This is a genomic window from Streptomyces sp. NPDC059695, assembly GCF_042733785.1.
In the GTDB taxonomy this organism is placed as follows: Bacteria; Actinomycetota; Actinomycetes; order Streptomycetales; family Streptomycetaceae; genus Streptomyces.
Map to the genome: position 1 here is coordinate 37,219 of NZ_JBHWFF010000026.1, position 42,923 is coordinate 80,141.

At 73.7% G+C, this 42,923-nt stretch carries 32 protein-coding genes; 20 read left to right on the plus strand and 12 right to left on the minus strand.

Translation table 11 applies throughout. From position 1 onward, the window contains the following. Positions 1–132: 132 nt before the first annotated feature. Positions 133–1,440: a phosphopyruvate hydratase gene (gene eno, locus ACFV2S_RS28055; RefSeq protein WP_385564701.1), complete on the minus strand. Its 1,308-nt coding sequence runs from the start codon at positions 1,438–1,440 to the stop codon at positions 133–135. A 175-nt stretch (positions 1,441–1,615) separates the two neighbouring features. Here eno and ACFV2S_RS28060 point away from each other — a divergent pair, with 175 nt between their 5' ends. Beyond that, the gene (locus ACFV2S_RS28060) at positions 1,616–2,038 is read left to right on the plus strand and encodes a MarR family winged helix-turn-helix transcriptional regulator (protein WP_383790445.1); all 423 of its coding nucleotides are present in this window, start codon (positions 1,616–1,618) and stop codon (positions 2,036–2,038) included. Here ACFV2S_RS28060 and ACFV2S_RS28065 read toward each other — a convergent pair. Continuing rightward, on the minus strand, positions 2,035–2,994 hold the full coding sequence (locus tag ACFV2S_RS28065; RefSeq protein WP_385564705.1) for a nucleoside hydrolase: 960 nt from the start codon (positions 2,992–2,994) through the stop codon (positions 2,035–2,037). The genes ACFV2S_RS28060 and ACFV2S_RS28065 overlap by 4 nt on opposite strands. A 115-nt stretch (positions 2,995–3,109) precedes the next feature. Between ACFV2S_RS28065 and ACFV2S_RS28070 the strand changes: the two genes are divergently transcribed. After that, entirely contained in the window at positions 3,110–4,501 is a 1,392-nt protein-coding gene (locus ACFV2S_RS28070; RefSeq protein WP_385564709.1) for a M1 family metallopeptidase, read from the plus strand. A 6-nt stretch (positions 4,502–4,507) separates the two neighbouring features. Here ACFV2S_RS28070 and ACFV2S_RS28075 read toward each other — a convergent pair whose 3' ends face one another. After that, the gene (locus ACFV2S_RS28075; RefSeq protein WP_385564712.1) at positions 4,508–5,698 is read right to left on the minus strand and encodes a cytochrome P450; all 1,191 of its coding nucleotides are present in this window, start codon (positions 5,696–5,698) and stop codon (positions 4,508–4,510) included. Between the two features lie 545 nt (positions 5,699–6,243). On the opposite strand from ACFV2S_RS28075, the gene ACFV2S_RS28080 reads away from it, so the two are divergent. The 9 genes from ACFV2S_RS28080 to ACFV2S_RS28120 all read left to right on the plus strand — a co-directional run bounded on the left by ACFV2S_RS28080 (position 6,244) and on the right by ACFV2S_RS28120 (position 18,379). Further along, on the plus strand, positions 6,244–7,707 hold the full coding sequence (locus ACFV2S_RS28080) for a xanthine dehydrogenase small subunit (protein WP_385564716.1): 1,464 nt from the start codon (positions 6,244–6,246) through the stop codon (positions 7,705–7,707). Then, positions 7,704–10,079, plus strand: a complete 2,376-nt coding sequence (gene xdhB / locus ACFV2S_RS28085) for a xanthine dehydrogenase molybdopterin binding subunit (protein WP_385564719.1) — start codon at positions 7,704–7,706, stop codon at positions 10,077–10,079. Before ACFV2S_RS28080 ends, xdhB begins: the two co-directional genes overlap by 4 nt. 1 nt (position 10,080) lies before the next feature. Then, complete coding sequence (gene xdhC, locus ACFV2S_RS28090; RefSeq protein WP_385564722.1) at positions 10,081–10,890, plus strand: xanthine dehydrogenase accessory protein XdhC; 810 nt, start codon at positions 10,081–10,083, stop codon at positions 10,888–10,890. A gap of 120 nt (positions 10,891–11,010) precedes the next feature. After that, on the plus strand, positions 11,011–12,318 hold the full coding sequence (locus ACFV2S_RS28095; protein WP_385564725.1) for an ABC transporter substrate-binding protein: 1,308 nt from the start codon (positions 11,011–11,013) through the stop codon (positions 12,316–12,318). Between the two features lie 143 nt (positions 12,319–12,461). Further along, complete coding sequence (locus tag ACFV2S_RS28100) at positions 12,462–13,358, plus strand: carbohydrate ABC transporter permease (RefSeq protein WP_385564728.1); 897 nt, start codon at positions 12,462–12,464, stop codon at positions 13,356–13,358. Then, complete coding sequence (locus ACFV2S_RS28105; RefSeq protein ID WP_385564731.1) at positions 13,355–14,302, plus strand: carbohydrate ABC transporter permease; 948 nt, start codon at positions 13,355–13,357, stop codon at positions 14,300–14,302. The genes ACFV2S_RS28100 and ACFV2S_RS28105 overlap by 4 nt, the downstream gene beginning before the upstream one ends. Before the next feature lie 24 nt (positions 14,303–14,326). After that, on the plus strand, positions 14,327–15,340 hold the full coding sequence (locus ACFV2S_RS28110; RefSeq protein ID WP_385564734.1) for a hydroxyacid dehydrogenase: 1,014 nt from the start codon (positions 14,327–14,329) through the stop codon (positions 15,338–15,340). A 62-nt stretch (positions 15,341–15,402) separates the two neighbouring features. Further along, a complete protein-coding gene (locus ACFV2S_RS28115; RefSeq protein WP_385564737.1) occupies positions 15,403–17,421 on the plus strand; it encodes a hypothetical protein in 2,019 nt (672 codons plus the stop codon). A 28-nt stretch (positions 17,422–17,449) separates the two neighbouring features. Next, positions 17,450–18,379, plus strand: a complete 930-nt coding sequence (locus ACFV2S_RS28120; RefSeq protein ID WP_385564740.1) for an ROK family protein — start codon at positions 17,450–17,452, stop codon at positions 18,377–18,379. Between the two features lie 18 nt (positions 18,380–18,397). Here the strand turns inward: ACFV2S_RS28120 and ACFV2S_RS28125 are convergent, their stop codons facing one another. Beyond that, positions 18,398–19,588, minus strand: a complete 1,191-nt coding sequence (locus ACFV2S_RS28125; protein WP_385564743.1) for a S8 family peptidase — start codon at positions 19,586–19,588, stop codon at positions 18,398–18,400. Positions 19,589–19,795: 207 nt separating this feature from the next. Beyond that, positions 19,796–22,633 carry a BTAD domain-containing putative transcriptional regulator gene (locus ACFV2S_RS28130; RefSeq protein WP_385564746.1) on the minus strand — a complete coding sequence of 946 codons (2,838 nt, stop codon included), beginning with the start codon at positions 22,631–22,633 and terminating at the stop codon, positions 19,796–19,798. 135 nt (positions 22,634–22,768) lie between these two features. On the opposite strand from ACFV2S_RS28130, the gene ACFV2S_RS28135 reads away from it, so the two are divergent. After that, the gene (locus tag ACFV2S_RS28135; RefSeq protein ID WP_385564749.1) at positions 22,769–23,338 is read left to right on the plus strand and encodes a hypothetical protein; all 570 of its coding nucleotides are present in this window, start codon (positions 22,769–22,771) and stop codon (positions 23,336–23,338) included. Between the two features lie 58 nt (positions 23,339–23,396). Here the strand turns inward: ACFV2S_RS28135 and ACFV2S_RS28140 are convergent, their stop codons facing one another. Then, a complete protein-coding gene (locus ACFV2S_RS28140; protein ID WP_385564752.1) occupies positions 23,397–25,091 on the minus strand; it encodes an alpha/beta fold hydrolase in 1,695 nt (564 codons plus the stop codon). 451 nt (positions 25,092–25,542) lie between these two features. Here ACFV2S_RS28140 and ACFV2S_RS28145 point away from each other — a divergent pair, with 451 nt between their 5' ends. Together ACFV2S_RS28145 and ACFV2S_RS28150 are read left to right on the plus strand one after the other, a co-directional pair. Continuing rightward, positions 25,543–26,391: a DUF1684 domain-containing protein gene (locus ACFV2S_RS28145; RefSeq protein WP_385564754.1), complete on the plus strand. Its 849-nt coding sequence runs from the start codon at positions 25,543–25,545 to the stop codon at positions 26,389–26,391. A 182-nt stretch (positions 26,392–26,573) separates the two neighbouring features. Beyond that, the gene (locus tag ACFV2S_RS28150) at positions 26,574–27,122 is read left to right on the plus strand and encodes a rhodanese-like domain-containing protein (RefSeq protein WP_385564757.1); all 549 of its coding nucleotides are present in this window, start codon (positions 26,574–26,576) and stop codon (positions 27,120–27,122) included. A 12-nt stretch (positions 27,123–27,134) separates the two neighbouring features. On the opposite strand, the gene ACFV2S_RS28155 is transcribed toward ACFV2S_RS28150, so the two are convergent. Both ACFV2S_RS28155 and ACFV2S_RS28160 read right to left on the minus strand, forming a co-directional pair. Next, positions 27,135–28,490 carry a uracil-xanthine permease family protein gene (locus tag ACFV2S_RS28155; protein ID WP_385564760.1) on the minus strand — a complete coding sequence of 452 codons (1,356 nt, stop codon included), beginning with the start codon at positions 28,488–28,490 and terminating at the stop codon, positions 27,135–27,137. Beyond that, positions 28,487–29,611: an arylsulfotransferase family protein gene (locus ACFV2S_RS28160; RefSeq protein WP_385564763.1), complete on the minus strand. Its 1,125-nt coding sequence runs from the start codon at positions 29,609–29,611 to the stop codon at positions 28,487–28,489. Before ACFV2S_RS28160 ends, ACFV2S_RS28155 begins: the two co-directional genes overlap by 4 nt. Before the next feature lie 189 nt (positions 29,612–29,800). Here ACFV2S_RS28160 and ACFV2S_RS28165 point away from each other — a divergent pair, with 189 nt between their 5' ends. Both ACFV2S_RS28165 and ACFV2S_RS28170 read left to right on the plus strand, forming a co-directional pair. Next, positions 29,801–30,355 (plus strand): helix-turn-helix domain-containing protein, encoded by a 555-nt coding sequence (locus ACFV2S_RS28165; protein ID WP_383788523.1) that lies wholly within the window; start codon positions 29,801–29,803, stop codon positions 30,353–30,355. Further along, positions 30,352–30,867: a DinB family protein gene (locus ACFV2S_RS28170; RefSeq protein WP_385564768.1), complete on the plus strand. Its 516-nt coding sequence runs from the start codon at positions 30,352–30,354 to the stop codon at positions 30,865–30,867. Before ACFV2S_RS28165 ends, ACFV2S_RS28170 begins: the two co-directional genes overlap by 4 nt. A 54-nt stretch (positions 30,868–30,921) precedes the next feature. Here ACFV2S_RS28170 and ACFV2S_RS28175 read toward each other — a convergent pair whose 3' ends face one another. From ACFV2S_RS28175 to ACFV2S_RS28185, 3 genes are all read right to left on the minus strand, one after another. Beyond that, positions 30,922–32,808, minus strand: coding sequence for an AMP-dependent synthetase/ligase (locus ACFV2S_RS28175; protein WP_385564771.1), 1,887 nt, complete (start codon positions 32,806–32,808; stop codon positions 30,922–30,924). Positions 32,809–33,062: 254 nt separating this feature from the next. Then, on the minus strand, positions 33,063–34,343 hold the full coding sequence (locus ACFV2S_RS28180; RefSeq protein WP_385564774.1) for a serine hydrolase domain-containing protein: 1,281 nt from the start codon (positions 34,341–34,343) through the stop codon (positions 33,063–33,065). A 191-nt stretch (positions 34,344–34,534) separates the two neighbouring features. Further along, positions 34,535–35,974: an MFS transporter gene (locus ACFV2S_RS28185; protein ID WP_385564777.1), complete on the minus strand. Its 1,440-nt coding sequence runs from the start codon at positions 35,972–35,974 to the stop codon at positions 34,535–34,537. Between the two features lie 92 nt (positions 35,975–36,066). Here ACFV2S_RS28185 and ACFV2S_RS28190 point away from each other — a divergent pair, with 92 nt between their 5' ends. Continuing rightward, positions 36,067–36,993 carry a LysR family transcriptional regulator gene (locus tag ACFV2S_RS28190; protein ID WP_385564780.1) on the plus strand — a complete coding sequence of 309 codons (927 nt, stop codon included), beginning with the start codon at positions 36,067–36,069 and terminating at the stop codon, positions 36,991–36,993. Between the two features lie 24 nt (positions 36,994–37,017). Here ACFV2S_RS28190 and ACFV2S_RS28195 read toward each other — a convergent pair whose 3' ends face one another. Beyond that, complete coding sequence (locus ACFV2S_RS28195; RefSeq protein ID WP_385564783.1) at positions 37,018–38,421, minus strand: sulfatase; 1,404 nt, start codon at positions 38,419–38,421, stop codon at positions 37,018–37,020. A gap of 372 nt (positions 38,422–38,793) precedes the next feature. On the opposite strand from ACFV2S_RS28195, the gene ACFV2S_RS28200 reads away from it, so the two are divergent. The 3 genes from ACFV2S_RS28200 to ACFV2S_RS28210 all read left to right on the plus strand — a co-directional run bounded on the left by ACFV2S_RS28200 (position 38,794) and on the right by ACFV2S_RS28210 (position 42,717). Next, entirely contained in the window at positions 38,794–39,591 is a 798-nt protein-coding gene (locus ACFV2S_RS28200) for a VOC family protein (protein ID WP_385564786.1), read from the plus strand. A 43-nt stretch (positions 39,592–39,634) separates the two neighbouring features. After that, a complete protein-coding gene (locus ACFV2S_RS28205; RefSeq protein ID WP_385564789.1) occupies positions 39,635–40,435 on the plus strand; it encodes a crotonase/enoyl-CoA hydratase family protein in 801 nt (266 codons plus the stop codon). Between the two features lie 188 nt (positions 40,436–40,623). After that, positions 40,624–42,717 carry an ATP-binding protein gene (locus tag ACFV2S_RS28210; protein WP_385564792.1) on the plus strand — a complete coding sequence of 698 codons (2,094 nt, stop codon included), beginning with the start codon at positions 40,624–40,626 and terminating at the stop codon, positions 42,715–42,717. The last annotated feature ends 206 nt before the right edge of the window (positions 42,718–42,923 follow it).

Sequence of the window (42,923 nt, forward strand, 5' to 3'; positions counted from 1 at the left end):
CTCATGCAGCACTTCGCGGACCCTGCCCCCCGACGTCGTGGGGGTGCTCCGGGAGCGGCGCGCGGGGCCCCCCCCCCCCCGGGCGGCCCCCCCCCCCCCCCGCGGGGGGCCCCCCCCGTTCCGTGGTGCGCGTCAGGCCCGGCGGAGGGCCGAGCGGCCCGCGTAGCGCGCCGAGTCGCCCAGCTCCTCCTCGATCCGGATGAGCTGGTTGTACTTCGCCGTGCGGTCGGAGCGGGAGAGCGAACCGGTCTTGATCTGACCGCAGCCGGTCGCCACCGCGAGGTCCGCGATGGTGGTGTCCTCCGTCTCGCCCGAGCGGTGCGACATGACGGCGGTCCAGCCGGCCCGGTGGGCCGTGGCCACGGTGGCGAGCGCCTCGGTGAGCGTCCCGATCTGGTTGACCTTGACGAGGACCGAGTTGCCGACGCCGGTGCGGATGCCCTCGCCGAGCAGCTTCTCGTCGGTGCAGAACACGTCGTCGCCGGTGAGCTGGCAGCGGTCGCCGACGCGGGCGGTGAGCTCGCGCCAGCCGTCGAGGTCGTTCTCCGCCATCGGGTCCTCGATGGAGACGATCGGGTAGGCGTCGATGAGCCTGGCCAGGTAGTCGGCGTTCTCGGAGGGGGTGCGGCGCACCCCCTCGCCGGCGTAGTCGTACACCCCGTCGCGGAAGAACTCCGACGAGGCCGGGTCCATGATGAGGCCGATGTCCGTGCCGGGGCGGTAGCCGGTGCGCTCGATGGCGGACACCACGAAGTCGAGCGCCTCCTCGGCGGTGCGCAGCGCGGGCGCGAAGCCGCCTTCGTCGCCGACGCCCGTGGAGTGCCCGGCGGCCAGCAGGTCCCGGCGCAGGGTGTGGAAGACCTCGCTGCCCATGCGGACGGCCTCGGCGAAGGTGTCCGCGCCGACGGGCGCGATCATGAACTCCTGGAAGTCCAGCGGGTTGTCGGCGTGGGCGCCGCCGTTGACGATGTTCATCATCGGCAGCGGCAGGAGGTGGGCGTCGGGGCCGCCGAGGTAGCGGTAGAGCGGCAGGCGGTGGGCCGCCGCGGCGGCCTTGGCGGCGGCGAGGGAGACGCCGAGGATCGCGTTGGCGCCGAGCCGGGACTTGTCGGCGGTGCCGTCGAGGGCGACCAGCGCGGCGTCGAGGCCCGCCTGGTCCGCCGCGTCCCGGCCGCGCACGGCCGCCGCGATCTCGCCGCCGACGTGGGCCACCGCACGGTCGACGCCCTTGCCGTGCCACCGGGTCGCGTCCCCGTCGCGCAGTTCCACGGCCTCCCGGGCGCCGGTGGAGGCACCGGAGGGGACGGCGGCGCGGCCCAGGGATCCGTCGGTGAGGACGACGTCGACCTCGACGGTCGGGTTGCCGCGGCTGTCGATGATCCGGCGGGCGGTGACGGCCTCGATGGTGGCGTCGACGGTCGCGGATTCCTTGCTGGACATGGTGGTTCCTCCCCGTGGTGGTGTGCCGTGGCCCTGCCGCGTCCGTGTCGACGCCGTGCCCGGCGGAACCAGACTCTACAGCAATGCTGTTCAGTTTGTCTGTTCAGTTCTGCTGTACAGCATGGCTGCGCAGGTCAGCCGTACACGGGCCGCCGACCGCGGGGTAAAGTGCCGTATGCCCACCCCGGAAGCCGCCGCCATCGCCACCGAACTGCGCACCGCGATGGGCAAGCTCACCCGACGCGTCAAGGACGAGGACCGTATTCCGCTCGGCCAGGCCGCCGTGCTCGGCGCGCTCGACCGGAACGGCGCCATGACCACCAGCGACCTCGCCGCCGATCAGCGCGTACGGCCCCAGTCGATGGCCCGCGCGGTGGGCATCCTCATGGAGCAGCACCTGGTCACGCGCCGGGCGCACCCCACGGACGGCCGCAAGTCACTGGTCGAGCTGTCGGACGCGGGCCGCTCCGCCCTGGAGGCCGAGCGGGGCCGCCGGGCCGGCTGGCTCGCCGGGGCCATCGAGGCCGAACTCACCGACGAGGAGAGGGCACTGCTGGCCCGGAGCACCGCCCTCCTGGAGCGGCTCGCGGGACGCTAGCGTCCGGCGCCGTCACCGTCCCCCAGTACGCGTACGGCCTCCACGATCAGGTCCCAGAAGGCCTCCGTGTCGACCTCCATGCCGACCTCGGTGGCGGCGGGGCGGTCCGTCACGCCGTGCAGGTCGACCACCGTCGCGCCCCTGGTGTGGGTGCCGTTCAGTTCCACGGTCACGGAAGCCCGCACCAGGCTGACCAGTGAGGGGTCGATGAGGTGGGCGACGGTGAGGGGATCGTGCAGCGGGGGCGCGTCGAAGCCGTACACCTCGCGGTAGGTGGACGCGAAGTAGGTCAGCAGGTCGACGCAGAGCGCGCTCAGCGGGGTGCCGAGCGCGGCGATCCGGGCGACGACGCCTGCGGTGGCCCGGACCTGGTGGGTCGCGTTGAGACCGAACATCGTCACCGGGAGACCGCTGCGGAGGACGATGTCCGCCGCCTCCGGATCGCAGAGGATGTTGAACTCGGCGGCGGGCGTGGTGTTGCCCCGCCCGGTCGAGCCGCCCATGAGCACGATCCGCTCGATCCGCTCGGCGAGCTCGGGGTGGGCGAGCAGGAGGACCGCGATGTTGGTGAGGGGGCCGGTGGGCACGAGCGTGACCGGTGCCGGGTGCGCGAGGAGGGTGTCCCGGATCAGGGTGAGGGCGTCCCGGGGGTCCTGCGGCACCTCCGGCTCGCCGCGCGCGAAGCCGGGCCCGTCCAGGCCGGACTCGCCGTGGATGTTCCCGGCGGTCCGGGGTGGTCCGTGCAGCGGCCGGTCGCGGCCCGCCGCGACCGGCACGCCCCGGATCCCGGCCACCGAGCAGACCCGGCGGGCGTTGAGCGTGGTCTTCTCCAGCGTCTGATTGCCCGCGACGGTGGTGATCGCGAGCAGGTCGATCGCGGGGTGCGCGGCGGCCAGGAGGATGTTGAAGGCGTCGTCGTGACCGGGATCGCAGTCGAGGATCACGGGAACCGGCATGCCCTCACCGTCCCACACCGGGCCCGGCATGCGAAGGACCCGGGACCGGGAGAAGCCCCTCCCGTACGCCCGGAACACGCCCGTCCGGCCGTACGGGCGTTCTAGCGTGCTCGGCATGACCCCGCTCAGGAACCGGCGGCTGCCGCTGCTCGCCCTCGTGGCCGTCCTGTCGCTCTCCTCGCCGGCCTCCGCGGCGCAACCCCCCGGGCGTACCTCCGCGGCCGCGGCCGCGGCGACACCGGACCGTCCCTCCTACGACGTCCGGCTGCGCGCCGACGCCGACGGCTCGCACTGGGCGGGCCGCCAGACGGTGTCGTTCCGCAACGCTTCCCGCACTCCGCTGCGTTCGGTGGACGTGCGGCTGTGGGGCAACGGCACCGACGGCTGCGGGGTCCCGGGCGGGCCGTCCCCGGTCCGGGTGGGCCGGGTCTCCGGCGGCACCCCGCGGCCGCTCGCCGTCGGCTGCACCGCGCTGCGGATCGACCTCCCGAAGCCGCTGCCGTACGGGGCGCGGGCGCGCGTCTCGTTCGACCTCGCGATCGCCGTCCCGGACCGCGTCCACCGCTTCGGCCGGGACGGCGCGTACCGCTTCCTCGGCAACGCCCTGCCGCTGCTGTCCGTACGGGACGCGCGGGGGCGCCACCTGGACCCGGACGTCGGTCTCGGCGAGAGCTTCTTCAGCCTCACGGGCGACTTCCGGGTCGCGCTGGACCATCCGGACGCGCTCGTCGTCCCCGCGACGGGCACCACGACCCGGCGCCCGGGCGCGCCCGGGCGCACGGTCAGCACCAGCGTCGCCCGCGGGGTGCGGGACTTCGCCTGGGCGGCGGGCCCCTTCCGGTCGAGGAAGGTGACCACGCCGGGCGGGGTACGGCTGAACGCGTACTGGACCGCCACCACGCCCCCGGAGGCCGTCGCCACCGGCCTGGGGGACGGCGTCCGCTCGGTCGACTCGTTCGGGAAGCGGTTCGGCCGTTACCCGTACGGCGAGCTCGACCTCGTCATGAGCGACCACCTCGACGACTTCGGCAGCATGGAGTTCCCCGGTCTGGTCCTGCTGTGGACCGAGCCGGAGGGGTCGGCCGTGGTGCACGAGATCGCCCACCAGTGGTTCTACGGCATCGTCGGCAACGACCAGTTCACGGCTCCGTGGCTGGACGAGTCCTTCGCCCAGTACGCGAACCAGTCGTACTACGGGGAGGACACCGCCGGCTGCTGGGAGGACCAGGGCCGGTGGCCCAGTGACACGGCCGCGCTCACCCGGACCATGGGCTACTACGCGGACGGCCACCGTCCGGAGTACGTCCGGGTCGTCTACGCGCGGGGCTCCTGCGCCCTGCACGACCTGGAGCGCGTCCTGGGCGGCCCGCGGATGGCGGCCGTGCTGCGCGGCTACGTGCGGGACCACTGGCTGGGCGTCGCCACCACCGCGGACTTCAAGCGCGCGGCGCAGGCGGCGACCACGCAGGACCTCGGTCCCTTCTGGGCGGAGCACCGGATCGGCTGAGAACGGTCAGGCGTCCCACGTGACCGGGAGGCTCTTCACCCCGTGGATGTCCGCGGCCTCCGGGCGCAGGGCCACCTCCTCGGCGGGGACGGCCAGGCGCAGCGTGGGGAACCGGGCGAGGAGCGCGGCGAACGCGACCCGCATCTCGACGCGGGCGAGCTGCGCCCCGAGGCAGAGGTGGATGCCGTGGCCGAAGGCCAGGTGTCCGCCGGCGTCCCTCCCGAGGTCGAGCGTGTGGGGGTCGGCGTAGCGCTCGGGGTCGCGGTCGGCGGTGTGGTACGAGAGGACGACCGTCGTGCCGGCCTCGACGACGACCCCGCCGATCTCGACGTCCTCCAGCGCGGTCCGCATGAAGGACTTGGCGACGGTGAGGTAGCGCAGGAGCTCCTCGACGGCGCTGTCGACGAGCGTGGGGTCGGCGCGCAGCGCGTCCAGCTGGTCCGGGTTGCGCAGGAGGGCGAAGGTGCCGAGGGAGAGCATGTTGGCCGTGGTGTCGAACCCGGCCGCGAGCAGGATCAGGCTGATCCCCTTGAGCTCCTCGTCGGTCAGGTCGCTGTCCGTGAGTTCGCTGAGCACGTCGTCGGTGGGGTTCGCGCGCTTGGCGGCCACCAGCCGGGCGAGGTACTCCTGGGTGGCGGTGTAGGCCGCGATCAGCTCCTCGTCGCTCGTCGCCCCGCCCATGAACGTGTCGATCTGCTGCTGGAAGGAGTCCCGGTCCTCGTACGGAACGCCGAGGATCTCGCAGATGATGATGGTGGGGATGGGCTTGGCGAACGCGGTCACCAGGTCCGCCGACGGGCCGGCCGCCTCCATGGCGTCCAGACAGTCGGCCACGACCTGCTCGACGCGCTCCGTGAGCAGGCGCATCCGCCGGGCGGTGAACTTGCCGACGAGCGGCTTCCGGTAGCGCGAGTGCTGGGGCTCGTCCATGAGCAGGAACTCGCCGGGCGGGGCCGGCGGCAGCTCGAAGTCGACCACGTTCATGAGGTCCTTGCGCGAGCTGAACCGGGGGTCGGCCAGGACCGCCCGGACCTGCTCGTACCCGGTGACGATCCAGCCGGGTTTGCCGCCGGGGTGGGTGTAGCGGCTGATCGGGCCGTGCGCGCGGGCCTCGGTCAGCTGCGCCGGCGGGTCGAAGGGGCATCCCGCGGGGCGCTCGGCGGGCAGGTCGGTGACGGTGTGGACGGACTCGCTCATGGCCATTCCTCGATCTCGCGGCATCGGGTGTTCGACGTACCCCGAAAGCTACGTTGCGTTCATGGTTGCGTCAATGATCCAAAACCGATAACCCCAGCTTGAAGCAGCAAAATTGATGCAATGACGCTGCCCCTTAACGCAACGTCGCGTTGCAATGGATCAAGGCTTCGAGACCCTCGGCCCGGTCGGCACCCGGGTCGACCGGTCTTGACCGCCGTGATCACCGGGCATTAATTTGCGGGTCTGCGTCGACCCACGACGACCGAGAGGAGGCGACCGGCGGATGAACACCAGCTCCGACCTGAGCCGCCTCGCCCACATCACGGTCTGGGTTCCGGGTCGCATCGCCCACGGCTGCTGACGACGCCGTTCCCCCGTGCCCCTCCGGGGCACGTCGCACGTCCCCCCTCACCCTTCCCGGCACGCCGCCGTCGCGTGCCGTTCCGCGCCCGCCTCTCTCCCGCGGCGCGTCCGAGCACAGAAAGCTGCCCGACATTGGCGAACATGAGGAACCGACCCATCGCGCACCGAAACGAGGGCCCGTCATGGTAGAGGCGCGGATCACCGTCAACGGCCGGGAGACACCCCTCGCACCGGCCGCACCCCACACCACGGTGCTGGACTTCCTGCGCGAGCGCGGCCTCACCGGCACCAAGGAGGGCTGCGCGGAGGGCGAGTGCGGCGCCTGTTCGGTCCTGGTGGCACGCCCCGGGGTGACCCGGCCCACCGACTGGGTGGCGGTCAACGCCTGCCTGGTCCCGGTCGCCTCGCTCGACGGCCAGGAGATCGTCACCTCCGAGGGCCTCGCCACCGCCGGCGCCCCCGGGAAGCCGCCCACCCTGCACCCCGTGCAGGAGGAGATGGCGGTCCGTGGCGGATCCCAGTGCGGTTACTGCACCCCGGGGTTCGTCTGCAGCATGGCCGCCGAGTACTACCGGCCCGACCGCTGCGCCCACCCGGAGGCGGACGGCGACTCCGGCGCGGAGCACGGCCCGAACGGCTTCGACCTGCACGCGCTGAGCGGCAACCTGTGCCGCTGTACGGGCTACCGCCCGATCCGCGACGCCGCCTTCGCCGTCGGATCGCCCACCGACGAGGACCCCCTCGCCCGTCGTCGCGAGGAGGCCCCGCCCGCGGCGGTCGCCACCGAACTCACCCGGGGAGAGAGCCGGTTCGTCCGCAGGGAGACCCTCGCGGAGACGCTGCGACTGCTGCGCGAGCGGCCCGACGCGGTGGTGGTGGCCGGCTCCACCGACTGGGGCGTGGAGGTGAACATCCGCTCCCGGCGCGCCGGCTGCGTGGTCGCCGTCGACCGCCTCCCCGAACTGCGGGAACTGCGCGTCGGCACCGACTCCGTGGAGATCGGAGCGGCCCTGACCCTCACCGAGATCGAGCGCCGCCTCGACGGCGAAGTCCCGCTGCTCGCCGAACTGTTCCCCCAGTTCGCCTCCCGGCTCATCCGCAACGGAGCCACCCTCGGCGGCAACCTGGGCACCGGCTCCCCCATCGGGGACAGCCCGCCGGCCCTGCTCGCGCTCGACGCGTCCGTGGTGCTCGCCGACGCCGACGGCGAGCGCGAGGTCCCCCTGGCCTCGTACTTCACCGGCTACCGGCAGAGCGTGCGCCGTCCCGGCGAGCTGATCCGCGCCGTCCGCGTGCCCCTGCCGCTGTCGCGCGTCACGGCCTTCCACAAGATCGCCAAGCGGCGCTTCGACGACATCTCCAGCGTGGCCGTCGCGTTCGCCCTCGACGTCGAGGGGGGCATCGTCCGCAAGGCGCGCATCGGCTTGGGCGGCGTGGCCGCCACCCCGATCCGCGCCCTCGCCACCGAGGCGGCCCTGGAGGGCCGGCCGTGGACGGCGGAGACCGTCAAGGCCGTGGCACCGGTGCTGCGGGAGGAGGGCACGCCGATGGACGACCACCGGGCCAGTGCCGCCTACCGCTCCGCGATGCTCGGCCAGAGCCTGCTGAAGCTGTACACGCGAACCACCGAGGCGGTGTCGTCATGAGCCAGTTGTCCGAACGCCCCGAGAAGCCCGTCGTCGGCCTCTCGGTGCCGCACGAGAGCGCCACCGAGCACGTCACCGGCACCGCGCTCTACACCGACGACCTGGTCCACCGGACCAAGGACGTGCTGCACGCCCACCCGGTCCAGGTCATGAAGGCCCACGGCCTGATCACCGCGCTGCGCACCGCGCCCGCGCTCGCCGTGCCCGGCGTGGTGCGCGTGCTGACCGGGGCCGACGTGCCCGGCGTCAACGACGCGGGGATGAAGCACGACGAGCCGCTCTTCCCCGACGAGGTCATGTTCCACGGGCACGCCGTCGCCTGGGTGCTCGGCGAGACGCTGGAGGCGGCCCGGCTCGGTGCCGCGGCCGTCGAGGTGGACCTCGACGAACGCCCCTCCGTGATCACGCTGGCGGAGGCGATCGCCGCCGACAGCTTCCACGGTGCCCGGCCGGTGATGGTGACCGGCGACGTCGACGCCGGCTTCGCCGACTCCGCGCACGTGTTCACCGGCGAGCTGCAGTTCTCCGACCAGGAGCACTTCTACCTGGAGACGCACGCGGCGCTCGCCCACATCGACGAGTCCGGGCAGGTGTTCGTCCAGAGCAGCACCCAGCACCCCTCCGAGACCCAGGAGATCGTCGCGCACGTGCTCGGCCTGCACAGTCACGAGGTGACCGTGCAGTGCCTGCGGATGGGCGGCGGCTTCGGCGGCAAGGAGATGCAGCCGCACGGGTTCGCGGCCGTCGCCGCGCTCGGCGCCCTGCTGACCGGCAGGCCCGTCCGGGTCCGGCTCAACCGCACCCAGGACCTGACGATGTCCGGCAAGCGGCACGGCTTCCACGCCGCGTGGAGGATCGGCTTCGACACCGAGGGCCGCATCCAGGCCCTCGACGCCACGCTGACCGCGGACGGCGGCTGGAGCCTCGACCTGTCCGAGCCGGTGGTGGCCCGCGCGCTGTGCCACATCGACAACACGTACTGGCTCCCCCACGCCCGCGTCACCGGCCGGATCGCCCGGACCAACAAGGTCTCCAACACGGCCTTCCGTGGCTTCGGCGGACCCCAGGGCATGCTGGTGATCGAGGACATCATGGGCCGCTGCGCGCCGCTGCTCGGACTCGATCCGGCGGAGCTGCGGGAGCGCAACTTCTACCGGCCGGGCCAGTCGACGCCCTACGGTCAGCCGGTCGTCCAGCCGGAACGGATCTCCGCGGTCTGGGAGCAGGTCAAGGACGGCGGCGGCATCGCGGACCGGCGGCGGGAGATCGCCGCGTTCAACGCCGCGCATCCGCACACCAAGCGGGCCCTGGCGCTGACCGGCCTCAAGTTCGGCATCTCCTTCAACCTCACCGCCTTCAACCAGGGCGGCGCGCTCGTGCTGATCTACAAGGACGGCTCCGTCCTGATCAACCACGGCGGCACCGAGATGGGCCAGGGCCTGCACACCAAGATGCTCCAGGTGGCGGCGACCACCCTGGGCATCCCGCTGCACAAGGTGCGCCTCGCCCCGACCCGTACCGACAAGGTGCCCAACACCTCCGCGACCGCCGCCAGCGCGGGGACGGACCTCAACGGCGCGGCGGTGAAGAACGCCTGCGAGCAGCTGCGCGACCGGCTGCTCCAGGTGGCCGCGACGCAGCTTGGCACCAGCGCCTCGGACGTGCGCATCGTCGAGGGCGTCGCGCGCGGCCTGGGCAGTGACCGTGAGCTGGGCTGGGACGAGCTGGTGCGCACCGCGTACTTCCAGCGCGTGCAGCTGTCGGCGGCCGGTTTCTACCGGACGGAGGGGCTGCACTGGGACGCGAAGACGTTCCACGGCTCGCCGTTCAAGTACTTCGCGCACGGCGCCGCCGCGGCCGAGGTGGAGGTGGACGGCTTCACCGGCGCGTACCGCGTGCGGCGGGTGGACATCGTGCACGACGTCGGCGACAGCCTCTCCCCGATGATCGACATCGGTCAGGTCGAGGGCGGCTTCGTGCAGGGCGCGGGCTGGCTGACCCTGGAGGACCTGCGCTGGGACGCCGGCGACGGGCCGCACCGCGGCCGTCTCCTCACGCAGGCGGCGAGCACGTACAAGCTGCCGAGCTTCTCCGAGATGCCCGAGGAGTTCCACGTCACGCTCCTCCAGAACGCCGGCGAGGAGGGCGCGGTCTACGGCTCCAAGGCGGTCGGCGAGCCGCCGCTGATGCTGGCCTTCTCCGTGCGGGAGGCGCTGCGGCAGGCCGCCGCCGCGTTCGGGCCGGGCGGGATCAGCGTCGAACTCGCCTCGCCCGCGACGCCGGAGGCGGTGTACTGGGCGATCGAGGCCGCGCGCCGGAGCGGCGACGCCGCCGCCGTCGGAGCCGGTGCGGAAGCGCTGAGCGGTGCCTGACATGACGTGGTTCGCCGCGGTCGCGCGGCTGCGGGCACGCCGGGAGGCCGGCGTGCTCGTGACCGTCGCGACCGTGCGCGGCCACGCCCCGCGCGACGCCGGCGCGAAGCTCGTGGTGGGGCGGACGGAGACCTGGGGGTCGATCGGCGGCGGCAACGTGGAGGCCGTCTCGATCGACCGGGCCCGCGAGATGATCGCCGCTGCCGCGGCGGAGCCCGAGCTCCTCGACTTCGCCCTGAACGACAAGGTGACCAACCGTCACGGGGTGCAGTGCTGCGGCGGCACGGTGTCGGTGCTGCTCGAACCCCTGCCGGTGGTACGGGCGGTGGCGATCTTCGGGGTCGGGCACGTCGGGCTGGAACTGGCGCGCATCCTGGCCCGTCACGACCTCGACCTCCATCTGGTCGACAGCCGCTCCGACACCCTCGCCGCGGAGCGCCTCGGCGTCCTCGCGGACGCGGTGGCACAGGTGCGGGTGCACCACACGCCGCTGTTGCCCGAGGAGGTCCTGGAGGAGCTGCCGCTCGGCACCCACGTCCTGATCATGACCCATGACCACGCCGAGGACGCCGCGCTGTGCGACGCCGCGCTGCGCACGAGCCATCTCGGCTCCATCGGGCTGATCGGGTCGGCGGCCAAGTGGTCGCGGTTCCGCAGGCGTCTGGCCACCGAGGGCGGTCACGACGAGGCCGTCATCGACCGGATCAAGACCCCGATCGGACTGGCCGACATCACCGGCAAGGAGCCCGCGACGATCGCCGTCAGCGTCGCCGCCGACCTGCTGCGCACCTTCGAATCCACCTTCGAGTGACGGGAATCGATATCACTTTACTCGCTTCGTTCGATACCGAATGAAGCGAAAACCATTGACGAAGCATGCGAACTATCAAATGATGCCGTTCGACGCCCCAGCGAACGATCGGTGCACATCATGCTTCGCAGAACAACGGCCGCCCTGGCCGGTTCCGTCGCCGCCCTCTCCCTCCTCGTCACCGCCTGCGGAGGGGCCGGCCCGGACACCGCCCCGAGCAGGGCGGCGACGGGGAAGGTGACCTTCTGGTCCTTCCTCAAGGGTTCGGACCACGTGGCCGAGGCCTTCAACCGCAGTCACCCGGACATCCAGGTGACCTTCGAGAACGTCCCGTCGAACCAGGAGTACTACTCCAAGCTCACCAACGCGGTGAAGGCCGGTACCGCACCGGACGTCGCGGTCGTCGAGTACCCGCACCTGCCGGAGTTCGCGACCCAGGGCAAGATCGAGGACCTGAGCGGCACGCTCGGGCCCGTGGTGAAGGAGCGGTTCCCCGAGGCGGTCCGGCAGCTGGTCGACCTCGGCGGCAGGACCTGGGGGGTCCCCCGCGACGTGGCCCCCCTGATGATGATGTACCGCAAGGACTTCTTCACCCGCCACAAGATCGCCGTGCCCACCACCTGGGACGCCTACCGGACCATGACCGAACAGGTGCGGAAGGCCGACCCGGACGCCCGCGGCGGAGTCCTCTTCACCGACAACCCCGGTCTGCTGACCGCGCTCTCCTGGCAGGCCGGAGGGAAGTGGTTCGACGCCGGCCGGGACTCCTGGCAGGTCACCCTCGACGACGGCCCGTCGCGGAGGACCGCCGCCTACTGGGGCGACCTCGCCCGCCAGGACCTCGTCCGCTCGCTCAGCGCCGCCGACCCGTTCTGGACGAGCGTGCAGAAGAACCGGACCGTCGCCTACGTCTGCGCGAGCTGGTGCGCAGGAGCCCACCAGGCCACCGTCCCCGACCAGAAGGGCAAGTGGGCCGTGGCTCCGGTCCCCACCTGGGACGGCAAGCCCGCCTCGGGCATGTACGGAGGCTCGTCCTTCGTGATCCCCAAGGGCTCCGCCCACGGCGCGGCCGCCGCGGAGTTCATCAAATGGATCACCACCGACCCCGAGGGCATGAAGGCCTGGGTGGCCTCCGGCACCAGCAGCATGTTCCCCGCCGACCCGGCGCTCGTCCCGGTCACGAAGGCCGCGTTCTCCACCGCGTACTACGGCGGACAGGACCTCTACGCCCTCGGGAAGGAGTCCTACGACGCGGTCCGGCCGGGCTGGGCCTGGGGCCCGGTCATGGGCACCACCAACAGCGCCCTCGTCGACCAGCTCCCCAAGGTCGCCGGCGGCACGGTGTCCCTGCCCGAGGTGCTCACCCTCGCCGAGCGGACCACCGTCGCGCAGATGGAGCAGCGCGGCATGCGGGTGACCGCCCCTTAGACCCCTGTCCCGGCGGTCGGTCCCGATCCGGCCCGACCGCCAGGACACCCCCGGCACCCGAAGCCCGCTCGGGCCGGTGCCGCCCGCGCCCACCGGCCGGCACCGGCACCCGGCCCGTCCCCGCCCCACCCGAAAGGGCCGTCATGGCGACCCCGTCCACCCTCGGACAGCGCAGGACCGCCGCGCTGCTCCTCGCACCGTTCCTCGGCCTCTTCACGGCCGTCACCCTCGCCCCGCTCCTCTACGCGGCCTGGCTGAGCCTCTTCACCACCCGCACCTCCGGCCTCGGGTTCGGCGGCACGGAGAGCGTCTTCGCCGGGATGGACAACTACGTACGGGCCCTGTCCGACCCGGAGTTCCTCGACGGATTCCTCGTCGTCGCCGCCTACTGCGCCGTCTACATCCCCGTCATGACCGGCGCCGCGCTCGCCCTCGCGCTGCTCCTCGACTCCGGCCTCGCCAAGGCCCGGTCCTTCTTCCAGCTGGCGCTCTTCCTGCCGCACGCGGTGCCCGGCCTGATCGCCGCGCTGATCTGGGTGTACCTGTACACCCCCGGCCTGAGCCCGGTGATCGACCTCCTCGCCTCCGGCGGCATCGGCGTCGACTTCCTGTCGGCCGACAACGCCGTCCTCTCCACGGCCAACATCGCGGTGTGGGAGTGGACCGGCTACAACATGGTCATCTTCTACGCCGCGCTGCAGACCGTGCCCCGCGAGACCCTGGACGCCGCCCGGGTCGACGGAGCCGGTGCCCTGCGGACCGCGCTGTCCGTCAAGGTCCCGATGATCCGGCCCGCGGTGGCGCTCGCCGTCATGTTCACGGTCATCGGCTCGATCCAGCTCTTCACCGAACCGAAGGTCATCTACAACGCGTCCAGCGCGATCGGCAGCAGCTGGACCCCCAACATGTACGTCCAGACGGCCGCCTTCCAGAACGACGACTTCGGCCTGGCCGCGGCGGCCTCCCTGCTGATCGCGCTGTTCGCCGCCGCGCTGTCCTTCGCCGTCACCCGTATCTCTCGCCGCGGGAGCAAGCCGTGACCACCCCCTCCACCCTTCCCACCGCCCCCGCGCGCGCGGAGACACCCGCCGCCGTGCCCGCGCCGCTCCCCCGCCGACGGCGCCGCGCTCCCAAGGCACCCTCGGCGCTGCTGTCGAGGACCGGGGTCACCGCACTCCTCGCCCTCGCCACCCTCTACACCCTGCTGCCCCTGACCTGGCTGCTGCTGTCCTCCACCAAGAGCCGCGCGGACCTCTTCGGCACCAACGGCTTCGCCCCGGGCCGCGACCTGCACCTCGCGGAGAACCTGGAGCAGCTCTTCACGGCGGACGGCGGCGTCTACCTGCGCTGGATCCTCAACACCGTGGCCTACGCGGGCGTCGGGGCCCTCCTCGCCACGGTGTTCAGCGTCGCCGCCGGGTACGCCTTCGACAAGCTCGCCTTCCCCGGCAAGGAGCGGCTCTTCTCCCTCGTGCTGCTGGGCGTGATGGTGCCCGGCACGGCCCTCGCGATCCCGCTCTTCCTCCTCGCGGCCGAGGCCGGCCTCGTCAACACCTTCTGGAGCGTGTTCCTCCCCGGCCTCGTCTTCCCGTTCGGCGTGTACCTGGCCCGGGTCTTCAGCGCCTCCTCCGTGCCCGACGAGGTCCTGGAGGCGGCCCGCATGGACGGGGCGGGCGAGTTCCGCGCCTTCCGCACGATCGCCCTCCCGATGCTCGCGCCCGGGTTCGTGACGATCTTCCTCTTCCAGTTCACCCAGATCTGGAACAGCTTCTTCCTGCCCCTGGTGATGCTCTCCGACCAGGACCTGTACCCCGTCAACCTCGGTCTGTACGTGTGGTACTCGTCCGCCCTCTCCCAGGGCCACCCCGAGGACTACCTGCTGGCCGTCGTCGGCTCGCTGGTCGCCGTGGCGCCGCTGATCGCCGTCTTCCTGATGCTCCAGCGGTTCTGGAAGTCCGGCATGACCGCCGGCGCCGTCAAGTAGGCCTTCTCCGTGAGGAACTCCCCCATGCGCCCGCACCCGTCCGACCGTCCGCGCGCCCTGTTCGCCATGGGCCGGCACCACCGGGACGCGCTGTTCCCGCCCGAGGAGATCCGGCGTCTGTCGCAGTACGTCGACATCGACCCGGACCACGTGGCCGAGGACCTCGCCCACGAGCCCTCCCTGCCGGAGGCGGAACTCCTCATCACCTCCTGGGGCTGTCCCGTCATCGACGAGGACGTGCTCGCCCGCGCGCCCGCCCTGAAGGCCGTCGTCCACGCGGCCGGAAGCGTCAAGCACCATGTGACGCAGGCGTGTTGGGAACGGGGGCTCGCGGTGTCCTCGGCCGCCGCCGCCAACGCCGTGCCCGTCGCCGAGTACACGGTCGCCGCGATCCTCTTCGCCAACAAGCGCGTCCTCGACATCGGCGCCCTCTACCGCGAGCACCGTGCCCCGCTCGACTGGTCCCGGCGCTTCCCCGGCTTCGGCAACTACCGGCGGACCGTGGGCGTCGTCGGAGCCTCGCTCGTCGGACGCAGGGTGCTCGAACTGCTCCGGCCCCACGACCTCGACCTGCTGCTCGCCGACCCGTACGTCGACGCGGCGCGGGCCACGGCGCTCGGCGCCCGGCTCGTCGGGCTCGACGAGCTGGTGCTCGCCTCGGACGTCCTCACCCTGCACGCGCCCGAACTGCCCGAGACCCACCACCTGATGGACGCCCGCAGGCTGGCCCTCATGCCCGACGGCGCCACGCTCGTCAACACCGCCCGGGGGTCCCTCGTCGACACCGACGCCCTGGCCGCCGAGGCGGCCACCGGCCGTCTGCACGCGGTCATCGACGTCACCGAACCCGAGGTGCTGCCCCCGGACTCCCCCCTCTACCGGCTGCCGAACGTCCTCCTGACACCGCACATCGCCGGCTCGCTCGGCGGTGAACTCCGGCGGATCACCGAGAGCGCCCTCGCCGAGGTCGCGCGCTACTGCTCCGGAGAGCCCTTCCGGTACGCCGTCCACCGCACGGCCCTCGCGACCTCGGCCTGACGGCCCCGCGCCGCCCTCCTCCGCCTCCCCGTCCCGCTCCGTTCCCCACCCAAGGAGTCCCCATGCAGCACTCCCCGTCCGTCGGCAGGCGTCAGCTCCTCCGGGCCGGCGGCGCCCTCGGGCTCGCCGCCGCCGCTGCCCCGCTCCTCCCCTCACCCGCGCAGGCCGCACCGGCCGGTCCCCGCACCACCGTCACCGATCTGGGGCCCGCCATCGAGCAGTTCGCGCTCATGAGCGGGATCCTGGTCGGCGACACCGTGTACATCGGCTCGCGCAACCTCACCCCGACCCGGCTCATCGCCTTCCACCTGCCGACCCGCAGGGTCGTCGCCCGGACCGACCTCGGCACCGGGCACTCGGTCCAGGCGCTCGCCGCAGACGCCGACGGCAGGTACCTGTACGCGGGCATCCTGACCAAGGCGGACGAGGGCGGGCCGAACCTCTTCCGCTGGGACCTCCGCACGCCGGACGCGCCCGCGGTGGCCGTGGGCCGGACCGAGGACCGCGACATCCGTGAGCTCGCCGTCGCCCCCGACGGCACCGTGTACGCCGTCGGCGGCGTCCCGGGGAAGGCGCCCGCGCTGTGGGGGTACGACCCCGGCACCGGCCTGGTCCGCAGGCTCGGCGTGCCCGACCCGAACGCCACCCTGGCCAGGGCCGTCGCCGCCACGGACACCACCGTCTTCTTCGGGGCCGGCAGCACGCTGGCGGGCGGGGGCGGGGCGAGCCGGGCCTCCCTCCACGCGTACGACAGGGCCACGGGCACGTTCACCGACGTCACCCCGCCCGAGATGGAGGGGGACCCCAGCCTGCGCGAACTCGCCGTCATGGGCGACCGGCTCGTCGTCACCACGGCGGGATCGACCGAGCCCGCCAAGCTCGCCGTGATGGACCTGGCCGACCTCTCCTCGTACACCGTGACGGCCACCGGCGGGAAGGTGGCCAAGACCCTGACGACGGACGGCGAGCGGATCTACTTCTCCGGCGAGGCCGGTCTGCACGCCTACACGTTCGCCACCCGGACCATCGCCCCCGTCAGGTCCGACGCGGGCGACCTCGGCGAGGTCTGGGGACTCGACCACGTCGAGGGCGCCGGCCTGGCCGTCGTCTCCGGCTACGGCTTCGTCGCCCAGATCGACCCCGCCACCGGGGCCTCCGTCGTCACCGACCTCGGCACGGCCGGGGCACCCGTGACACCGCAGACCTGCATGGGCATCGCCGCCGACGACCGGTACGTCTACGTCGGCGGCAACAACGTCGTCGCCCGCCACGACCTGTGCGGCGGCGGTGTGGTCAACCTCCGGGCGCCCGGCGAGGCCAAGGACGCCGAGGTCGTGCGCGGCGTCCTCTACACCGGCCAGTACAGCTCGCAGGGCATGTGGACCTACTCCCCCACGGCCGACCGGCAGCCCCGTCAGCTCGCGCAGTTCCCCAGCGAGCAGAACCGTCCCCTCGACCTGTGCTTCGACCCCGTCAACGGACTGCTCCTCGCCGGTGCCCAGTCCGACACCGAGGGCGGCGGCTCCCTGTGGACGTACTCCCTGAGGGACGGCCGGAAGGCCGCGTACGTCAACCCGATCGACGGAGCGCAGCTGGTGCGGGCCGTCACCACCCGGGAAGGCGTCGCCTATCTCGGGGGCGACAACCCGACCGCGCAGGGACCGCGCGGCACGCTCGTCGCCTTCGACCCGGTCCGCGGACGGGAGCTGTGGCGCCTCGACCTCCCGCTGGCCACGGGGGTGGCCGCACTCGCGGTGCGCGGCCGGCACCTGTACGGCCTGACCCGCAAGGGCGGCTTCTTCGTCGTCGACCTGCGGATCCGTCGGGTGGTCCACACCGCCGACCTGCGCGCCCTGTGTCCGGGCTTCGCGGCGATGGTGACGAGCCGGGGCTGGGTCTACGGGGTCTCCGACACCACGCTGTTCCGCGTCCATCCGAAGACGTTCGCCGTCACGACGGTCGTCGCCGGCATCGACGGTGCCTGGTACAGCGGTCCGCACGTCAACACCGACGGGCTGGGGCGCCTGTACACCCTGCGCGGCCATCAGCTCGTCCGCGTCGACGACCGGCCGGTCCTCTGAGCACGGTGACGGCGGGGAGGCGCGCCCGATGAGGCACGTCATCGCCCTGAGCGTCACGGAGACCGGGACGAGGGCGGCGCTGGTCGGCTTCGACGGGTCGCTCGTGTACGCGACGCGGCGGGTCCACGGGCGGGCGGCCGTGGACCCGGTCGCCCGCCGGGCGGAGGAGCTCCGGGCTCTGGGGCGCGAGCGGCTCGGCACGACGGCGGAGGCCGTGGGGGTCGCCCTTCCGGGCGGCGCCGTGGCCCTCCCCGGCCTCCAGGAGGCCTCACTGCGGGAGGCGCTGAGCCGGCGCCTCGGGCGGATCCCCGTCGCCGTGGCGCACGACGTCCGTGCCGCCGGCCTCGCCGAGGGCCGCGTCGGGGCCGGCCGGGGCACGGACCGGTTCATGTTCGTCAGGCTCGACGCCCGCGTCGACGGAGCGATCGGCACGGGCGACGGCGTCGAGACCGGAGCCCACGGGCGGGCGGGCGGGATCGGCCACATCGTGGTCCGTCCTGGCGGTCCCGCGTGCCACTGCGGCCGGCGGGGGTGCCTGGACGCGGTCGCGTCGGCCTCCGCCATCGCACGGGGCTGGGCCGCCGCGCGGGGTGCGGCGGACGCCGACGCGGCCGGTTGCGCCCGGGCCGTCGCGGACGGCGACCCGGCGGCGACCGGCGTGTGGCGGGCGGCCGTCGAGGCCCTCGCCGACGGCCTGATCGCCGCGCACACCCTGCTGGACTGCCGAACCGTGATCGTCGGCGGCGGCCTGGCCGGGGCCGGGGACACGCTCTTCGCGCCCCTGCGGGCCGCCGTGGCCGAACGCATCGCGTTCCGGCGGCTGCCCGCGGTCGTTCCCGCGTCCCTCGGGGACGCGGCCGGTCTGGCGGGCGCGGGGCTGCTCGCCCGGGAGCTGGTCACGGCGCCCCCGCGCTCCGGGGCGTACCCGGGGAACGGGGGCGTGCGGACGTGCGGGTGAGCGGATGTCCGGTGGGTGCTACAGGCCGCCCGTGAACAGCAGCCTGTTCGGCGTCCCCTCGCCGACGTCGCTCAGGACGTCCGCCGTGGCGTGGGCGTCGATCCACCCGGCGACCTCGGAGGGGCTCGCCGCGGGGTGCTCGGCCAGGTAGAGCGCGGCGACGCCGGTGACGTGCGGGGCGGCCATGGAGGTGCCGCTCTCGGCGAGGGAGCCGCCGCCGAGGCGTGCCGAGACGATGTCCTGGCCGGGGGCGAAGAGCTCCACGCAGGGGCCGTGGTTGGAGAAGTACGTCTGCCGGTCCCCGATGTCGGAGGCCGCGACGGTCAGCACCCCGTCCGCCGAGGCGGGCGACACGTCGCAGGCGTTCTTCGCCGAGTTGCCCGCCGCGATGACGGGCAGCACGCCCGCGGAGTAGAGCGCGGTGGCGGCGTTGTTCAGGGCCACGGACCGGTCGCCGCCCAGGGAGCCGTTCAGGACCGCGGGCCGGCGGGCGTTCTTGGCGACCCAGTCGAGTCCGGCGATCATGCCGGAGTAGGTGCCGCGTCCGTCGCAGCCCAGGACGCGGACGCTGACCAGGGCGGCCTCCCGGGCCACTCCGTACGTGCTGCCGGCGACCGTGCCCGCGACGTGTGTGCCGTGGCCGTTGCAGTCCTGTCCGAAGCGCCCGTCGCCCATGGCGTCGAAGCCGGACCCGGCGCGGCCGCCGAACTCGGCGTGGGCGTAGTCGATGCCGGTGTCGAGGATGTACGCGGTCACGCCGGCGCCGCTGCCCCGGGTGGTGAAGGTGTCGTCGAGCGGCAGGTTCGGCTGGTCGATCCGGTCCAGGCCCCAGCCGGCCGCGGGGCCCCGGACGGCGGGGGACTCGGCCGGCCGGGGCGGGGCGGCGGCCACCGCGTCCTCCTCGACCGAGGTCACCCCCGGGGTGCTCCTGACGGTCGCCAGCTGAAGGTCGGTCAGCGGGGCCGCGAAGCCGTTGATGGCCCTGTCGTAGACGAACGTGGGCCGGAGGCCCAGTCTCCCGGCCGCCTCCGCGGCGTCGACGCTTCCGTCGAGGGTCACGATGTACCGGCCGGGCACCGCGTCGGCGGCGGTGACGAGCGGCGCCGGGGTCGGCTCGGGACCCGAGGGGGACGCCGTCGCCGTCGGGGCGGTGACGGCGAGGGCGGTCAGGGCGGCGCTCGCGAGAGCGAGTCTGGTACGTGTGTTCATGCGGGTGAGGTCATCATGCAGAAACGATCTGGCCCTACGACATCTCCGAGCGATTCCGCCCGATTCCAACGGATGCCGCACACGTCGTCGGGAGGGACTCCGCCGTGCGGTGCCGTGCCTCACCGTCCCGGCCCGAGCCCGACCGCCTCCACGTCGTCGTGCCTCACCGTCCCGGGCCGGGACCGACCCCCTCCGCCTCGCCGTGCCTCACCGTCCCAGCTTGAGCAGGACCGCCTCCGCGTCGTCGTGCCGGAGCCCGTCGAGGAGCTCCCAGGCCTTCCGCCATGCCTCGCGGGCGTCCTGCGGCCGGCCGGCCGCCCACTCGACGTCGCCGAGGTGGTCGAGCGAGACCGCCTCGTGGAACGGCGCCCCGACCTCGCGCAGCCCCTCCGCCGAGACCCGGAAGCAGTGCGCCGCCCGCTCCAGGTCCCCCGTCTCCTGGTGAACCACGCCCAGGCTGTCCCAGGTGAGGGCCAGACAGCGGCGGTCCCCGAGCTCCTCGAACACCAGGCGGGCCGCGTCGCACATGGCCAGCGCCTCGCCGTGGTTGCCGAGCAGCGCCTGGAAGTAGCCGACGTTGTTGAGGGCCTTGGCCTCACCGCTGCGGTCGCCCCGCTCCCGGAAGAGTCCGAGGGCCAGGGTGTTGTGGTGCAGGGCCTCCGCGGGGCGCTCCTGCCGCTCGTACCGGCCCGCGAGGTCGAGGTGGACGTCGGCCTGGCCGGCCAGGTCCCCCTCCGCGGTGAACAGGTCGAGGGCCCGGCGCAGATGGGTCCCCGCCTCGGAGTCCCGCGCGGTCCAGCGCAGGGCCGCGGCCAGGCTCCGGTGCGCCCGGGCCCGGGCGGTCGGGTCGTCCATGCGCTCCGCCGCCGCCAGGGCGGCCGTCTGCACGGTCGCCCCGTCCGCCCAGTGCCCGCCCCAGGAGAGGTACGTCTTCAGGACGTACGCCAGCTGCCAGCAGGCCCGGTCGAGGCCGCTCGCGCCCGCCCGGACGACGGTCTGCACGAGGGCCGCGTGTTCGCCGGTGAACCACTCCCTGGCCTCGCCGATGTCCGCGAGCCGCTCGGGGCCCACCCCCCGCCCCGCCTTCGGCGGCAGGTCGGCGGGGGGCAGTTGGGGATCCATGAGCAGCGCACCGCGCTGCGCGGTGTGGAGGTAGTGCTCCGTGACCCGTCTCAGGGCCGTGCGGCGGCTCGGCCCTGAGTCGACGGCTTCCCCGAGCTCCACGGCGTACGAGCGGAGCAGGTCGTGGAAGGCGTACCTCCCGTCGGCGCCCTCGGTGACCAGGTTCGCCTCGGCCAGCTCGGTCAGGAGCGCGTGGACGCGGGGCGCGGGGAGCGCCGCGAGGCTGCCCGCCACGGGCACGGTGATACCGGGCCCGGGATGGACGGCGAGCAGCCGGAAGAGACGTGCGGCGTCGGCGCTCAGCGTCTCGTACGACCAGGAGAGCACCGCGCGGACATCGCTCCAGGCGTCGCTTCCGGTGAAGGCGTCGAGTCCGCGGGCGCGGCGCAGCCGTTCGACGAGCCGGGTCAGGCTGAGGGCGGGGGTGACCGCCGCCCGCGCGCCCACGACGGCCAGGGCCAGCGGGAGGCGCGCGGCGAGCTCGACGGCCTCGTCGACCGCCCGCGGGTCGGCCGTGACGCGCGCGTGGCCGACGCGCGCCGTGAGGAGCTCGCGGGCCTCGCCGGGCGACAGCACGTCCAGGGCCACGGGCTGGGCGTCCTCCACCGCGACGAGGCCGAGGAGCTGGTCCCGGCTGGTCACGACGGTGAGGCTGGTCGCGGACCCGGTCAGGAGCGGGCGCACATGGGCGGCGTCGCGGGCGTTGTCCAGGAGGATCAGATAGCGGCGGCCGTCGGTGAGGGTGCGGTAGAGGGCGGTCCTCGCCTCCTGGGCCGCCGGGACGCGTGCGCGGGGCACGCCGAGGCCTTCGAGGAGGCTCCGCAGGGCGCTGTCCGGGGTGACGGCGGATCCGTCCGGGGCGAAGCCGCGCAGGTTCAGATGGAGCTGCCCGTCGGGGAAGTCCGCGCGGACCCGGTGCGCCCAGTGGACCGCGAGGGTCGTCTTGCCCACGCCACCGGGGCCGGAGACGACGATCGGCCCGGTGCCGGCGTGCCCGCGGGCCTCCTCCAGGAGGACGTCGAGCCGTGCCAGCTCCGCCCGCCGGCCCGAGAAGTAGCGGGAGACGGGGGGAAGCTGGGCCGGAACGTGCGCCCCGGGGCGCGCCGCCGCGCCGTCCGCCGCGGGCTTCCCGGGCGCGGCGGGTACGGGGGCGGCGGGCTTCGGCGGGGCGGGCTCCTCGTCGCCCCGGAGGATGTCCGCCAGCGCCTCCTGCACGGCCCGGCCGGGCGAGACGCCGAGTTCGTCGGCGAGGATCCTGCGGAGCCGGTGGAAGACGGCCAGGGCCTCCGCCTGGCGGTCGGTGCGGTGCAGGGCCACCATCAGGTGGCGGTGGAACCCCTCGCGCAGGGGGTGCTGTTCGGTGAGCGCGTGCAGCTCGGCGGCCAGTCCGTCGTACCGGCCCAGCCGGAGGTCGGCCTCGCAGCGCCACTCCAGGGCGACGAGCCGGGCCTCGTCGAGGGCCTGGAGGAGCGGCCCGTACGGCAGGCTGTGGCCGAGGGCGGGGAGGTCGGCGAGCGGGCTGCCGCGCCAGAGTCCCAGGGCCGCCGCGCAGGCCTCCCGCACGGAGTCCCAGTCCTCGCGGACCCGGGCGGTCCGGGCCGTCCCGAGGTGGTCATCGTGCAGGTCGCTGTCGAGCGCGCCGCGGTCCACGTCGAGGACGTATCCGGGCACCGCCGAGCGGAGGCGCACCGCCCCCTCCGGGCCCAGCGTCCTGCGCAGGCGCGTCACGTGGTTGTGGAGCGAGCTGGATGCCGTGGCGGGCAGGTCCGCGCCCCAGAGGGCGGCCTTGAGTTCGTCGGCGGAGACGACCTGACCGCGCTTCAGGAGCAGGATGCCGAGCAGGATCCGGACCTTCGTGCCGCCGATGGCCAGGGGCCCGGCGGCGTCCTGCGCCGTGAGGGGGCCGAGCAGACCGAAACGCATCTGTGGTGACTCCAGGGCTCGGTGGATCGAATGACCGCGTGCGTCGATGAACGGGCTGGTCACAGGTTGTACGCCACACATCGCACCACAGGCGAACCGGACACACGTTCTTGTCTCGAATATGACCTCGCGGGCATGCCCCCTACCGGGCAGAGACGGCCAATTCCAACTCAGTGGCGTGCAGTTCGCCGCCTCCGCGGCACCGGGAGGCCGCCCGCGACGATCCGGCGGGGTCCCACTCCGGAGCGGCCCACGACTCCCGGGCGGCGATCCGCCGCGCGGCCCAACGCCAGTCCTCCGTGCGGGGGCGAGCGAACCTTTCCGCTGTTCCCGCCCGCTTCCGCGAAGGACCTCGTCGGCCCGCTCCCGACGCTGACCGTCCTGCTCCTCGCGTTCGTCCTGGTCACCGCGAACGGCTCCTACGGGCGCTCGCGCATCCAGGCCGACGCCGTCTGCTACGCCCGCGCGGTCCGCACCCAGGAGTGGCCGGCCATGGCCGACGGCGAGGGCCCTGGTCGTGATCACCGCCCGCCCGACCCCACCCTGCGCATCGTCCGGGACGTCGACCGCCCCTTCGACGGCCTCATCGACGTCGAGCCGACGGCGATGGCCGAGGCCGAGCCGCAGGCCACCCGCGACTTCCTCGCCCACAGCACCGTCGCCGAACTGCCCTGCGACGACCTGGGAAACCGCACCGCGGTCTGAACCGGAGCCGGCCCGTCCGGGTGCGGACGGGCCGGCTCGGCGATGGGCCGGGGTGAGGTCAGTCGACGGGGTGGAGGGGGATGTCGAGGTAGGACTCGGCGCCCTCCGGGGAGGTGAGATCCAAGGTGAACACCGGGGTGGTGGCGTTGGCCGGTGCGAAGAAGGGGTCGTGGGTGTCGATGACCAGCTGGAGCTGACGGCCCTGCTGCACGCGGTAGTCGGCGGGCTGGAGCGGGAAGGTCACGGTGGTCGCCCGGCCGGCCTCCTCGGCGGTGAAGGTGTAGGGGGCGTGGGTGATGATGTGCGCCCTGCCGGTGGCCGGGTCGGCGTCCAGGAGGTAGGCGACGATCATGGCGTCGGCCTGCTGCGGCTTGACCGTGACCCGCAGTTCCAGGTCGCCCCGGATGCGGGAGGCCTGCGACAGCGGCGTGGTGGCGAAGACGGCGGCCAGGCCGCGGTCGATGTCGGCGGTCTTGTAGACGTGGGGCAGGCCCAGGCGCTCGGCCAGGCCGGTCTGGACGAGCTTGGGGGCGACGACGATGTCGGTGCCCTGGCCGGTGACCTTCACCGAACGCGTCCAGCCCGCCTGCGGCTCGCCCTCGACCAGCTGCCCGTCACTCTCCCCCGAGGGGGCGTCCGCCAGGTGGAGGCGCCGCTTCGGCAGGGCGTACTCGTCCCAGGTGGCGTGGCGGACCTCGGAGAGGGGGTTGAACATGTACTCGGAGCGGACGTCGAACCCGGGAGTCCCGCCGTCGCCGGCGGCGCCGCCGAGGAAGTGGTCCATCCAGCGGTAGGCCATGGCGGTGGGCTTGGCGAACAGGCCCGCCAGGCCGGGGAGTTCGGCGTTCCCGTGGTCCCCGACCTGGATCAGGAGGCCCTTGGGGCCGGTGAGCCCGCTGTGGAAGTCGATGACGGCGGGCACGGAGAAGATCGTCTCGTGCCAGGTGGTGCCGAGCAGGATCGGCGTACCGTTCTCGTTATACTGCTGCAGGTGGGCCTTGGGCGAGCGCCGCTCGGCGAAGTCCCTGACCTGGTCGTCGATGGTGTTGGCGCGGATCTTCTGGATGACCTCGCGGAACTCCTGCGAGCACCGGTCCTCGCCGAACAGCTTCACCAGCGCTTCGAAGGCCGCGAGGTGACGGGTGCCGTTCTCGTACAGCGAGGTGAACAGGTCGGCCCAGGCGCTGGTGCCGACGACGGCCTTGATCCGCGGGTCCTGAGCGGCCGCCAGGAGGCTGGTGCCGGCGCCGTAGGAGGCGCCGAAGAATCCGATCCGGTCCGCATCGACGCCGTCCTGCGTCACCAGCCAGTCGATCACCTGAGTGGCGTCGGCGACGTCCTGCGGTCCCGCGACGTGGATCTCGCCCGTGGACCTGGCGAGGCCGCGCTGGCTGTAGGCCAGGACGGCGTAGCCGCCGCGCGTCCAGCGGGAGATCATCCCGAGGTAGGCCCGGTGCCCGATGCCGATCAGCGGCGCGGGCAGCACGACCGCGGGGACGGCCTGCCCCGGAGCGAGGTTCCTGGGGACGCTCAGCGACGCGTCCAGGACCGTCCCGTCCGTCATGGTGAGCGAGGCCTCGGAGTACTGTCCGATCTCCGCGTAGACCTCGTACTCGTCGGCGAGACCCCACTGGTCCAGACGGCCGATGCGGCGCGGCGAGGGGTCCAGTAAGGCCTCACGGATCGCGTCCAGCCTCGCGGAGTCCTCTGCCGTGAGCGCGAACAAGGGATCCGTGGTTCCGTCGACGGACATGGCGTACCTGCTTTCCGGGTAAGGGATCATGATGACGCGTCAGGATCATGCTCACTCCGTCGCGACCCGCCCAGGAAGGCGTTCCGCGCTTCTCACTCGAATGAATGAACGGCCCCCCACAAACCTCCAGACGGACAACAGGCCAGAGGTTGACCGAGAAGGGTCAGAGGGATGAGTACTGGCGCCGGGCGCGGGAGTTGTGTTCTCCTGAACCCATGAGCCTTCTCGTGACGCGCCGACACGTGGACTACGTGCGCGTCACGACCATGGCGTGTTCCCGCTGACACCGAGGCCTTGATCCCGGCGTCCGGCACACCGACGCGCTCGCCCCGACGGCTCCTGGGCGCCCCCTGACGGCCTCGTCCTGCCCCGCGCTCCCCTCGTACCCCCCGCCCAGGCGGGCACACGACCGCGCGCACCTCACACCATCCACTCCCGCAGGAGGAGACGCATGAGCGTCCGTGACATACCCGCCGCCCCCGAGACGACCGACGCCGACTCCGAGTCGTTCGCCTCGGAATGGGAGAAGTGGCACCTGGACAAGGACGCACGGCTCGCCTCGGAGCACGGCTTCCTCGCGATCACCGGTCTGCACTGGCTCTCCGACGAGCCGCAGGCCTTCCCCGGCGCGCCCGGGACCTGGACGACCGGGCCCGAAGGGGTCGTCGTGGAGCTCGACGAGGGCGCCGAACTCGTCGTCGGCGGCGTGCCGGTCCGCGGACGGCACGTCTTCGGCGTCATCCCCGAGCGCGGCGGCGTCGACGCCGTCTGGGGCGACACCGTGATCGAGGTCGCCAAGCGCGGCGGCAACGACGTGATCCGCCCGCGCCACCCCGGCCACCCGCTGCGCGTCGCCTTCGCCGGCACGCCCGCGTACGCGCCCGACCCGCGGTGGGTGGTGACGGGCCGGTACGAGGCCTTCGACGAGCCGCGGCCGACGACGGTCGGCGCCTCCGTCGAGGGGCTCCAGCACGTGTACGACGCTCCCGGACGGGTCGTCTTCCGGCTCGCCGGGCAGGAGTTGAGCCTGACGGCGTTCAACGGGCACGCGCCCGGCAGCCTCACCCTGCTGTTCACCGACGAGACCTCGGGCGTCACCACCTACGCGGCCAACCGGAACCTCACGGTGGAGACCCCGGGGTCCGGCGGCGAGGTCGTGCTCGACTTCAACCGGGCGGTCAATCTGCCCTGCGCCTACACGGACTTCGCGACCTGCCCGCTGCCTCCCGCCGAGAACCGGCTGCCCGTGGCGGTCGAGGCCGGTGAGCGGATCCCGCACGAGCGCGGTCCGGTCTCCTAGCCGGGTCCGCGGAGGGGACCCGGGGCGGTTTGTTGCCGCCGCATGACGGCTCCGTGGCCACCCCGTGGCGATCACGTCAGGGTGCGGGCCGTTCCACGAGACGCCCCCTAGCATCCCGTGGAACGGCCCCGCGGCAGCCGCGGGGCCGTACTCCCCCCTCACCGTCCAAGGACAGGTTCCCCATGGCCGTTTCCCGCACCCTCGGCGTCGACGAAGCCCTGTCCCGGCTCTCCGAGCTGCACGTGGTCGACGTCCGCACCCCGGGAGAGTTCGCCTCCGGCCGCCTTCCGGGCGCCGTCAACGTCCCCCTGGACCGCATCGGCGCCGGCCTCGCGGACCTGCGGCGGGCGGCCGGGACCCGGGCGCTGCTCCTGGTGTGCGCCTCCGGCGCCCGCTCCGACCGGGGCGCCGCGCTCCTCGCCTCCCACGGGATCGCCGCAGCGAGTCTCACCGGCGGCACCCGGGCCTGGGCCGATGCCGGCCACGGACTGGAGCACCCGCCGGGACCGGTCCGGCCGGTCTGGGGGATGGAGCGTCAGGTGCGCTTCACCGCCGGGGCGCTGGTGCTGCTCGGGCTGGTGCTCGGGCTGTTCGTGCACCCGGCGTTCCAGCTGCTGTCGGCGGCGATCGCCGGGGGCCTGGTGTTCTCGGCACTGACCGACACCTGCGGCATGGCGGTGGTCCTCGGCCGGCTCCCCTTCAACCGGCGGGGCACCGTCCCCCTCGGCTGATCTCCGGCGCGGTCACTCCCGTGGCGGCGGCGCCGAGGCGGAGGGGGCGCCGCTCCCCCGGCCGACCAGGCCGAGCAGCGCGGTCAGGACGACCGCGGTCAGGGTTCCCGCCACGACGCCGCTGCCCAGGATCGTACGGGCCCAGCCGGGGAATCCCGCGTACAGGTCGGGGCTGAGCAGCGGCAGCAGTCCCGCGGTGAGCGCGAGCGCCGCCGTCAGCGAGCCCGGCCCGGTGCCGGACAGGTCGGCCCGGCGGAGCATCTCGACGCCCATGACGGCGATCACCGCGTACACGACGAGCGCCGAACCGCCGACGACGGCCTCGGGGATCCCGGCCAGCACCCGCGAGACGGGAGCGGCCAGGCCCAGGACGACCAGGAGCACTCCGGCGCCCGCGGTCACGAACCGGCTGCGGACCCCGGTGAGGCGGCCGATGCCGATGTTCTCCGCGCTGGTGACCATGAGCGAGGTGCCGAAGAGGCCGCCTGCCAGGGACACCAGGGCGTCGGCGCGGGCGACGCGCGGCACGTCGCGCTCGGGTGCCGGGGTCCGGCCGACGGTCTCGCTGTTGAGCACGGTCTGCCCGGTGATCTCGGCGAGTGTGGTGAGGCTGAAGACGAGCAGCGGGAGCGCGGCCACGAGGTCGAACCGCGGGGTGCCGAAGGGCAGGAACACCGGGAGGGCGAAGCCGCTGCCGGCGGCGGGGCTGAAGGAGCCCAGGCCGGTCGCCACCGCGAGGAGGGTTCCCGCCGCCATGCCGAGGAGGACGGACGTCTGCCGCCAGACCCCGCGCAGGAACACGTACGCGGCGAGGGTCGCCGCCACGGTGAGCGCGGCGAGGAGCACCGCGCGCGGCTCGCCCGTGCCGTCGGGACCGGTGACGAGCCGGGCCGCGACCCGGATCATCGCGACGCCGATGAGCAGCACGGTCACGCCCATGACCAGGGGCGGGAAGAGCCGTACGACACGGGCGTAGAGGGGCAGGACGGCGAGCAGCAGCGCGGCCGCCAGGAGGACGGCGCCGGTGGCGGTGGCCGGGCCGTGCTCCTGGGCGATCTGGAGGAACAGGGCGGTCGCGGCGCCGCCGGGCAGCATGACGAACGGCAACCGTCCGCCGATCCGCCACACGCCGAGGGACTGGAGCAGGGCGCCCGCCCCGCAGAGGAGCAGCACGGTGCTGAGCAGCGAGGCCGTGGCGCCGGGAGACATCTTGAGGCTGCCCGCGACGAGGAAGACGGTGGAGACGGGGGCGGCGATCATCGCGAGGACGTGCTGGGCCGCCAGGGGGACCAGGCGCCGCCACGGGACCCGGGCGTCGACGGCTTCGGCCGCGGGGACGGCGGGGGCGGCGGGGGGTGCGGTCGTCATGCGGACGCCTCCAGCCACGGGATCTCGGCGGCGGTGTAGCGGTAGGCGCGGAAGACGGCGTTGGGCTCGGACGGGAAGAGGCCGCGGACCTCGCTCTCGCCATAGCCGGCGAAGTACGGGACGACGTACTCCCAGCAGAGGTAGCCGTCCTTGGTCACCTCGAAGAGCCGGCCGGACGGGGAGTCGGTGACGAGCGTGTTGCCGTTCGGCAGGCGCTGCGCGGAGCCCATGAAGGGCGCGAAGAAGAACTCGCGGGCCGGGTCGTGGTACTCCCAGACGATCTCGCCGTCGGTGCGGTCGATCTCGATGACGCGGGAGTACGGGACGTCGTTGCCGGGCCGGAAGACGCCGTTGTCGAAGACGAGGAACCGCCCGTCCTCCAGTTCGGTGGGCGCGTGCTGCTGGCTGACCGTGCCGGGGCGGCTCCGCCAGAGGATCTCCCCGGTCTCGCGGCTGATGACGACGACGGCCGAGACGCTCCGGAGGCTGGCGAGGATGTTGCCGTCCCGCAGGGGCGTCACGCTGTTGATGAGCGGCCAGTGCTCGCGGGCGTAGGCCTCGTGGAGGGGGAAGGCGTCGCGGTCGAGGTGCTCCGCGGCGCGCCAGGACCAGAGGAGCTCGCCGTCGGGGCCGACCTCCTTGATGGTGTCGGCCCAGACGAGGCCGTCCGCGGCCTCGGAGCCGGGCACGCCGCCCCGTACCGCCGCGGCCTCGTCGCCGGCCAGGGGCTCCAGGGCGGTGTAGAGGATGCGGCCGTCGTCGAGGTGGTGGGCGTCGTGGTGCTGGAGGGGGTCGCGGTGCTCCCGCAGGACGGTGCCGTCGGGTGCCGCGCGGAGCATGACGCCGCCGCGGTACTTGTGCCACATCGGGAACAGGGCCTTCTCGCCCGGGAGGACGCCGTTGTAGGCGAGGGTCCCGTCGGCGAGGAGCCGGGCGTGGCGGCCGGGGCGGTAGGGGAGGTCCCACCGGTGGACGGCGCGGCCGTGGAGGTCGACGAGGTGGACCTCGCCGGTGCCGGTGAGCGGTGCGTAGAGGGTGTAGCCCTCGGACGCGGCCGTCTCGTCGAGGGCGATGAGGCCGGTGGGACGGCGGCGGCGTGAGTTCTGGTCGATCGTGGGCACGTCGGAGCTCCTCCTTCAAACTTTCTTTGATGAGAACAACCGACTTTGACGTTAGGGGCGTTGTGTGACGGGCGTGTGTCGGGAGTACGAAACCGTCTCCGGCCCCGGAACACGCGCCGCGTAGGGTGCGGTCATGCGCCGTGGAACAGGACGGACGGCGCCACGGGGCGGGAAGGGACGGGACCGACCATGGAGGCCGCGAACACACCGCGGGTGGGCGCCGCCGTGCGCCGCCGGCGACGGGCACTGGACCTGACACTCGCCGAGGTGGCGAAGGGCAGCGGGCTCTCGTCCCCGTTCCTGAGCCAGATCGAGAACGACCGGGCGCGCCCCAGCATGCGCTCGCTCCAGCGGATCGCGGACGCCCTCGGGACGACGGCGGTCCAGCTGCTGGCCGCCTCCGACGAGACCCGCACGGTCGACGTGGTGCGCGCGGGCGACGACAGCGGCCTCGACCGGGAGGCACGCGTCCGCCCGGTGGTCCGCGGCCGGCACCAGCTGCACGCGCTGGAGTTCGTCGGCGCGCACGAGGCGGACCGGGAGTTCCGGCACCGCAACGACGAGCTGCTGTACGTGGCGGACGGCTCCGTGGAGGTGGAGGCCGACGGCCGCGTCCACCGGCTCGGCCGCGGGGACACGCTGCTGCTGTCCGGCGGCGTCCGTCACCGCTGGCGCACCACGGAACCGGGCTCCCGGGTCCTCGCCGTCGCGATCGGCGACCACGTGGAGGTGCTGGAGACATGACGTGGACGGCGCCGCCGGTCGTGCGCACGCGGCAGCTGGGCGACCTGGGATCCGTGACCGAACGCCGGATGCTGGAGGGCCGGGAGACGCTGCTCGCCAAGTGCGCCGGTCTCGACCCGGACCGGTTGGCTCGGGCGACGGTGGAGCCGTCGGGCCTCAGCCTCCTGGGCCTGGTCCGGCACATGGCGGAGGTGGAGCGGTCGTGGTTCCGGCGCGGCTTCGCGGGTGAGGACGTCGGTGACGTCTTCACCGGCCCGTCGGACGGCGACGAGGGACTCGGCGGGGTCCGGGCGGCCGACGCGGAGCGGGACTTCGGGGTGTACCGGGCCGAGGTCGCCCTGTGCGACGCCGCGGCGGCCGGGCACGGCCTCGACGAGACGTTCACGTCCACGCGCGGGGTCGCGCTCAGTGTGCGCTGGGTCTCCATGGTGATGGTCCAGGAGTACGCCCGGCACAACGGCCACGCCGACTTCCTGCGGGAGCGGACGGACGGGGTCACCGGAGACGCGTGACGTCCGGTACGGCCCCGGGAGTGCCGTACCGGACGAGCTGGGGAGGCGCGGTGCTCAGGCCTCGCGGGTTCCCTCGTACATCGCCTCGACGGCCTCGGCGTACGCGCGTTCCACGACGGGGCGCTTCACCTTGAGGCTCGGGGTGAGTTCGCCGTGTTCGACGTCGAGGTCGCGCGGCAGCACCGCGAACTTCTTGACCGTCTGCCAGCGCTGCAGGTCGCCGTTGACGCGCCGGACGTAGCCGTCGATCAGTGTGCGCACCTCCGGCGAGGAGACGACGTCGGCGTATCCGCGGCCGGCGAGACCGTTCGACGCCGCCCAGGGCATGATCACGCTCTCGTCGAGGGCGATCAGGGCGGTGCAGTAGTTGCGGCCGTCGCCGATGACCAGGACGTTGCTGACGAACGGGCAGACGGCCTTGAACCGGCTCTCGATCTCCGTGGGCGCGACGTACTTGCCGCCCGAGGTCTTGAAGAGGTCCTTCTTGCGGTCGGTGATCCGGAGGAATCCCTCCCGGTCGAGCTCGCCGATGTCCCCGGTGCGGAACCAGCCGTCGCTCTCCAGGACCTCGGCGGTCTTGTCCGGCAGGTTGTGGTAGCCGCGCATGATCCCGGGGCCGCGCAGGAGGATCTCGCCGTCCTCGGCGATGCGGACCTCGGTGCCGGGCAGGGGCCGGCCGACCGTGCCCACCCGGTGGTCGTCGACGGGGTTGACGGTGCAGCCGGCGCTGGTCTCCGTCAGGCCGTAGCCCTCCAGGACGGGTACGCCCGCGCCGGCGAAGAAGTAGCCGATCTCGGGCGCGAGGGCGGCGCTGCCCGAGGCGCTGCCCCGGAGCTCGCCGCCGAAGGCCGCCCGGATCTTCCCGTAGACCAGCCTGTCGGCGAGGGCGTGCTGCACGGTCAGCCGGAGGGGGACGGTGCGGGTCCCCGTCGCCACCAGGGTCTCCTGGCCGGTCCTGGCGTGCTCGCGGGCGACCTTCGCCGCCCACCGGAAGACCCGGTATCTGACCCGGCCCTCGGCCCTCGCCTTCGCGGCGATGCCGTTGTAGACCTTCTCGAAGACCCTCGGAGCCGAGGCCATCACGGTGGGCCGGACGACGGGCAGGTTGCTGACGATGCGGTCGAGGCGCCCGTCCACCGCGATCACGTGCCCGGTCCGCACCTGACCGGAGATCAGGGCCTTGCCGAAGACGTGGGACAGCGGCAGCCACAGGAACTGCACGTCGTCGGGTTCGAGGAGTCCGCTGACCTCCTGCGCGACGCCCTGGTAGGACCAGCAGTCGTGGACCAGGCGCACGCCCTTGGGCCGGCCGGTGGTCCCGGACGTGTAGATGAGGGTGGCGAGCTGTTCCCGCTCGATGCCCCCGACGGCCGTCTCGACCGCCTCCGGGTGCTCCTGGAGGTACGCCGTGCCGCGCTCCTCCAGCTCGGCGAGGCCCAGCACCTCCAGGCCCGCGACCTGCGGGAGGTCCTCCTCCGCGTCGAAGAGGATCGCGTGGCCGAGTCCGGGCAGCCGGTCCCTGTGCCCGGCGACCTTGGCCAGCTGGGCGGCGTTCTCCACGAAGATCGCCCGGCTGCCGGAGTCGGCGAGGATGTACGCCGTCTCGTCCGCGTCGGTGCTGGGGTAGACGGCGGTCGCGGCGGCGCCCGCGCACATCACCCCCAGATCGGCGAGGATCCACTCCACCCGGGTCGAGGAGGAGATGGCCACCCGCTCCTCGGTCCGCAGCCCGAGGGAGAGCAGGCCGGCCGCGATCGCCGTCACGCGTTCGGCCGTCTGGGCCCAGGTCAGCGAGCGCCACTCCTCGGCGCCGGGCGCCCCCCGCCCCACCGCCACGGGGTAGCGGTAGGCCTCGCGGTGGGGGGTGGCCCCGACGCGCGCGAGGAAGAGGTGCGCCACCGAACGCGGCCGGTTGTCGAGCTGGTACTGCGCGGAACTCATGGCGACCTCCGGGCCCGGTCCGCCCGCCAACGTTGTTGACCGGCAGGTAACTTGTGCGCAGAGGTGAGGCTAGGGGGAAACCCGTCACCGCGTAAGGGGTCGGCGGCCGTGCGTCTCGCCCCGCACCGCGACCAGCGGTCCCGGGAGGTGCGGGCCCCGGCCCCACGGGGCCGCCGGGGCCCGCCCGGTGGTGACGCACCCGGGGCACGCCGTCCACCGGGCCCGGGCCGTGCGGCCCGGCGAGCGGTCCGGTCCTACGGACGCGGCTTCCAGGACCCCGGCCCCCGGTCGTCCAGCAGGGCGCAGACGAACTGCTCCTCGACCGCGCGCAGCCGGGCCAGCAGGGCGGGGTCCAGCGTGGCCTGGCTGGTGACGGAGACGGTGATCGTGCGCCGGCCGTCCCGGGTGGACGCGGCGAACTGCGTGTAGCCGGGGGTGTTGCCGGTGTGGCCGAGGACCGTGCCGCACCGGGTGGTGTACCGGAAGAGCGCCAGGCCGGCCGCGTTGGCCCCGGGACCGGCCGGCTCGGAGGCGCCGCCGGGGAGGAAGTCCTGCTGCGCACGGCGGGTGGCGGGGGTCAGCAGCTCCGGTCCGGCGTAGCCGCCGATGAACCGGCTCAGGTCGGCGGGGGTGGAGACGATGCCGCCGGACGCCCAGGCCCCGGAGGCGCTGATCGCCTCGCTCACGTCCTCGGGCGGCTCGCCGGGGGTGGTGTCGTAGCCGTGCAGGAAGGGGCGGGGCAGCAGATATCCCTGGGGCAGGCTGGTCCCGGTGAGGTCGAGCGGACGGTACACGAGCTGCCGCAGCAACGACTCGTAGGGGCGCCCGGTGGCCTGTTCGGCCATCAGGGCGACCGCGATGTTGTCCGAGTTGGAGTAGGCGTAGCGGCTGCCCGGCGGGAAGGCGAGCGGCTGTCCGGCCGCGAAGTCGAGGAGCCGCCGGGAGTCGAAGTGGTGGCGGGGGTCGGCCCGGACGATGTCCTGGAAGGCCTGGCTCCTGCTGTAGTCGGGGAGCCCGCTGGTGTGCTGAAGTAGTTGACGCAACGTCACGGCATGCCAGGCTCGCGGGAGTTGAGGCAGACGCTGGCCGATCGTGTCGTCCAGGCCGAGGGCCCGGCGGTCCACGAGGCTCAGCGCGACCGCGCCGCTGAAGGCCTTGGCCGCGCTGGCGATGCGCATGTGGTCGCCGGTCCTCGGCGGACGCCCCGTGCCGATCTCGGCCGTGCCGGCCCGGTAGACCTGGCGTACGCCGTCGCGGGTCATCACCGCGATCGCGCCGGGCGGGCCGCCCGGCGCCCCCACGAGACCGGCGAGGGCGCGCTGGAGTGCCGGGTCGCCGTGAGCGGAGTCGTGCGGGACCGGGCCGGACGGGGCCGCCGCGACCGGCACCGCCGCGGCGCCGCTCAGGACGGCGGCCGCCGTGACGGCGCCGACGGCCGCCGCGCGCAGCCGGCGCCCGGGGCGGGGTCCGGTACGGCCGGGGGCGGACCCCGTGGAACTCCGGCCGCCGTGCGCGGCGGTGACACGTCGGGACATGCGCGTTCCTCCTCGGTTGCGGGACCAGGAGCGGCGCGCGGGCACGCGGTCCGGGCGCGGTCGGACGACCGGGCGCTCCCCGGCCACGGGGCCGTGTCGTCCCGGGGTGCGGCCACCGTCTCGCGGAGCGGGCCGCGCCGCGCGGCGCCTGCGCCATCCGGCCCACACCCGCGCCCCCGCGCCCTCGGCGCTCAGGCCCCGGAGGCGGTCCGTCCCCCGGCCCCGCCCCGGTACCCGAGGACAACCAGGACCGTGACGGCCAGGACGACCGCGCCCGCCGTGCGCAGGGCCGGGCTCATCGCGTCGGCGAAGGACCCGGCGCGGGCGTCGGCCCCGTGCGCGGCGAGCACGGTGCCGGTGACGGCCACGCCGAGGGCGGCGCCGATCTCCCGTGCCGAGGTGCCGAGGCCGGAACCGAGGCCCGCCTGCGCGGCGGGGAGGGAGGTGACGACGCCGACGGTCAGGGCCGGCATGCACAGGCCGGTGCCCGCCGATATGACGAGCAGCAGGCAGGCGTACAGGGCGTACGGCGTGTCCGCTCCGGCGGTGGAGACCGCGAGGAGTCCGGCGCCGATGAGGAGGAGCCCGGTGGCGACCGCGGGGCGCGGCCCCGAGGCGGCCTGCCAGCGGGTCGCGACCTTGGGGAACAGTGCCATGCCGATCGTCAGCGGGACGATGGCGAGGCCGGTGAGGGCGGGGCCGTACCCCTTGACGTACTGGAGGTACTGCGCGTTGACGTAGAACAGCGAGAAGAGGCCGAAGAACCCGGTGGCGGTGCCCAGGACGGCGGCGCGCAGCCTTCGGGAGCGGAAGACCCGCGGGTCGAGGAGGGCGGCCGGCGAGCGGAGCGCGTACCAGGTGAAGAGGCCCGTCAAAGCCGTGCCCGCGGCGAAGAGGGCGAGGATGCGCGGGGACGTCCAGCCGAGTGCCGGGCCCTCGATGACGCCGGCGAGGAGGGCGACCAGGGCCGCGACGAGCAGCAGGGTGCCGCGGGGGTCGGGGCGTCCGTCCGGGGAACGCTCGGTGCGCGGGACGGTGACCGCCACGGTCCAGGCCAGGACCGCGGCGAGCGGGACCATCAGCCAGAACAGGGCGCGCCAGGAGAGGAACTGGCCGACCGCTCCCCCGCCGGCGTTGCCCGCGAGACCGCCCAGGCCGACGGCGAGGGTCCAGGAGGCGAGGGCCCCGGCCCGGCGTTCGGGTCCGGCGAGCCGCACGAGGATCGACATGGTGGCGGGCATGACACAGGCGGCGCCCGCGCCGGACACCCCGCGGCCGGCGATCAGCAGCGCGGGCGAGGTCGCCAGGGCGCTGATCGCCGCCCCCGCGGCGAACAGCGCGAGACCGGCGAGCAGGACGCCCTTGCGGCCCCGGCGGTCGCCCAGCGCTCCGGCGGGGATGAGCAGTCCGGCGAAGACGATGACGTACGCGTCCACCGTCCACAGGAGTTCGGTGGCGGACGGGTGGAGGGCGGAGGCGGCCAGTTGCGGGATGAGGAGGTTGATGGCGGCGACCATGCTCTGTGCGACGAGGACGCAGGCGCAGAGGGCGAGCAGCGTCGGCCGTGTGAGCGGGCCCGGCGCGGGGCCGGCCGGGGCGGCGGGAGGCGGTGCGAGGGCAGGCGAGGGCATGGCTCCTCCGGGGAGCGACGTGGTGAGGGGGTGTCAGCCCACCGTAGGCTCGGCCCTTGGATTACTTCCAGTGCATCTTTTGCAAGGGGTGAGTGCGTGTGACGCAATCCGTAGAGCCCACCGGTCTCGACCTGAACCTTCTGCTCGCGCTCGACGTGCTCCTGGAGGAGCAGAGCGTGCGGGGAGCGGCCCGGCGGCTGCATCTGTCCGAGCCCGCCACCAGCCGTACGCTGGGCCGGATCCGCAAGGCGCTCGGCGATCCGATCCTGGTGCGCGCCGGGCGGGCCATGGTGCCGACTCCGTACGCGCTGTCCGTGCGGGCCGAGGTCGGCGCCGTCGTGGAGCGGGCCCGGGCGCTCTTCGCGGCCTCGGGACCCACCGATCTCCGCACGGTCGCCCGGACGTTCACGGTGCTCGGCCAGGACGCCCACGCCGCGCAGCTGGGCCCCGCGCTGCTCGCCCGGGCGGCCCGCGAGGCGCCGCTGACGCGGCTGCGGTTCCTGAACGAGAGCCACGTCGACGCGCCGACGCTGCGGGAGGGAGTCGCGGACCTGGAGATCGGTGTCATCGACACCGTGCACCCCGAGGTGCGCACCGAGCACGTCCTGGACGACCGCATGCTCGGGGTGGTCCGGGCGGAGCACCCGCTCCTCCGGGGGCGTCTGACGCGGCGGAGGTTCGCGACGGAGGCGGATCACCTGGTCGTCTCGCGCCGGGGACGGATGCGCGGTCCGGTCGACACCGCGCTGGCCGAGCACGGGCTGCGGCGCCGGGTCGCCGCGGGCGTCGGCACGTACCCGGCGTCGCTGTTCGTCCTCCGGGACACCGACCTCGTCGGCCTGATCAGCGCGCGGAGCCGCGTGCTCGCCGAGTCCCTGGGTCTGGTCGCCTTCGACGTGCCCCTCGACCTGCCGCCGCTGCCGGTCGGCCTCGCCTGGCATCCGCGCCACGACGCCGACCCGGCGCACGCCTGGCTGCGGGGCTGTGTGCGGGACCTGCTGCTGGACCGGTCCGGCTGAGCGCGGACCGGTCCGGCGGGGGTGTCAGGACACGCGGTCGGCGGCGAGCCGTGCGGCGAGGGCGGGGATGCCGAGGGCCTGCTCCTGGGCCGGGGTGGCCTGGTACAGCCGGTTGGTCAGCTGGTACGGGTCGTTCACCAGGTCGTAGTACTCGCGGAACTTCACCTGGCCGGTGCCGGTCACGGTGCCGTTCCCGTCGGTGGTCAGGTCGTAGTACTCCGTGTACTGCTCGTCCTTGGCCACGTACGAGGACCAGGTGGGCGCGCCGCCGGCGCCGGTGCCCTGCTTCCACCACTCCACCAGGAGGTGGTCACGGCTGTGGCCGGAGAGCAGCGACCGGCCGTCCTGCGGGGCGGCGGGGGTGATGCCGGCGGCGTCGAGGATGGTCGGCGCGATGTCGATGTTCGCGACGATCCGGTCGTCCTGGGTTCCGGCGCCGAGGCCGCCGGCCGGCCACGAGAGGTAGAACGGCACCTCGTGCGCCGGGCGGTAGGGCACGGACTTCGCCGTCCAGCCGTGGTCGCCCCAGCTGAAGCCGTTGTCCCCGATGTAGATGACCAGGGTGTTGTCGAGCTGGCCGAGGGCCTGGAGCCGGTCCTTGAAGGCCTGGACCGCGTCGTCGACGGAGAGCAGGGTGCGCAGCTGTTCGGCGCGGATCCGCCGGCCGTCGGCGAGGGTGCCGGTGGCGTCCTTGATGTAGCCGGGCTTGTCGGCGCGGTCGCCCTCGGGGACGGACGGGCGGCCGTTCCAGGCCGGGACCTCGGTGCCGGCGTACTTCGCCTCGGGGGTGCGCGGGCCGTGGGACGCGTAGGGCGTGACGTAGGCGAACCAGGGCCGGGTGTCGGTGGCGGCCTTGTCGAGGAACTTCAGGGTGCGGTTCTTGACGATGGTGGTGGTGTAGCCGTCGATCGTCTGGACGGTGCCGTCGACGTTCCAGCGGGCGTCGACGTACCCGGGCTGGAGGAGGGCGAACTCCTCGAAGTGCGGCGGGTTGTCGGCCAGGGTCCAGGAGTTGAGGTACTTGCCGAAGAGGCCGGTGCGGTAGCCGGCCTGCTTGAGGTACTTCTGCACGGTGGTGCTCTGGTCGAGCGTGTACGAGGCCTTGTTGTTGCGCACGCCGTGGTTGTGGGCGTGGCGGCCGGAGAACACGCTGGAGCGCGAGGGAGCGCACAGCGGGGTGGTGACGTGGCCGTTGGTGAACCGCACGCCCTGCTCGGCGAGCCAGGCGACGGTCTTGGGCAGGGCCCACTCGGTGTGCTTCGGCTGGTCGTCGGTGACGATCAGCAGGATGTTCGGCCGGGCGGCGGCAGCGGCGGGGCCGGCCGCGGCGACCTGTGCGACGGCGGGCACGGCGGTCGCGGCCGCGACGGCGGCGGCGCCGCCGAGGAAGCCTCGCCGGCTCACCTGCGGGCGTCGGTTCTCGCTCATGATGTCCGTTCCTCTGGGTGCGGGGGCACAGGGGGGCGCCCGCGCACGGGCGGCGGCGGGTTCCGCCGTCGGCGCGGTGCGGGAGGGGAAGAGACGGGAGTCGGGCGGAGGCCGCCGGGTGGGGATCCCGTGGGGGAAGGGGGGCGCGTTCAGCGCGCCGGGGCGACCGTACACAGGGCGCTCGCCGTGCGTCCCTGGTCGACGTGGCGGCGCGCAGTAAGGATTCCTGCTGCCATGGCCACGACAATATGGGGTGGGGATCCGCGGTTCCATGTACGGCGGATGAAATGACGCGGGGAGCGGCGCCCGACGGGCAGGAGGCGGTGTCCGGTGCCAGGCTGGGACGTACTGGATCCGCGAAAGGGAATCACCATGCTCACCACCGCCTTCGTCCCGGGCTCCCCCTGCTGGCTCGACCTCGGCGCCCCCGACGTGCCGGCCGCCGCGGCCTTCTACGGTGCCGTGCTCGGCTGGGAGTACGAGCCCATGGGCGAGGGACAGGACGCGGAGGGCGGGATGCTCCGCAAGGACGGGAAGGTCGTCGCCGGACTCGGGAGGCTGACCGAACCCGGCGCGCGCTCGGCCTGGATGATCTACTACTCCGTCGCCGACGCCGACGCCACGACCCGGGCGGTGGAGGGCGCGGGCGGCACGGTCCGGGTGGCGCCGAGGAGCTTCGGCGAGCAGGGCCGGACGGCCCAGTACAGCGACCCGCTGGGGGGACAGTTCGCCGTCTGGCAGGGGGGCGGGATCAAGGGCGCCGAGCTGATGGACGAGCCGGGCTCGCTGAGCTGGACCGAGCTGTACACGACCGACGCGGCGGCCGCCAAGGAGTTCTACGGCGGGGTCCTCGGCTGGTGGTTCGAGGACATGGAACTGCCGGAAGGCGCGGGCACGTACAGCCTCATCACCCCCGCGGGGCTTTCCGCGGAGCGCATGCACGGCGGCCTCATGCAGTTGTCCGCGGAGGACCTCGACCTCGCGGGCGGACGGCCGTACTGGCACCCCGTCTTCGCCGTCGCCGACTGCGACGCCACGGTCGCCGAGGTCGGACGCAGGGGCGGAAGCGTGCAGATGGGGCCGGTGGACATGGAAGGCGTCGGCCGGCTCGCCGTCTGCCTCGACCCGTCGGGCGCCGACTTCGTGGTCCTCACCCCGCCCGCGGCCTGACCCCGGTCTGGAAACGGGGCCGCCGTCGTCCCAGAATGCCCCCATGACCGAAGCAGCAGCGACACCGGCCGAGCGGGACGCCGTGCGCGTCGAGCGCGACGGGCCCGTGACGACGGTGGTCCTGTCCCGGCCCGCCGCCCGCAACGCCGTGGACGGGCCGACGGCGGAGCGGCTGGCGGACGCCTTCCGCTCGTTCGAGGCCGACGAGGACGCCGCGGTCGCGGTGCTGTGGGGCGAGGGCGGGACGTTCTGCGCGGGCGCCGACCTCAAGGCCGTCGGGACCCCGCGCGGGAACCGGGTGGCGCCCGACGGCGACGGTCCGATGGGTCCGACCCGGCTGCGGCTGACCAAGCCGGTCATCGCGGCCGTCAGCGGGCACGCCGTCGCCGGAGGCCTCGAACTGGCCCTCTGGTGCGACCTGCGCGTGGTCGAGGAGGACGCGGTCTTCGGGGTGTTCTGCCGCCGGTGGGGCGTGCCCCTGATCGACGGGGGCACGGTCCGGCTGCCGCGGCTGATCGGCGAGAGCCGCGCCATGGACCTGATCCTGACCGGCCGCCCGGTCCCCGCCTCCGAGGCGTACGGGATCGGGCTCGCCAACCGCCTCGTACCGGCGGGCCGGGCCCGGGCCGCGGCGGAGGAACTCGCCCGGGAGATCGCCGGCTTCCCCCAACTGTGCCTGCGCCACGACCGGCTGTCCGTCCGCGAGCAGCACGGCCTCCCCGAAACCGAGGCCCTGGCCGCCGAGCTGCGGCACGGCATGGTCCCGCTGTCGGCGGGCGAGACCCGCTCCGGCGCCGCACGCTTCGCGGCCGGCGCGGGACGGCACGGGTCCTTCACCGCCTGAACCGGCCGGGTCGCGGGGGTCGCCGGCGCGGGAGAGGGAGAGTCCGAACTCCCGTACGGTCGCGCGGGGTGATGGCTACCATGCCCGATGTGAATCCACGCGCGCGCTGGCTCGTAGGCATCGCAAGTACCGCAGGGGCGTTCGCCGCCGCAGGGGCAGGGTGGGACGCGTTCGGGGAGGTCGGCCCCGTGCAGTACACCCTGGCGGGGGTCACCGCCCTGGCCAGCGGCGCTCTCGCCTACGCGCAGAGCACCCGGAGCAGTCCGGACGGACCGGGACACCCGGTGCCGAGGGAGTTACCCCGTGACATCACCGACTTCACCGGCCGGGACGGTGAACTCGACGCCCTGGCACAGCTGCTGAGCCCGAGAAGACGTTCGAGCGGGCCCCTCGTGGCCGCGATCGCGGGCAAGGGAGGTCTGGGCAAGACGACCCTCGCGATACGAGCGGCTCAGCGCGCTTCCGAGGACTACCCGGACGGGCAGCTGTTCGCGAACCTCCGTGGATACGATCCCGTTCCCGCCGAACCGGAGGCCGTGCTCGGGCACTTCCTGCGTGCGCTGGGCACCGATCCCCGCGAGATCCCGGACGCGCCGCACGACCGCGAACAGCTGCTGCGCACGCTCACCGCCGGCCGCCGTCTGCTCATCGTCCTCGACAACGCCAACGGCCCCCGCCAGGTGCGCCCCCTGCTGCCCGGCACCTCGGACGTCGCGGTGATCGTCACCAGTCGCACCCCGCTCAGCACCATAGAAGGAGCCCACAGCATCGTGCTTGACCTCTTGGAACCCGATGAGGCCGTCGAGCTGCTGGGCCGCGTGGCGGGCGCGCACCGCGTGGCCGACGACCCCGAGGCCGCGCGACGCCTGGTGGCCCTCTGCGGCCGTCTCCCCCTCGCCGTGCGCATCGCGGGCGCCCGCCTCGCGGAGCGGCCCGACGTGCCCGTGGCGGACCTGGCCGACCGGCTCGCGGACGAACGCGGCCGGCTCGATCACCTGGAGATCGGCGACCTCGACGTCCGCTCCACGTTCATGATCAGCTACCGCGGGCTGTCGGACGAGCAGCAGCGGGCCTTCCGCCTGCTCGGACTCTTCCCCGGGGCCGACTTCACGACCTGGGCGCTCGCCGCGCTCATGGACGTCCCGTCGAGCGCCGCCGAGCGTCACCTGGACGCGCTGGTGTCCGCGCAGCTGATCGACGCGACCGGGCCCGACGAGACCGGGACCATCCGCTACACCTTCCACGACCTGATCCGGGCGCTCTCTCGCGAGCAGCACGAATCGGGGTCAGCGGCCTCGACCGGGCGGCTCCTGGGCGCGTACCTCACCCTCGCGGCCACGGCCGAGGACCGCTTCCAGCCCGGCGAGGTGCGCAAGACCGGCTCCCATCCGCGCCAGGCCGTCGAGGCCCGTGACCTCGACCGGCTGCTGGGCGACCCGGTCGCCTGGTTCATCAGCGAGCAGCGCAACATCGTCGCCTGCGTACGGCTCGCCGCGTCGGGCGGGTTCTGGGACGCGGTCTGGGAACTCACCCACATCGGCGCCCCGTTCTTCGAGATGCTCGCCATCTGGGACGACTGGGAGGTCTCGGTCGGACTCGCCCTGGAGGCGGCTCGCCGGTCGGACAACCGCTGGGCCGAGGCCATCACGCTCTTCGACACCGGTGCGCTGCGGCGGGACCTGGGCCGGCTCGACGAGGCCCTGGTGGCGTACGAGGGGGCCCGTGCCGGATACACCGCCGCGGGCGACGAGCACGGCCTGGCCACGCTGCTGCTCCTCGAAGGCATCGTCCACCGCAACCTGGGGGACTGGGACCGGGCGGCGCGCCTGCTCGGTGAGGGCGTCGTACGCCTCGGTGCGGCCGGGGACCGCAGGCTCGCGGCCCAGTCCCAGCGCAGCCTCGCGATCGTCCTCGGCGGCCAGGGGCGACACGGTGAGGCGATCCCGCTGTTCCAGGAGGCGCTGGCCGAGTTCCAGAGCCTGGGCGACCGGCGGGCGGAGGCGTACGCGTGGCGCAACCTGGCCCAGGCGCAGCTGGAGCACGGAGAGCCGGCGGCATCGGCGCGCTCGTTCGGCCGGAGTCTGGAGATGACGCAGGGGCTGCGCGATCAGCGGGGCGAGGCACGGGCCTTGCAGGGCCTCGGCCGCGTGAGCGCGGCCGAGGGGGCCGCGGCGGTCGCCCTGCGGCGGTTCGCCCAGGCCCGGCAGATCGCCGAGGAGACGCACGACCACGTTCTCACCCGGGAACTGGACCGGGACATCGCCGCGGCGAACGGTTCGTAGCCCCGGCCGCTCGGTCCCCCGCGGGTTCCTTCACGGCGGAGACGGCGAGCTGTTCCGTGGCGCAGTCGGCAGCGGCGCTGCTGGATCCCCCCCCCCCCCCCCCCCCCCCACCCCCCCCCGCGCGCGCCGGGGGCGCGGGGGGGGGGGGGGGGGGGGGGGGGGGCACAAACCCGGACGCCCCCCCCCCCCCCCCCCCCCCCCCCCAG

Excerpts from the sequence above, each read along its gene's own strand:
- eno (WP_385564701.1), bottom strand. The coding sequence starts at position 1,440 with ATGTCCAGCAAGGAATCCGCGACCGTCGACGCCACCATCGAGGCCGTC.
- ACFV2S_RS28060 (WP_383790445.1), top strand. The coding sequence starts at position 1,616 with ATGCCCACCCCGGAAGCCGCCGCCATCGCCACCGAACTGCGCACCGCG.
- ACFV2S_RS28065 (WP_385564705.1), bottom strand. The coding sequence starts at position 2,994 with ATGCCGGTTCCCGTGATCCTCGACTGCGATCCCGGTCACGACGACGCC.
- ACFV2S_RS28070 (WP_385564709.1), top strand. The coding sequence starts at position 3,110 with ATGACCCCGCTCAGGAACCGGCGGCTGCCGCTGCTCGCCCTCGTGGCC.
- ACFV2S_RS28075 (WP_385564712.1), bottom strand. The coding sequence starts at position 5,698 with ATGAGCGAGTCCGTCCACACCGTCACCGACCTGCCCGCCGAGCGCCCC.
- ACFV2S_RS28080 (WP_385564716.1), top strand. The coding sequence starts at position 6,244 with ATGGTAGAGGCGCGGATCACCGTCAACGGCCGGGAGACACCCCTCGCA.
- xdhB (WP_385564719.1), top strand. The coding sequence starts at position 7,704 with ATGAGCCAGTTGTCCGAACGCCCCGAGAAGCCCGTCGTCGGCCTCTCG.
- xdhC (WP_385564722.1), top strand. The coding sequence starts at position 10,081 with ATGACGTGGTTCGCCGCGGTCGCGCGGCTGCGGGCACGCCGGGAGGCC.
- ACFV2S_RS28095 (WP_385564725.1), top strand. The coding sequence starts at position 11,011 with ATGCTTCGCAGAACAACGGCCGCCCTGGCCGGTTCCGTCGCCGCCCTC.
- ACFV2S_RS28100 (WP_385564728.1), top strand. The coding sequence starts at position 12,462 with ATGGCGACCCCGTCCACCCTCGGACAGCGCAGGACCGCCGCGCTGCTC.
- ACFV2S_RS28110 (WP_385564734.1), top strand. The coding sequence starts at position 14,327 with ATGCGCCCGCACCCGTCCGACCGTCCGCGCGCCCTGTTCGCCATGGGC.
- ACFV2S_RS28115 (WP_385564737.1), top strand. The coding sequence starts at position 15,403 with ATGCAGCACTCCCCGTCCGTCGGCAGGCGTCAGCTCCTCCGGGCCGGC.
- ACFV2S_RS28120 (WP_385564740.1), top strand. The coding sequence starts at position 17,450 with ATGAGGCACGTCATCGCCCTGAGCGTCACGGAGACCGGGACGAGGGCG.
- ACFV2S_RS28125 (WP_385564743.1), bottom strand. The coding sequence starts at position 19,588 with ATGAACACACGTACCAGACTCGCTCTCGCGAGCGCCGCCCTGACCGCC.
- ACFV2S_RS28130 (WP_385564746.1), bottom strand. The coding sequence starts at position 22,633 with ATGCGTTTCGGTCTGCTCGGCCCCCTCACGGCGCAGGACGCCGCCGGG.
- ACFV2S_RS28135 (WP_385564749.1), top strand. The coding sequence starts at position 22,769 with ATGCCCCCTACCGGGCAGAGACGGCCAATTCCAACTCAGTGGCGTGCA.
- ACFV2S_RS28140 (WP_385564752.1), bottom strand. The coding sequence starts at position 25,091 with ATGTCCGTCGACGGAACCACGGATCCCTTGTTCGCGCTCACGGCAGAG.
- ACFV2S_RS28145 (WP_385564754.1), top strand. The coding sequence starts at position 25,543 with ATGAGCGTCCGTGACATACCCGCCGCCCCCGAGACGACCGACGCCGAC.
- ACFV2S_RS28150 (WP_385564757.1), top strand. The coding sequence starts at position 26,574 with ATGGCCGTTTCCCGCACCCTCGGCGTCGACGAAGCCCTGTCCCGGCTC.
- ACFV2S_RS28155 (WP_385564760.1), bottom strand. The coding sequence starts at position 28,490 with ATGACGACCGCACCCCCCGCCGCCCCCGCCGTCCCCGCGGCCGAAGCC.
- ACFV2S_RS28165 (WP_383788523.1), top strand. The coding sequence starts at position 29,801 with ATGGAGGCCGCGAACACACCGCGGGTGGGCGCCGCCGTGCGCCGCCGG.
- ACFV2S_RS28170 (WP_385564768.1), top strand. The coding sequence starts at position 30,352 with ATGACGTGGACGGCGCCGCCGGTCGTGCGCACGCGGCAGCTGGGCGAC.
- ACFV2S_RS28175 (WP_385564771.1), bottom strand. The coding sequence starts at position 32,808 with ATGAGTTCCGCGCAGTACCAGCTCGACAACCGGCCGCGTTCGGTGGCG.
- ACFV2S_RS28180 (WP_385564774.1), bottom strand. The coding sequence starts at position 34,343 with ATGTCCCGACGTGTCACCGCCGCGCACGGCGGCCGGAGTTCCACGGGG.
- ACFV2S_RS28185 (WP_385564777.1), bottom strand. The coding sequence starts at position 35,974 with ATGCCCTCGCCTGCCCTCGCACCGCCTCCCGCCGCCCCGGCCGGCCCC.
- ACFV2S_RS28195 (WP_385564783.1), bottom strand. The coding sequence starts at position 38,421 with ATGAGCGAGAACCGACGCCCGCAGGTGAGCCGGCGAGGCTTCCTCGGC.
- ACFV2S_RS28200 (WP_385564786.1), top strand. The coding sequence starts at position 38,794 with ATGCTCACCACCGCCTTCGTCCCGGGCTCCCCCTGCTGGCTCGACCTC.
- ACFV2S_RS28205 (WP_385564789.1), top strand. The coding sequence starts at position 39,635 with ATGACCGAAGCAGCAGCGACACCGGCCGAGCGGGACGCCGTGCGCGTC.